Source organism: Xanthomonas sp. 4461 (genome assembly GCF_024806475.1).
Classification (GTDB): domain Bacteria; phylum Pseudomonadota; class Gammaproteobacteria; order Xanthomonadales; family Xanthomonadaceae; genus Xanthomonas; species Xanthomonas arboricola_F.
The window spans coordinates 14,759-72,429 of record NZ_JANTYV010000007.1; the positions used below are offsets into that span (position 1 = coordinate 14,759).

Consider the following 57,671-nt stretch of genomic DNA (forward strand, 5'->3'; position numbering starts at 1 on the left):
CTTGGGAAGGTGCCCGAAGGGCGGATTGGTCAAAAGGCGCCCACGCTTCGTACCGCCGCAGGCGGTACAAAACGCGGGTCCCGCTCCGGGCATGCCGCAACCCCCGCGGCTGTCGCCGCGCCCCCTTGACTCAAGGGGGCTTGCAGATAGGTGGTTGGCTGGGGTGCTTGCGCGCTACCTGATCGACTCCCTTCCACCGCGTGCTTGGGAAGGTGCCCGAAGGGCGGATTGGTCAAAAGGCGCCCACGCTTCGTACCGCCGCAGGCGGTACAAAACGCGGGTCCCGCTCCGGGCATGCCACAACCCCGCGGCTGTCGCCGCGCCCCCTTGACTCAAGGGGGCTTGCAGATAGGTGGTTGGCTGGGTGCTTGTGCGCTACCTGATCGACTTCCTACCACCGCGTGCCGGGAAGGTGCCCGAAGGGCGGATTGGTCAGAAGGCGCCCCCGCTTCGTACCGCCCACGGCGGTACAAAACGCGGGTCCCGGCTCCGGGCATGCCACAACCCTGCGGCTGTCGCCGCGCGCCCCTTGACTCAAGGGGGCTTGCAGATAGGTGGTTGGCTGGGGTGCTCGCGCGTTACCTGATCCACTCCCTTCCACCGCGTGCTTGGGAAGGTGACCGAAGGGCGGATTGGTCAAAAGGCGCCCACGCTTCGTACCGCCTACGGCGTTACAAACCGCGGGTCCCGCTCCGGGCACGCCACAACCCTGCGGCTGTCGCCGCGCGCCCCTTGACTCAAGGGGGCCTGCAGATAGGTGGTTGGCTGGGGTGCTTGCGCGCTACCTGATCCACTTCCTTCCACCGCTTGCGGGGGAAGGTGCCCGAAGGGCGGATGGGGGCGAGCATTTCGTACCCTCTTGATGCGCATGAATTTGGGGTGTCAGCGCGTGCCAGCGATGTCCAGCCGTGTTTCGCCCTGGAAGATGCCATCCGGGCCGAAGCGGCGCTCGTGGATGAAGCCGCCACCGTGATGGTCCACCGCCACGATGGTGCTGGCGCGGGTGCCGTAGCTGGGGCCGGCAATGAAGGCGGCCGAGAGCAGGCGTTCGGTTGACAGATCCACACCCGTGCTCGGGAGGGTGTGGTCAGGCGCGGTGGCGGGGTTGCCCAGCGCGTCCCACAGGGGTTGCAGGTCGTCGTCGCCGTGGGCACACCAGTCGTGCAGGGCGCCGGTCAATGCACGCGTCTTTGGCCACGGCATGTCCAGCGGGCCGTTGGACATGCCATGGATGCCCGGCTTCAGCTGGCGCGCCAGTGGCGGGTGGTTGCTCAGGTGTTCGCAGCGGTCTGCGTCGCACAGCAACAGATTGAACGGCGGGAACTCGTGCCCGGCGCCTGCCAGGTCGTGGGCGTAGCCGGCCGCGTCCAGGCTGCCGGACAGGTAGTCCGCAATCAGATGCCCGCGCGAGCGCCCGGACATGCTGGCCAGTGGGTCGCGCACGTTGGTAACCACGGCCACACGGCCGTCGCTGCCCAGTCCGACCCAACTCCCGCCCGAGCGCAGGTCGCGACCGGCCAGCACGGTATCGGCAGGCGCCGCCCACTGCGCGAGCTCGGCGGTGGGGCGTTCGTGGAATTCATCGCGGTTGCCGGCCAGCAGCAGGCGCCAGCGCGGGTGGGTTTTCCAGGCAAGAGCGACCAGGCACATGCCCGCGATTGTCGCCCGTTTGCGCAGTGGCCGGGTGCAGCTGGCGCAGCGTGAAGTGAGACCGGGGTCGGGTTTACATGGCCTTCACGGCCCTGAATTTTCGTTCAATCTCAAAATCTGAGACGAAACAGCAACTTGTGGATAAGCTTTGAACAAGTCTCTAAAGAGTGCTGCAACTCATTGATGCGACTGGCGATTTGTGATCTTGAAAACTGTTGACAACCTTTGGCGCGCTGCTAAGGTGGGCATCGGAGGGAAAACCAGGTGTTTTGTGGTTTTTCGTGGTTCAATGATCCCCCAGCGGGTATTCGAGGTTGCATTCGGTGTTTCAGGGCGAGACTGCCATCACGGTAGACGACAAGGGGCGCATGGCGGTACCAACCGCGTATCGCGACCTGGTCGCGCGCGTGAGTGCCAACCGCCTTGTGCTCACCTACAACCCGTTCGAAGCCGGATGCCTGTGGCTGTATGCGGAGAAGGAGTGGGAGCGGGTGCGCGACGATGTGATGTCCAAGCCCAACACCCAGCGCGTGGTCCGCACGCTGCAGCAAAAACTGGTGGGTTCGTCCGCCGTGCTGGAGCTGGACGCCAATGGCCGTCTGAGCATTCCGGCCAGCCACCGCAACGCGGTCGGCATCGAGAAGAAGGCCGTGCTGCTGGGCATGGGCGACAAATTTGAACTCTGGAGCGAGCAGGCACATCGCGCACTGATCCAGCAGACATTGTCTGACGGGGATCTGGGCGATGAATTGCTCGATCTCAGGTTGTGAGCCGGGGTGCCCGGATGCGCGGTGAAGCGCAGCCCGGTCACCCGGTGTCGCAGCCGCCGGCGGCCCATGTGCCGGTGCTGTACACGCAGGTTCTGGATGGCCTGCAGGTGACCGAAAGCGGAACCTATCTCGATGGCACGTTCGGGCGTGGCGGACACGCACGCGGCGTGCTGCAACACCTCGGCCCGGGAGGTCGACTGCTGGTGATGGACAAGGACCCTGAAGCGATCGCGGTGGCCGAACAGACGTTCGGTGGCGATGCGCGCGTGTCCGTCCATCGCGGCAGTTTCGCCGGGCTCGGCCAGGTGGTCGCCACTGCTAGCGTCGACGGCATTCTGCTGGATCTGGGCGTGTCCTCGCCGCAGCTGGACGTGGCCGGTCGCGGTTTCAGCTTCGGCAAGGACGGCCCGCTGGACATGCGCATGGACCCGGACAGCGGCCAGAGCGCGGCCGAGTGGCTGGCGCATGCCAGCGACCGCGAGATCGCCGATGTGCTGTGGACCTATGGCGAAGAGCGCCAGAGCCGCCGTATCGCACGCGCCATCGTGGCACGCCGCGCCGAGCAGCCGTTGCTGCGCACCGCGCAGCTGGCCGAGCTGATCGCCTCGGTGATGCCGCGTGGCGACAGCAAGACCCATCCGGCCACGCGCAGCTTTCAGGCGATCCGCATCTACATCAATCGCGAACTGGACGATCTGGAAGCCGGCTTGGACGCTGCCCTGGGCGCGCTCAAGCCGGGCGGCCGCCTAGCGGTGATCAGCTTCCATTCGCTGGAAGACCGCATCGTCAAGCAGTTCATGGCCCGCTACGCCAAGGCCCCGCCGAGCAACCGCCGCCTGCCCGAAGCGCAGCCGTTCGTGCCGACCCTGCAGCTGATCAGCGGCGCGATCAAGGCCGACGATGCCGAGTTGAACGTCAACCCCCGCGCCCGCAGCGCGGTGTTGCGGGTGGCTGAGAAGCTGGGAATGGGGAATGGGGAGTCGGGAATGGGCAAAGGCAACAGCGCCGCTGCTTCCCGATTTCCGAATCCCGATTCCCGATTCCCCGCGTCTCCGAACGGAGACGCCGCATGAGCCGCCTGCTGCTGATCGTGCTGCTGGCCTGCAGCATCGCCTCGGCGATCGGGGTGGTGTACATGCGCCACATGCATCGCAAGTTGTTCGTGCAGTTGTCCAAGCTCGAGCACACGCGCGACGAATTGAATATCGAGTTCGGCCGGCTGCAGCTGGAGCAGGCCACCTGGGCCGAAAGCAATCGGGTCGATCAGGTCGCGCGTGCGCGCATCGGGATGAAGTTCCCGGAGACCAACGACATCGTGGTGGTGCGCCCATGACGCAGCGGCAGGACAGCCGTTTTGCACGGCGCAGCCGCCCGCAGGGTGGCGCACATGTAGGTGTTGCGCCTATGACAAAACGGCAGGACAGCCGTTTTGCACGGCGCAGCCGCCCGCAGGGTGGCGCACATGTAGGTGTTGCGCCCATGACGCAACGGCAGGACAGCCGTTTTGCACGGCGCAGCCGCCCGCAGGGTGGCGCACACGGAGGTGCGCCATGAAAGCCGGCCGCAACCGCCCCCGCAGCAACTTCAACCTGCGTGGCCGCCTGACGCTGGTAGGCATCGCGCTGGGCCTGTGCTCGGTGACGCTGATCGGTCGGGCGGCATTCGTGCAGTTGGTCAATCGCGATTTCTACCAGCGCCAGGGCGAAGCGCGCTACCTGCGCGAGCTGCCGATCGCCACCTCGCGCGGCATGATCACCGACCGCAATGGCGAGCCGCTGGCAGTGTCCACGCCGGTGGAGTCGATCTGGGTCAATCCGCAGGAACTGCTGCGCAACCCCGACCGCATTGCCGAGTTGGCCAAGGCGCTCGGGCAGCCGCTGGACGAGTTGAACGCCAGGCTGGCGCAAAAGGCCGGCAAGGAATTCATGTACCTGCAGCGCCGGATCAACCCGGACAAGGCACATGCGATCGTGGCGTTGAAGATCCCGGGTGTGTTCTCGCAGCGCGAGTTCCGTCGTTTCTATCCGCAAGGCGAGGCGATGGCCCATGTGCTGGGCTTCACCAATATCGACGACCGCGGCCAGGAAGGGCTGGAGCTGGCGTTCGACGAATGGCTGCGCGGCAAGCCGGGCTCCAAGAAGGTGGTGCGCGATGCGCGCGGCGCGATCGTGGAGAGCGTGGACCTGGTGCGTCCGGCGCAACCGGGCAAGGACCTGACGCTGAGCATCGACCGCCGCATCCAGTTTCTGGCCTACAAGGAACTGCGCAACGCGCTGGTCGAAAACAACGCTGCCGGCGGGTCGATGGTGGTGATGGACGTGGCCACCGGCGAAGTGCTGGCGATGGTCAACTTGCCCACCTACAACCCCAATTCGGTCACCGGCATCAATCCGTCGGCACGACGCAATCGCGCCGTCACCGATCTGGTCGAGCCGGGGTCGACGATGAAGCCGCTGACCGTGGCCACCGCGCTGACCGCCGGCGTGGTGACCAAGGACACCGTCATCGATACCAACCCCGGCTACATGTCGGTGGGACGCTTCACCATTCGCGATGTGCCGCGCAACAACGGCGTCCTCAACGTCACCGGCGTGATCACCCGCAGCTCCAACATCGGTGCGGCCAAGATCGCGGCCAAGGTGCCGGACCAGACCTTCTATCAGTCGATCCGCAACTTCGGTTACGGCGCTGCGCCGCATAGCGGGTTTCCCGGCGAATCGGCCGGCGTGGTGCTGCAGCCGGCGCGCTGGAGCGGCCCGTCCAAGACCACCATGTCCTACGGCTACGGCCTGTCGGTGACGCCGCTGCAGATCGCGCAGGCGTACGCCACGCTGGGCAACGGCGGCAAGCTGACCCCGCCGACCTTCGTGCGCGGCCAGCACAACGAGACCCGTCAGGTGGTCACCCCCGAGGTGGCGCGCCAGGTCATCGACATGATGGAAACCGTGGTCACCCAGGGCGGCGCCAAGGGCGCGGCGATCCTGGGCTATCACGTGGCCGGCAAGACTGGTACCGCGCGCAAGAACGGCGCCAACGGCTACGAGCGCGGGCATTACAACGCGCTGTTTGCCGGTCTGGTGCCGGCCACGCGGCCGCGCTTTGCCACCGTCATCGTCATCAACGATCCGCAGGGCAAGGTGTATTACGGCGGCTTGGTGTCGGCGCCGGTGTTCCACAAGGTGATGGAAGGCGCGCTGCGGTTGATGGACGTGCCGCCGGACGATATCCAGTCGTGGCTGGCCGCGCAGGCCGCAGGCAAGACCGGTCAACCGATCGTCAAGCCACAGCCGGCCGATCTGGATCCGGCCTTGGTGCCGGATCCGGTGGACGAAGTGTCGGCCGGCATTCCGACCGCGATCGCGCCGCCGCCTGCGCCTGCGCAGCCTGCCCCGTTGCAGGAGAGCCGTCAGTGAGCCGCAGCATGCCGCTGTCGCAGCTGTTGCCGGAACTGACGCTTGCGCGCGATGTGCAGGTGTCCGGCCTGGTGATGGACAGCCGTGTGGTGCGCCCGGGCGATGCATTCGTGGCGATCGCCGGCTTCGGCGCGCATGGGCTTGGCTTTGTCGAGCAGGCGCGCGCCAATGGCGCGGTGGCGGTGCTGTTCGAGCCGCCCGCACCGGACGCGTTGCCGGCACCGGCCGACGCCATCGCCGTGCCCGGCCTGCGTACGCGGCTCGGCAGCATGGCCGACCAGTTCCACGGTCATCCGTCGCGCACGTTGCGGATGGTGGGCGTCACCGGTACCAACGGCAAGACCTCTACCGTGCAGCTGCTGGCGCAGGCGCTGACCATGCTCGGTACGCCCACCGGCACGCTCGGCACGCTGGGTGTGGGTTTGTACGGCGCGACCGTACCGACCGGGTTCACCACGCCGCTGGTGCTGCCCACGCATGCATTGCTGGCGCAATTGCGCGACGAAGGCGCGCAGGCCGCAGCGATGGAAGTGAGCTCGCACGCACTCGATCAGGGCCGCGTAGATGCGGTGCATTTTGACGTGGCGGTGTTCACCAATCTCACCCGCGATCATCTCGATTACCACGGCGACATGGCGCAGTACGGCGCGGCCAAGGCCAGGCTGTTCACGCGTGCCGGGTTGCAGGCTGCGGTGGTGAATCTGGACGATGCGTTCGGCCGCACGCTGTTGGCCTCGCTCGATCCTGCGCTGCGCGCGATCGGTCTGAGTTCGCGCGGGCAGGGTGGCGCCACGGTGCGCGCCGATGCATTGCAGCTGGATCACAACGGCATCAGCTTCGCGCTGCGGATCGATGCCAGCGTGCACGCCGTGCATTCGCCCTTGCTGGGCCGCTTCAACGTGGACAACCTGCTGGCGGTGGCCGGTGCCTTGCACGCGCTGGACTATGCGCCGGTGCAGATCGCCCAGGTGCTGGGCCAGCTGCAGCCCATCCACGGCCGCATGAATCGTCTCGGCGGCGCGCATGGCGCACCGCTGGTGGTGGTCGACTACGCACACACGCCCGACGCGCTGGAACAGGCGCTGACCAGCCTGCGCTCGCATGCGCAGGACCGGCTGATCTGCGTGTTCGGTTGCGGTGGCGAACGCGACACCGGCAAGCGCCCGCAGATGGCCGCCATCGCCGAACTCAATGCCGATGTGGCGATCGTCACCGACGACAACCCGCGCGGCGAAGATGGCGACGTCATCGTTGCCGATATCGTGCGCGGCTTTGCGCGCCCGGATGCTGCCATCGTGCAGCGCGACCGCGCCGCGGCGATCCATCAGGCCATCGCCATGGCCAGTGCGTCGGATATCGTGCTGATCGCCGGCAAGGGCCACGAGGCGTACCAGGAAGTGGCCGGCGTGCAGCACGCCTTCGACGATGCAGCAGTAGCGGCGCAGGCCTTGCTGCCGCGCACCGTGCTGGGAGTGCGCGCATGAAGCTCACCCCGTTGTCGTTGATTGCGCATTGGGCCGGCGGCGAGCTGCATGGCGACGATGCCATGATCGATGCGGTCGGCAACGATACGCGCACGTTGTCCCACGGCAGCCTGTATGTGGCGCTGCGCGGCGAGCGTTTCGATGGGCACGACTTCGCTGCCGATGCGCTCGCACAAGGCGCCAGCGGTTTGCTGGTGGACCGCCTGTTGCCGACCTTGGGCGTGCCGCAGGTGCTGGTGCACAACACCGAGGTGGCGCTGGCGCGCATTGCCGCCGGCATGCAGCGCGATCGCGCCACCCGCGTGATCGCCTTGACCGGTTCCAACGGCAAGACCAGCGTCAAGGCGCTGCTGCTGGCCATCCTGGCCGAAGCAGGGCGGGTCGACGGTACGACCGTCTACGCCACCCCGGGCAACCGCAACAACGAAATCGGCCTGCCGCTGGCGGTGATCGCAGCGCCCGACGACGCGGATGTCGCGATCTATGAAATGGGTGCCGGCAAGCCGGGCGACATCGCCTACCTCACCGACATCGCGCGGCCGCATGTTGCGCTGGTCAACAACATCGCGCCGGCGCATCTGGAGCGTCTGGGCAGCCTGCTCGGCGTCGCGCAGACCAAGGGCGCGATCTACACCGCGCTGCCGTCCGATGGCGTGGCGGTGATCAATGCCGACGATGCGTTCGGCGCTTGGTTCGAGCAGCAACTGCATGCGCAGCCGGTGCAGGGCCGTCGCGTGTTGCGCTACGGCTTGCAGGCCAGCGCCGACATCGGCGCCCGTCAGCTGCGACTGCAGGCCGATGGCGCACAGTTCACGTTGGTGACACCACAGGGCGAGGCGCAGGTTGCGCTGCCATTGCCGGGTCGCCACAACGTCCTCAATGCACTGGCTGCCACCGGATTGGCACTGGGCGCCGGGATCGCACTGCCGATCATTGCCGCTGGCCTGGCCAAGGCGCGCGCGGTAGCCGGCCGGCAGATCGCCCATCGCCTGCCCGATGGCGCGGTGCTGATCGACGACAGCTACAACGCCAACCCCGGCTCGCTGGATGCGGCCATCGATGCATTGGCCGCCGCGCCGGGCGATGGCTGGCTGGTTCTGGGCGATATGCGCGAACTCGGCCCGGAAGGCGCGGCCCTGCATGCCGCCGCCGGCCGTCGCGCACGCGCGGCCAAGCTGCAGCGCCTGTACGCGCTGGGCGAACTCAGTGCCGCCGCCGCGCAGGCATTCGGCGAGGGCGGCCGCGTGTTCGCCACCCATGCCGCGTTGATCGCGGCCTTGCAGGCGGATCTGGCGCAGCTCGCCGTTTCGCAGACTCCAACGCAGGAATCTTCTTCGATGTACGAACACACCGGTGCGGCGGCGCAGACTGCCGCCACCACGGCGCACACCCCGCCCACGCTGCTGGTAAAAGGCTCCCGCGGCAGCGCCATGGACCGCATCGTCACCGCGCTGCTCGCACCGGCGGAGGGCGCATCCCATGCTGCTTGAGTTGGCGCGTTGGCTGCAGCAACTGGAGAGCCTGTTCGGGCTGTTCAACTATCTGACCTTCCGCGGCATCCTGGCGGCGCTGACGTCGTTGTTCCTGTCGTTGTGGATGGGCCCTGCGGTGATCCGCAAGCTAGCCCAGTTCAAGGGCGGCCAGCCGATCCGCCAGGACGGCCCGCAGACGCATTTTTCCAAGGCCGGCACGCCGACCATGGGCGGCTCGCTGATCCTGCTGACGGTGACCTTGTCGGTGCTGCTGTGGGGCGACCTGCGCAACCGTTATGTGTGGCTGGTGCTGGCGGTGATGCTCTGTTTCGGCGCGATCGGCTGGTACGACGACTGGATCAAGATCGTGCGCCGCGATCCCAACGGCTTGAAGTCGCGCTGGAAGTATCTGCTGCAGTCGATCTTCGGCCTGGCCGCCGGTCTGTTCCTGTACTACACCGCCGACGTACCGGCGGCGATCACGTTCTACATCCCGATGTTCAAGTCGATCGCGCTGCCGCTGGCCGGCGTGAGCTTCGTGGTGATCGCCTACTTCTGGATCGTCGGCTTCTCCAACGCGGTGAACCTCACCGACGGCCTGGATGGCCTGGCGATCATGCCCACCGTGCTGGTGGCGTGCGCACTGGGCGTGTTCGCCTATGCCTCGGGCAACGTGGTGTTTGCCGAATACCTGAAAATCCCGCTGATTCCCGGCGCCGGCGAGCTGATCATCATCTGCTCGGCGATCGCCGGGGCAGGCTTGGGCTTTCTGTGGTTCAACACCTATCCGGCCATGGTGTTCATGGGCGACATCGGCGCGCTGTCGCTGGGTGCGGTGCTGGGCACCATCGCGGTGATCGTGCGCCAGGAGCTGGTGCTGGTGATCATGGGCGGCGTGTTCGTGATCGAGACGCTGTCGGTGATGATCCAGGTGGCCAGCTTCAAGCTCACCGGCAAGCGCGTGTTCCGCATGGCGCCGATCCATCACCACTTCGAACTCAAGGGTTGGCCGGAGCCGCGGGTGATCGTGCGCTTCTGGATCATTTCGGTGGTGCTGGTGCTGATCGGCCTTGCCACGTTGAAGGTGCGCTGATGAACGACATGTCCCGCCAGGCCACACGACTGGACGCCATCGGCGGCCGTTACGACCCGTGGCTGCTCGGTGCGGCGGTCACGCTCGCCTCGTTGGGCGTGGTGATGGTGGCGTCCAGTTCGATCGAGCTGGAAGCCAGCCCCTTTTATTACCTGACCCGCCACCTGCTGTTCCTGGGTGTCGGCATCGGGCTGGCGTTCTGGGCGATGCGCACCGAGCTCAAGACCATCGAGCAGCACAACCAGATGCTGCTGCTGGCCTGCTTCCTGCTGCTCATCGTGGTGTTCGTGCCTGGCCTGGGCAGCACCGTCAATGGTGCCAGGCGCTGGATCAACCTGGGCGTGTCGCGGTTCCAGGTCGTCGAAGCGGTCAAGGTGCTCTACATCATCTGGCTGGCCAGTTACCTGGTGCGCTTTCGCGACGAGGTCAACGCGACCTGGCAGGCGATGCTCAAGCCGGTGTTCGTGGTCGGCTTTCTGGTGGCGCTGCTGTTGCTGCAGCCGGACTTCGGCTCGTCGATGCTGCTGTTGAGTGTCACTGCCTGCATGCTGGTGCTCGGTGGCGCCCCGATCGGACGCATCATCCTGCCGATCCTGCTGCTGCTGCCGGCGCTGGTGGCGCTGGTGATCTTCGAGCCGTATCGCATGCGGCGCGTGACCTCCTTCATGGACCCGTGGGTCGATCAGCTTGGCTCGGGGTACCAGCTGTCCAATGCGCTCATGGCCATCGGCCGTGGCGAGTGGATCGGGGTAGGCCTGGGTGCGTCGGTGCAGAAGCTCAACTACCTGCCGGAAGCGCATACCGACTTCATTTTCTCGGTGATCGCCGAAGAGCTGGGCTTCATCGGCGTCTGCGGTGTCGTGTGCCTTTACGCGCTGCTGGTCGGCCGTGCGTTCTGGGTGGGCATGCGCTGCGTGGAAATGAAGCGTCACTTCTCCGGCTACGTGGCCTTCGGTATCGGGCTGTGGGTGGCGATGCAGAGCTTCGTGTCGATCGGCGTGAACCTGGGGATTCTGCCGACCAAGGGCCTGACCCTGCCGCTGATTTCCTCCGGCGGTTCGTCGGTGCTGATGACCTGCATGGCCATGGGCCTGCTGCTGCGCGTGTCCTACGAGATGGATCGCGCCGAGCGCCTGCGCAGCAAGTTGTCGCCGCAGGGTGCGGGCACCGCAGCGTCCGAGCCGGCCGAGCCGGTGGTCGACTCCGTACCGCCGGCGTATGCGGCGGGGCGCAAGCCGCAGCGCGAGACCGCTGCAGCACCGGCACCGGTGGCAGCGACGCCAGCTGCGCCGCCTTCGGTGGCGCCAGCATCGGCCATCCTGCGCGGCACCAGCAGGATGCAGCCGCGTGTGGAACCGACCTTCGGGAAAATCGCATGAGCGTGCAGGCGGCTCCCTCGCAAACCTCGGCCACGCCATCTGCGGGCAGCCGCCCCGTGATGATCCTGGCTGGCGGCACCGGTGGGCATATTTTCCCGGGCCTGGCCGTGGCCAAGGTGCTGCGCGCGCGCGGCGTGCCGGTGACCTGGCTGGGCGCCGACGGTGCGATGGAAACGCGGCTGGTGCCGCAGCACGATCTCCAGATCGACACGCTGGCCATCAGCGGTCTGCGTGGCAAGGGTGTCATCAAGTTGCTTGCTGCACCGGTGCGGGTGATGCGCGCCGTGCGCGCTGCCGGCTTCGTATTGCGCAAGCGGCAGCCGCGCGCGGTGATCAGCTTTGGCGGCTTTGCGGCAGGCCCCGGCGGCCTGGCTGCACGCCTGCTCGGCGTGCCGTTGCTCGTCCACGAACAAAATCGCGCGCCCGGCATGACCAACAAGGTGCTGTCGCGTTTTGCGCGGTGTGTGCTGACCGGTTTTCCAGGCAGCTTCGCTGGCGAGGAAGCGGTGGGTAACCCGGTACGTGCGGAAATCGCCGCGCTTCCTGCACCGGCCGCACGCCTGGTCGGGCGTGGTGGGCCGGTGCGCGTCCTGGTGCTTGGCGGCAGCCAGGGCGCACGCGTCTTGAATCAGGCAGTGCCCGCGGCACTGGCGGCGCTCGGGCATCCGGATGTCGAGCTGCGCCATCAGTGCGGCGAGAAGCTGCGCGGCGAAGCCGAGGCTTCCTATGCGCAGGCCGGGGTGAATGCCAGCGTCGAACCGTTCATTGCCGACATGGCCGCCGCCTACGCCTGGGCCGACCTGGTGGTGTGCCGCGCTGGCGCCTCCACCCTGGCCGAGCTGTGCGCCGCCGGTATCGGCAGCGTGCTGGTGCCCTTCGCCGCCGCCGTCGACGATCACCAGACCCGCAATGCCGAATACCTGGTCGGCGCCGACGCCGCCGTGCTGCTCAAGCAGGACGACACGTTGGCCGTGCGCCTGCAGCAGGTCTTGCAGACCTTGCTGACCGACCCGGCACGCCGCCTGTCGATGGCGCAAGCCGCCCGCACCCTGGCCAAGCCGGATGCCGCCGAGCGTATCGCCGACATCATTCTTCAAGAGGCCGGGAGTGGTGAATCGGGAATGGGGAATGGGCAGAGCTCGAAACAACTGCAGGAACACACAGTGATGCAAGAAAACAAGCGTACCGATCAGGCGCTCAACGCCGTCGGTGCCTGGCTTTACACGATTCCCGACTCCCGATTCCCGATTCGCACCTCCGCCGGAGGTGCCGCGTGATCCGCCGTCTGCAGGACAGCGGCGATCTGGTGCGCGCGTTTCCGCGCGTGCATTTCGTCGGCATCGGCGGCACCGGCATGAGCGGCATTGCCGAGGTCATGCTGACGCTGGGCTATGAGGTCTCCGGTTCGGACAACGCCGACAATGCGGCCACGCGCCGCCTGGCCAAGCTCGGTGCACGCGTGATGCGCGGGCATTCGGCGGCCAATGTGCTGGGCACCGATTGCGTGGTGGTGTCCAGCGCGATCCGCGAAGACAACCCCGAGCTGATGGAAGCGCGCAGCCAGCGCATTCCGATCATGCCGCGTGCGGCGATGCTGGCCGAGCTGATGCGCTTCCGTCGCGGCATCGCGGTGGCCGGTACGCACGGCAAGACCACCACCACCAGCCTGGCTGCGGCCGTGTTGAGCGAAGGTGGGCTGGACCCGACCTTCGTCATCGGCGGGCAACTGCTGGCGGCCGGCGCCAATGCCAAGCTCGGTGGCGGCCAGTGGCTGGTGGCCGAAGCCGACGAAAGCGATGGCAGCTTCCTGCGCCTGAATCCGCTGATGGCGGTGATCACCAACATCGATTCGGATCACCTGGAAAACTACGGCAACGACTTCGCCCGCGTGCAGGCCGCCTTTGCCGAATTCCTGCAGCGCCTGCCGTTCTACGGGCTGGCCCTGCTGTGCATCGACGACCCGGAAGTGGCTGCACTGGCCGGCAAGACGCCGCGCCACGTGATGAGCTACGGCATGAGCGAAAACGCCGACGTGCGCGCCGAAGACGTGGTGCAAGACGGCCCGCGGATGCGCTTTACGCTACGCCTGCCCGAAGGCACCACCACCCCGGTGACGTTGGCCTTGCCGGGCCGGCACAACGTGCTCAACGCACTGGCTGCCGCCGCGATCGGCTGGCAGCTCGGCGTGGAGCCGCAGACCATTGCGCGCGCGCTGGAAAACTTCGCCGGCATCGGTCGCCGTTTCAACGACCTGGGCGAAGTCACCACCAGCAACGGCGCGCGCGTGCGCGTGGTCGACGACTACGGCCACCATCCGCGCGAGCTGGAAGCGGTGTTCGCTGCCGCCCGCGGCGGCTGGCCGGACAAGCGTCTGGTCGTGGCCTTCCAGCCGCACCGTTACAGCCGTACCCGCGATCAGTTCGATGCCTTCGCCGCCGTGCTGAGCACTGTCGATGCATTGGTGTTGAGCGAGGTCTACCCCGCCGGCGAAGCGCCGATTCCCGGCGCCGACTCGCGCGCACTGGCACGTGCCATCCGTGCGCGCGGCCGCAGCGAGCCGGTGGTGGTCGGCCAGATCGCCGGCCTGGCCGAAGTGCTGCCGGACGTGCTGCAGGACGGCGACCTGCTGTTGATGATGGGCGCCGGCGATATCGGGTATGTCGCCCAGCACATCATCAATCACGGTTTTGTCGGAGAGCAGTCATGAGCGCGCCGATCGCCGCTGCACGCAGCAATGATCCGGCCGCGTTCGGACGCGTCGCCGTGCTGCTTGGCGGCACCTCGTCCGAGCGCGAAGTGTCGTTGAATTCCGGCAGCAACGTGCTGGACGCACTGCGCGCGCGTGGGGTCGATGCGCAGCCGGTCGACGGCATTCCCGCATTGGCGCAGGCGCTGGTCGCGCAGCGCTTCGATCGCGTGTTCAACGTGTTGCACGGCCATAACGGCGGCGGCGAAGACGGCATCGTGCAGGGCCTGATGGAAGCCTTCGGCGTCCCCTACACCGGCTCGGACGTGCTTGGCTCGGCGTTGAGCATGGACAAGATCCGCACCAAGCAGGTGTGGTTGTCGCTGGGTCTGTCGACGCCGCGTTACGCGCGTCTGGCTGCCGGCGCCAGCGCAGACCAGATTCACGCCGCTGCACGGCAGATCGGGTTGCCGGTGATCGTCAAGCCGGCCAACGAAGGCTCCAGCGTCGGCGTCAGCCGCGTGTTCGATCAGGCGCAGCTCGAAGAAGCTGTGCTGCTGGCCGCGCGCTACGACGGCGCACTGTTGATGGAGCAACTGATCGAAGGCGACGAGCTGACCGTGGCCATTCTGGGCGAGACCGCGCTGCCGTCGATCCGCATCGTGCCCAAGGGCCAGTGGTACGACTACAACGCCAAGTACCTGGCCGACGACACCCAGTACCTGTGCCCGGGGCTGGACGGCGAGGCCGAAGCGCAGATCCGCCAGCTCGCCCTCGACGCCTTCCGTGCTGCCGGCTGCCGCGGCTGGGGCCGCGTGGACGTCATGCGCGATCGCAACAGCGGCCAGCTCTACCTGCTGGAAGTGAACACCGCTCCCGGCATGACCAGCCACTCGCTGGTGCCCAAGGCCGCGCGCCAGCTCGGCATCGATTTCGAAGAACTGGTCTGGCGCGTGCTGGAGCAGACGCTGTGAAGCCGGGATTGGGGATTCGGGATTCGGGATTGGCCAACAGCGACGCCATGCGCGCCGTTGCCGTTGCCGTTGCTGTGGCGAGTCCCCAATCCCGAATTTCCAATCCCGCGAGCGCAGCGCGCGCCGTTGCGAATCCCCAATCCCCAATGCCGAATCCCGTGTGCGGAGCACACCCATGAACGCCACCCTGCGCATCCTGGCCTGGTTGATCGCGGTGGCGCTGGTCGCGTTGCCGGTGGTGGCCGTGCTCAACGGGTGGGTGGGTGCGGAGCGATGGCCGTTGGCGAAGTTGCGGGTGTCCGGCGATTTCAAGCGGGTGCCGGCCGAAGAATTGCGCGCGGTGGTGTTGCCGTATGCGCGCTCGGGCTTTTTCGCAGTGAAGTTGCAGAACGCACAAGACGCCATCGCGCGGCTGCCGTGGGTGGAAAGCGCGCAGGTGCGCAAGCGTTGGCCGGACGTGCTGGAAGTACGCGTGACCGAGCACAAGCCGTTCGCGCGCTGGGGTACCGACCGCATGCTGTCCGAGCAGGGCCGGCTGTTCCGCACCCCGCCGTTGTTGAAGGATTTCAAGCTGCCGCAGCTCGGCGGCCCGGACAGCAAGACCCAGGACGTGGTGGCGCTCTACAACGAGTCGCGCGCGCTGTTCGCGCCGACCGGGCTGGATGTGGATCGCCTGGAGATGGACGCCCGCGGCAGCTGGTCGCTGGGCCTGAGCAACGGCGTGCAGATCGTGATCGGCCGTGACGATGCCCGCGCCCGCCTGCAACGCTTCGCCCGCGTGCTGCCGCAACTGGCCGACCCGCAACGCCCGATCGCCCGCGCCGACCTGCGCTACACCAACGGCTTCACGGTCGAACGGCGAATGGAGAATGGGGAGTCGGGAATGGATAAAAAGCCAAAGCCAGTGTCGCCCGCTGCGCCGCACACGCTTGTCCTGAACTCTCCCCGCATCCGTGCACCGCTGTTGACCATTCCCCATTCGCTATTCCCTATTCCCGGCTTTAAGACATGAACCGCAAAGGCGACAAATCCCTCATCGTTGGACTGGACATCGGCACCTCCAAGGTCGTCGCGCTGGTCGGCGAGTACTCGCCCGGCAATCCGATCGAAGTGATCGGCATCGGTTCGCATGAATCGCGCGGTCTCAAGCGCGGCGTGGTGGTGGATATCGAGTCCACCGTACAGTCGATCCAGCGCGCGGTCGAAGAAGCCGAGCTGATGGCCGGCTGCGAAATCCGCTCGGTGTACGCGTCCATTTCCGGCAATCACGTGCAGTGCAAGAACTCGCCCGGCATCGTGCCGATCCGCGACGGCGAAGTGACCTGGAGCGATCTGGAGCGCGTGCTCGATGCCGCCAAGGCCGTGGCCATTCCCGCCGACCAGCGCATCCTGCATGCGATCCCGCGCGAGTACGTGCTGGACGATTCGCAGGAAGGCATCCGCAACCCGGTCGGCATGACCGGCGTGCGCCTGGAGGTGCACGCGCATCTGGTGGTGTGCGCGCAGTCGGCCGCGGCCAACATCACCAAATGCGTGCAGAAGTGCGGCCTGCAGGTGGACGACCTGGTGCTGTCGTCGCTGGCTTCCTCGGTGGCGGTGTTGACCGCCGACGAGCGGGAACTGGGCGTGGTGCTGGTGGATATCGGCGCCGGCACCACCGATCTGGCGGTGTACGTGCAGGGTGCGATCTGCCACACCGCTTCGCTGCCGATCGCCGGCGACCACGTCACCAACGACATCGCGCACATGCTGCGCACGCCCACGCCGGAAGCCGAGCAGATCAAGGTGCGTTACGCCTGCGCACTGGCGCAGCTGGCCACCGCTGAGGAAAGCATCCAGGTGCCGTCGGTGGGCGACCGCCCGCCGCGACGCATGCCGCGGCATGCGCTCGCGCAGGCAGTGCAGGGCCGTTACGAGGAAATCTTCGAGATGGTGCAGGCCGAACTGCGCCGTTCCGGCTTCGAGGAAATGGTGCGCGCCGGCATGGTGCTCACCGGCGGCGCCTCGAAGATGGAAGGCGTGGTCGAACTGGCCGAAGAAATGCTGCAGATGCCGGTGCGCGTGGGCATTCCGCAGCACGTCACCGGCCTGGGTGAGGTCGTCGGCAACCCGGTGCACGCCTCCGGCGTGGGCCTGCTGCTGATGGGCAGCCAGATCGAACACCCGCGTCGCCCGTCGATCCCGACCGGACGCGCGGGCAGCTTGTTCAAGAAATTGAAGAACTGGTATCGCGGCGAATTCTGAGGAGCCGGGATTCGGGATTTGGGATTGGCAAGAGCGAAAGAAAAGCAAAGCGGCGGCGAAGATAAGTGGAGAGCGGTGAGCGGGTAGGCGGTAAACTTTTTTGCAGGCATTGCGTCGAGGAGTAGGTGCGGTGAGTCGTAGAGCGCAACAGCGCATCCATGGCCCAGGCACACGAATCCCGACTTTCAAACAACAACACTCGCCGTGATGCGGAGTGGGCAGGGACCCTCGCTTTTGCGAATCCCCACTCCCCAATCCCGGCTCAAGAGGACACTGACATGGCACATTTTGAACTGATCGAAAAGATGGCTCCCAACGCGGTCATCAAGGTTGTTGGCGTAGGCGGCGGCGGCGGCAACGCGGTCGCGCACATGGTCAACACCAACGTCGATGGCGTGGAATTCATCACCGCCAACACCGACTCGCAGGCGATCAAGAACTGCGGCGCCAAGCTGCAGCTGCAGCTCGGCACCAACGTCACCAAGGGCCTGGGCGCCGGCGCCAATCCGGAAGTCGGCCGTCAGGCGGCGCTGGAAGATCGCGAGCGCATCATGGACGCGCTGCAGGGCGCGGACATGGTGTTCATCACCGCCGGCATGGGCGGCGGCACCGGCACCGGTGCTGCACCGGTCGTTGCGCAGCTGGCCAAGGAAATGGGCATCCTGACCGTGGCCGTGGTCACCAAGCCGTTCCCGTTCGAAGGCCGTCGCCGTATGCAGGTCGCGCTGAAGGGCATCGAGGAACTGAGCCAGCATTGCGACTCGCTGATCACCATCCCCAATGAAAAGCTGATCACCGTGCTCGGCCGCAACGCCACCATGATCCAGGCCTTCCGCGCTGCCAACGACGTGCTGCAGGGCGCCGTGCAGGGCATCGCCGATCTGATCGTGCGTCCGGGTCTGATCAACGTCGACTTCGCCGACGTGCGCACTGTGATGTCGGAAATGGGCCTGGCCATGATGGGCACCGGTTCGGCTCGCGGCGACGATCGCGCACAGGCAGCTGCCGAAGCCGCCATCCAGAACCCGCTGCTGGACGACGTCAACCTGGCCGGTGCCAATGGCATCCTGGTCAACATCACCGCCGGCCCGGACTTCACCATGTCCGAGTTCGATGAGATCGGCCGCACCATCGAAGCCTTCGCTTCGGAAGACGCGACCGTGGTCGTCGGCACCGTGCTCGACCCGGATATGCAGGACGAAGTGCGCGTGACCGTGGTGGCCACCGGCCTGAACCGTGCCGTCGCCCGCCAGACCCAGCGTCCGGACCAGCGCGCGCCGATCAAGCTGGTGCGCAACGCCACCACCGGCCAGCCGGAATTCGGCGACTTCGACACCACCAGCGGCGACGCGGTGTCCAAGGCCGTCGGCGGCAGCATGGGCCTGGGCCTGCGCCGTCCGAGCAGCGACTCGGTCGGCAGCAGCCACAGTGCCGGCAATGCCGCACCGCCGGCTGCAGACCTGCCCAACGATTACCTGGATATCCCGGCGTTCCTGCGCCGCCAGGCCGACTGATGGGCGTCGGCTACGTCGCTACGGCGGCGTAGCCCGTCCGACCCGACAGCTGTCGGGGCTGCCATGTCATGTCCTCTTCTGCCGGATCGGTCACGATCCGGCAGCTTTTGCAGTGGCAAGACAGCGGTATGACACCTTTCCTCACGCGCAACTTGTTAAAATTCGGATAATCTCACTGGATTAGACAGTCTGTTCAGCGTCTGTCTGCATCGTTCCCCCAGACTTCGCACATGACCCAGCAACGCACTCTCAAGAACACCATTCGCGCCACCGGCGTCGGCCTGCATAGCGGCGACAAGGTGTACATGACGCTACGACCGGCCCCGGTCGATCATGGCGTGGTGTTCCGGCGTGTGGACCTGGAACCGGTCGTCGAAGTCCCCGCCGATGCCGAGCTGGTCACCGAGACCACGCTGTGCACAGGCCTGACCTGCAACGGCGCCAAGATCCAGACCGTCGAACACCTGATGTCGGCACTGGCCGGCCTGGGTGTGGACAACGTCATCGTCGAACTGTCCTCGGCCGAGCTGCCGATCATGGACGGTTCGTCCGGCCCGTTCGTGTTCCTGCTGCAGTCTGCAGGGATCGTCGAGCAGAACAAGGCCAAGCGCTTCATCCGCATCAAGCAGACGGTGGAAGTGCGCGAGGGCGACAAGGTTGCGCGTTTCGAGCCGTACGACGGCTACAAGTTGGGCTTCACCATCGAATTCAATCACCCGATGATCCCGGCCAAGCAATCGCGCCAGGAAATCGAGTTCTCCACCTCGGCCTACGTCAAGGAAATCTCGCGCGCCCGGACCTTCGGTTTCATGCGCGACCTTGAGTACATGCGCGAGCGCAATCTGGGCCTGGGCGGTTCGATGGACAACGCCATCGTGCTGGACGAGTTCCGCGTGCTCAACGAGGATGGCCTGCGCTACACCAACGAATTCGTGCGCCACAAGATCCTGGATGCCATCGGCGACCTCTATCTGGCTGGCGGCGCCATCCTGGGCGCCTATGAAGGTTTCAAATCCGGCCATGCGCTCAACAACAAGCTGGTGCGCGCGTTGCTGGCGGATCAGGCCGCCTGGGAATGGGTCAGCTTCCCCGAAGGCACCGAGCAACCGCCGGTGACCTACGCCAGCCCCGTCTACGCCTGAGAACGCCACCCCTGCCGCGTCGCTTTCGGGTTGATGCGGCCCTGCCAGGCGGCGCTGGCCCCCGCCTGCGTTCTGCCAACCCCTGCACTTGCCTGACGACCGCTCGCCGACTGCGCTCACTGCCTGACGATGAGTCAGGGAATGCCGCAATTGGCATCGAAAGTGTGAACCTGGTCGAATTTCGTCCCGCGCCTTAACTTTTATTTAAGACTTCTCTAACTCCTGCGGGCGCCATGACCGCTAGGATGCGTCGGGTCGTGCGTGGTCTTCGCAATCTTTTCACGCGCTGCTGGCCGCCCGGAGACGACGGCAAGGATGTCACCGCTTGGTCGGCAAGACGTCCTGCAGGGATGCCAGTGCCTCGCGCAGACCCTTGTGCGTGGCTTCGGACACCGGCCGTGGACGGTCGCGGTTCTGCTGTGTTGGGGAATGCAGCGGAGTGCTTGCCGTCTTGACGGTCACTGCGGTGGCCTTCAACCCGATGGATCGGGCCGCATCAAGAAGTTGGGTCTCGGCGAGCCGCACCTTGGCATGCCAGATCGGTGAATCAACCAGAAAAACGAGCTGTTCGCCTCGGACATTGGCCAACCGGCAACGGGTCGCCAGATGGGGCGGTAACAGGGGGCGCAACTGCCGGTCCAGCGCATCGAGCCACAAGGCTCGACGCAAGGGGTCGCCAGCCTTTTCACCCAGCGCGGCCTCGATGGCCTGCTGCGGAGCGGAAGGGTTGCGTGCGTTGGACTTGGGCTTGGACATGACACTCATATGGCGTTGAAGAAAGTTGTAATCAAATCTCGCGAAACCCGGGTACAGCGTGTAGCCCGACAGTTCCAGGGCTTTGCCGCGGATCGACCGATGGTCGTCCTCGGCGCCGTGCTTGGGCTGGGCATGTTGATTGGCGTCGGCGCAAGCACCGCCACCGGCATGGTGACCAATTCCGCGCTGCAGGCCAAGGTCGCGCAGCAACAGGCCGAGCTGGCCCAGGCGCAGCGCGCCTCGCAGGCGCAGGTCAATGCACTGGCCGCACGCATGGGCGAGCTGCAGGCGCAGGCCACCCGCCTCAACGCGTTGGGCGAGCGGCTGACCGAAATGGGCAAGTTGAAGGATGGCGAGTTCGACTTCGACGCGCCGGTCGGCGTCGGTGGCGGCGACGAGCCGGTCAGCGACATGCCGGTGGAAACGCTCAAGCAGACGCTGGGGCAGGTCGAACAGCAGTTCTCCGCCTCCGGCCAGCAACTGAACGTGCTGGCTTCGCTGATGTTCGATCATCAGCTCGAGCAGAATTCGGTGCCATCGCGGATGCCGATCCGCAACACCTATATCACTTCGGGCTTTGGTGGCCGCGCCGATCCGTTCGACGGCGGCTCGGCCTTCCACAAGGGTGTGGACTTCCACGCCAACGTGGGCGACCCGGTGATGTCGGTCGCCGATGGCGTGGTCAGCTACGCCGGTGTGCGTGGCGGCTACGGCAACGTGGTGGAAGTGGACCATGGCAACGGCTACGTGACCCGCTACGCGCACAACTCGCGCCTGGTGGTGAAGGTGGGCGATCTGGTACGTGCCGGGCAGCAGGTGGCCAGGGCCGGTTCCAGTGGCCGTTCCACCGGTGCGCACGTGCACTTCGAGGTCTGGGCCGATGGTCGCGTGGTCAATCCGCGCAAGTTCCTGGGCGACACCAACACGCCGGTAGGGCGCCGAGGGCGCGGTTGACGAAGGCACGGCACGCTCCGGCGGAGGTGCTTGATTCGTGAAGGCTCGCCCCAAGCTACAATAGGGTGTTGCCATGACAGGGCGCAGTGCGCCCTGTTTCGTTTACGGCGGTCGGGTCTTGGGACCGGCGTCGGTCAAACCGTTCCTTTTCAACCGGTTTCTTCAATGATCAACAGTCTGCTTACCCGTGTCTTTGGCAGTCGTAACGAACGCCAGCTGCGCCAGCTCACCCGCCTCGTCGCCCAGATCAATGCGCTGGAGCCGACGATCGAGAAGCTCTCCGACGCCGAGCTGCAAGCCAAGACCCCGGAGTTCAAGCAGCGGCTTGCCACCGGGCAGTCCCTGGACAAGATTCTTCCCGAAGCCTTTGCGGTGTGCCGCGAGGCCAGCCGTCGCGTGCTGGGCATGCGCCACTACGACGTGCAGCTGATCGGCGGCATGGTGCTGCATCTGGGCAAGATTGCCGAGATGCGCACCGGCGAAGGCAAGACCCTGGTGGCGACCCTGCCGGTGTACCTCAACGCGCTGCAGGGCGAAGGCGTGCATGTGGTCACGGTCAACGACTACCTGGCGCGCCGCGACGCTGCGCAGATGGGCAAGTTGTACAACTGGCTGGGCCTGAGCGTGGGCGTGGTGTATCCGGGCATGCCGCATAGCGACAAGCGCGAGGCCTATGGCAGCGACATCACCTACGGCACCAATAACGAATTCGGCTTCGACTACCTGCGTGACAACATGGCGCTGTCGCGCGCCGATCGCTACCAGCGCAATCTGCACTACGCGATCGTCGACGAAGTCGACTCGATCCTGATCGACGAAGCGCGCACCCCGTTGATCATTTCCGGCCCGGCCGACGAATCGCCGGAGCTGTACATCCGCGTCAACCGCATCGTGCCGCAGCTGACCAAGCAGGAAAGCGAAGAAGGCGAGGGCGATTACTGGATCGACGAGAAGGGCAAGCAGGTGCATCTGTCCGAGGCGGGCATGGGCCACGCCGAAGAACTGCTGATGCAGGCCGGCATCCTGGAAAACGCCGAAGACGGCCTGTACGCCGCGCAGAACCTGAGCGTGGTGCATCACCTCAACGCCGCACTGCGCGCGCATGCGATCTACCAGCGCGACGTGGATTACATCGTGCGCGATGGCGAAGTGGTGATCGTGGACGAATTCACCGGCCGCACCCTGTCCGGGCGTCGCTGGTCCGACGGCCTGCACCAGGCGGTCGAAGCGAAGGAAGGCGTGCCGGTACAGCGCGAGAACCAGACGCTGGCCAGCATCACCTTCCAGAACCTGTTTCGCATGTACAAGAAGCTGTCCGGCATGACCGGTACGGCCGACACCGAAGCCTACGAATTCCAGAGCATCTACGGCCTGGAAGTGGTGGTGATCCCGACCAACCGCCCGACCGTGCGCAAGGACCATCCGGACCAGGTCTTCCTCAACCGCAAGGGCAAGTTCAATGCGGTGCTGGCCGACATCGAAGACTGCGCCAAGCGCGGCCAGCCGGTGCTGGTGGGTACTACCTCGATCGAGACCTCGGAGATGCTGTCCGAGCATCTGCGCAAGGCCGGCGTGAAGCACGAAGTGCTCAACGCCAAGCAGCACGAGCGCGAAGCGACCATTGTGGCCAACGCCGGCCAGCCGGGTGCGGTGACCATCGCCACCAACATGGCCGGTCGCGGTACCGACATCGTGCTGGGCGGTTCGCTGGAGTCGGAGTATCACGCGCTGGGCGAGGATGCGACCGAGGACGCGCGCTTCACGATCAAGACCGATTGGCAGCGTCGGCATGACGCGGTCAAGGCGGCCGGCGGCCTGCACATCATCGGTACCGAGCGTCACGAATCGCGGCGTATCGACAACCAGTTGCGCGGCCGCGCCGGCCGTCAGGGCGACCCGGGTTCGTCGCGCTTCTATCTGTCGCTGGAAGACAACCTGATGCGCATCTTCGCCTCGGACTGGGTCCAGAAGGCGATGCGCATGATGGGCATGAAGGAAGACGACGTCATCGAAGATCGCCTGGTCAGCCGGCAGATCGAGAAGGCCCAGCGCAAGGTGGAAGCGCATAACTTCGACATCCGCAAGAACCTGCTGGACTTCGACGACGTCAACAACGATCAGCGCAAGGTGATCTACGCGCAGCGCGACGAGTTGCTGGATGCCGAGTCGGTGAAGGACAACGTCGATGGCATCCGCGGCGATGTGATCTATGACCTGGTCGCCCGCTTCGTGCCGCCCAATTCGGTGGACGAGCAGTGGGACCTGCAGGGGCTGGAAGCCACGCTGGAATCGGAGCTGGGCATGCCGATGGCGTTGCGCGAAATGGCGCGCACGCAGGAAGAACTGGACGCCGAGCAGATCGCCGCCAAGGTACAGGCCGCGGTGGATGCGCACTTCGCCGAGAAGGAAGCGGCGGTGGGCAACGACACCATGCGCGCGCTGGAAAAGCACGTGATGCTGACCGTGCTCGATCAGGGCTGGAAGGAGCATCTGGCCAAGATGGATTACCTGCGCCAGGGCATCTATCTGCGTGGTTACGCGCAGAAGCAGCCCAAGCAGGAATACAAGAAGGAAGCCTTCGAGCTGTTCTCCGAGATGCTGGAGAACGTCAAGCGCGAAGTGGTGAACCTGCTGGCACGCGTGCGCATCCGCAGCGAAGAGGAAGTGGCCGAGCTGGAAGAACAGGAGCGTCTGCAGGCACAAGCACGCCTGATGGCCTCGCAGTTCCAGCACCAGGATGCCGGCGGCTACGGCGCCGACGAGGAAGTGGAGCAGATGCAGGGCGGCAACGCACCGGTGCCGGTGTCGCAGGTCACACGTGACGAGCCCAAGGTGGGCCGTAACGATCCGTGCCCCTGCGGCAGCGGCAAGAAGTACAAGCACTGCCACGGTCAGCTCAGCTGAGCTGAGCTGACCGTGGTGCAGCCCGCTTGGCGGGCTGCACACCCAGCGTCCGCTGCGCGGACGCTGGGTGCACGGTCCTTGCTTCCGATCCCCGCGCCGTTGGCGCGCCCCCTTACCAAAGGGGCTCTGCTTACGGATGGGATCCCTGGGGGCGCTTGAAGCAGGAAAGGGGATGTCGCAGGCCGGATCCGAGGCCACACTTAGGTTTCGTGCCTTTGGCCAAATTTCTGCCAACGGCCTCTTTGCCAACGGCGTGGCCTGCATCGTTGCCAGGTCATGCCTGGAAACCACGGCACAGACGCCAGAAGAGTTCGAGGAGCTCGATGAGTTCTGTCCCGGTGCGCCTCGGCCTGGCAGGTTCGTTACCCGCTTGTCCATCGCGCACGGGTGCCAACTGCGCCCCGCTGCATGCAAGCTTCCCCGCCTGCGCCACTGCGGGGCGTATGCTCGATCCATATCCTGCGGGGAGTGCGGTCATGACGCTGCTGTCCAGCCAGCAATTGAAAGTGTTTGTGCCTGCGCGCGATTACGCGCTGTCGCAGCGGTTCTATCGTGCGCTGGGCTTCGTGCAGGAGGACGAGGTGGGCAACGTGACCTGCTTTCGGCACGGTGCGCACTGCGCGTTCCTGCTGCAGGATTTCTATGTGCGTGAGCTGGCCGAAAACCTGATGCTGCATCTGTGGGTGGACGATGCCGATGGGTGGTGGCAGCACGTGCATGACCTGGGGTTGGATGAGCAGTTCGGTGTGAGCTTTAGCGCGCCGGAAGACCGGCCCTGGGGCGCGCGCGATTTCACCCTGCACGATCCCAGTGGCGTGCTGTGGCGGATCGGGCAGCCGCTGTAGGAGTGAATCGGGAATCGGGAATGGGGAATTGCTAAGGCGGAATTGCAAAGGCAGGCACGGTGCGTGCTTCGACCAATCCCGATTCCCGATTTCCGAATCTCTATTCCCAGCCCCCAAGCGATTGCGTTGAACCGCTCACTCGCGGCACTCTTGTTGCATGCCCGATTCCCTTCGCTCCATCCACGTCGTCGCCGGCGTGATCACCGACCCGCGCGGCCGGATCCTGCTGACGCGTCGTACCGAAACCCGCGACATGCCCGGCCTGTGGGAATTTCCTGGCGGCAAGCGCGAGCCCGGCGAAAGCTCCGAGCAGGCGTTGGTGCGCGAGCTCAATGAAGAACTCGGCATCGAGGCCCAGGTTGGCGAGTGGATCATGGACGTGCCGCAGCTGTATCCGGACAAGCGCCTGCGCCTGGAGGTGCGTCACATCACGTCCTGGAAAGGCAGCCCGCGCGGGCGCGAGGGCCAGGCGATGACCTGGGTGGCCGCCGACAAGCTCACCCGCTATTCGATGCCGCCGGCCGATGTGCCGGTAGTGGGTGTGCTGCGTCAGCCCGACCGCTATCTGATCACGCCCGAGCCCGACGACGATGCGCGCTGGCTGGAGGGCCTGGAGCGCGCGCTGCAGGACGGTGTGACCCGCATCCAGCTGCGCGGGCGCCAGGTCGCGCCGGCGCGTTGGCAGGCGTTGTTGCATCAGGTGCTGACCCTGCGCGGCCGTGCACGCGCACAGCTGTTGCTCAATCGCGATGTCGCACTGGCCGCGGAACTTGGAATCGGCGTGCATCTGGGATCGGAGCAGTTGGCCGGTTTGCAGGAACGTCCGCTGCCCGCAGAACAACCGGTGGCCGCTTCTTGCCATGGGTTGGAGGACTTGCGTCATGCGCAGCGGCTGGGCTGCGATTTTGCGGTGCTGGGCCCGGTGCAGGCCACCGCATCGCATCCGGATGCGACTCCGCTGGGATGGGACGGCTTCGAAACCCTGCGCGAGCAGGTGTCGTTGCCGATCTACGCACTCGGCGGCATGCAGGTGGCCGATCTGCGCGAAGCACGCTCGCATGGCGCGCAAGGCATTGCGGCAATTCGCTCGCTTTGGCCGCAGTGAGCGTGTCAGCATCCGCGCGCTAGCGTCTATCGCTTGATGACATTGTCGAAAGCAGTCGCATCGGCTGGACAATGACCTCACGTGGTGTGTGGGCGACTGCCGTCATCGCAGTGACTCTGCGCCAGGAGCGGCCGACAAACGCGCTGAGCAGCCATCGGAGGGTGCGGGCAGTGCTGATGGAACGGTGGAGTCAGGGTGGGCATACCGATCCCCCGACATCGGCTAGGCCCGCCTTGCAGTGAAACAGTGTTGCCCCACCTGAGTGTTGTCAGGGCCGACCGGAGATCACCAGGTGCTTGAACTCTCGCTGGAAACGAGCGCGGAACTCGACCGTCTGTGCGCGCTGGGCGATCGGCATGCCGAAGCGGGCGATTTTCCTTCGGCGCTGGAGGCGTATTGGTCGGCCTGGAACGTGTTGCCCGATCCCAAGCAGGACTGGCGGGCGGCGACGTGGATACTCGCTGCGGTCGGCGATGCCAATTTTCGCAGTGGAGATTTCACGGCAGGTCGCGACAACCTGTCCCATGCCATGCAGTGCCCTGGCGCACTTGGGAACCCGTTCATCCATCTGCGACTTGGGCAGTGCCAGCTTGAGCTTGGCAATCTTGATCGCTCGGCAGATGAGCTCATGCGGGCTTACATGGGGGACGGCCCCGACGTTTTCGCCAGCGAGGATCCCAAGTATCTGGAGTTCCTGAGGACGCGTGCAAACGGGATTGAATTGCCTCGCAAGACGTCCAGGTGGAAGTTCTGGAAGTGAGTGCTCGCCATCCCTCACGCCGATGCCGTTTTGGAGAGCGCCCACCGCAGGCCTCGGTCGGGCTTAAAACGTCACCCAAAAGCAGTTGTATTGCCGGCGCAGGCGCAACACGCTGCGCGCGGGGGTGCCGCTGGCAAGGTTCTGTTCCAGGCGCAGGCCCCATGGGCGCGGGCGTGTGGGCGCGGGCAATGGCGCATCGATCGCGCTGCCGTCCAGCGATGGAGTTGCCGCGGCGGTGTCTGTATCCCAGGTAGGTGTCCCGGTCTGCGGATACATCGGTGCGATGTCCAGCAGCGGGCGTTGCACGATGGCTTCCAGCCGGCTCAGTACCTGGTTGGCCGCCGCGTCGGATTGCCCGCTCCACAGGTACAGGCTGGACAGTCGATTGACGTCGCGACTGTCCACGGCGCTTTGCAGCAGCGACACCAATTCGCTCAGCCGGCGCGGGCAGCCATAGCGGTGCAGCCCGGTATTGCCTTGCGTGCGCGGGGCCGGTGGCGCGCGCATTGCGGCGCCCACGTCTTCGCAACGGCGGTCGGTGAACATGGTCTGGCCGTCCGGCGTGACGCAGCGACGGATCTCCTGTGCCTGCACGCGATTGGCCGCAGGCAGGCAGAGCAGCAACACCATCATTGGCAGGAAGCGAAACATCGGCGCAGCGTAGCCGGGCACGCGTGAGCTGGCGAGAAACGCGAGGGTCGCGCGCGCGTACGTGGTGTGGCCGGGCGCACCCGCATGCATTGAATCGTGTGTACCGGCAGGTTGCCGCAAGAGGGCCGAGCCTGTGGCCGCGCTCAGCGCCCGAGCAGCTGCAGCACCTGCGTGGTCGGCTTGGCCAGGTTGAGCGTGTAGAAGTGCAGGGCCGGTGCGCCGCCGGCGATCAGGCGCTCGCACAGGCTGGCCACCACTTCTGCACCGAAGGCGCGCACCGCGTCGGCGTCGTCGCCGTAGGACTGCATCTTCTTGCCGATCCAGCGCGGGATCTCTGCGCCGCATTGCTCGGAAAAACGCCGCAGCTGCGAGAAATTGGAGATCGGCATGATGCCGGGAACGATCGGCACCTCCACGCCCATGCGCTGCACTGCATCGCGAAAATGGAAGTAGGCATCGGCGTTGTAGAAATACTGGGTGATCGCCGCATCCGCACCGGCATCGACCTTGGCCTTGAAATAGCGCAGGTCGCTCAAGGCATCGACCGCTTGCGGATGGGTTTCCGGATACGCGCCGACCTCGATCCGGAAGGCATCGCCGTGCTCGGCGCGGATGAAGGCGATCAGGTCCGAGGCATAGCGCAGGTCGCCCGGGTGTCCCATGCCCGAGGGCAGGTCGCCACGCAGCGCAACGATGCGGGTGCAGCCGATGGCGCGATACAGCTTGAGCAGTTCGCGGATCTCCTCGCGGCTGCCGCCGACACAGGACAGGTGCGGCGCTGCCTCGAAGCTGTGCTTCTGCTTGAGATGGCGCACTGTCTCGGAGGTGTAGCTGAGCGTGGAGCCGCCGGCGCCGAAGGTGCACGACACATATTCGGGCGCATAGCCCTTCAGCCGGGTCGCGGTGCGGTCCAGCTGCGCACGCTGGTCGTCGGTCTTGGGCGGGTAAAACTCGAAGCTGAGATGCGTCATCGCGGCGGGTCCGGCGGATCGTTTCCACATAATATCGCTTCATCGCGATGAATGCATATTTGGTAGCGGGTGTCCCGATCGATTGCGGGCGATGCCCGTGTGCAGGGACGACCGTATGGCCGGGGCTGCTTGCATGCGCCCGCAGCGCGGCGCGGCGTGCGCGCCAAGCTCGGCCACTCCGCGCCACGTCACCGGAGCGCGGCATGCAAGCGCAGGAAATGGATGTTATCGCCGAATCGTTGGGCCGCATCCGGGTTGCGTTGGCGCGAGTGTCGGCGATCTGGCTGTTGCCCTGGCCGAACAGCCCGGCGTGGATGGCAGCAAGTTGCTGAGCGACTTTGCGGCTCGGCTGCGATCGCGCCAGGACGATGGCACGTCCAAGGTGTTCGAAGCGATCCGCCAGTGCATCGACCAGGGCGTCGCTCCCGGGCAGGAGTGAGCATTGCCACGCGTGTCTGCTGTATGCAGGTGCGCATGATGCAGGCATGGTGTGCAGCGGCAGTGGCATCGCGCGCCCTACGCCGGGCATTTACATCTGCCTGCCTACACTGGGCGCCCCTTTGACGGAGCGCCTTGATGTCCGATACCACGATGACCGCCATCGCCATCCGCGATGGCAAGGGCGATGCCGATGCGCTGTATGCCACCGAGCAACCGCGCCCGCGTCCGGCGCCCGGGCAGGTGCTGATCCGCGTACATGCGGCGGGCATCAATCGCCCGGATCTGCTGCAGCGCGCCGGGCATTACCCACCGCCGCCCGGCGCGCCGGAAACGCTGGGTCTGGAAGTGGCCGGCGAGATCGTGGAGCCGGCCGGTCGCTGGAAGGCGGGCGACCGTGTATGCGCGCTACTTGGCGGTGGTGGCTATGCGCAATATGCCGCGGTCGATGCGCGGCATGTGCTGCCGATTCCCGCCGGCATGGACCTGGTGCATGCAGCCGCATTGCCGGAAACCCTCTTCACTGCCTACACCAATCTGTTCGAGCATGGCCGATTGGCGGCCGGTGAGTGGCTGCTGCTGCATGGGGCAACTTCAGGGATTGGCGTCACCGCGATCCAGATGGCCAAGGCGGCCGGTGCACATGTCTTGGCCACTGCGCGCTCGGCCGGCAAGGCGGCGCAGGCGCGCGAGCTGGGCGCCGATGTGGCTATCGATTCCACCAGCGAATCGTTTGTGGACGTGGCCAAGGCGCATGGCGGCGTGGACGTGGCGCTCGACATGGTGGGTGGCGCGGTGTTTGCCGATACGCTGGAAGCGCTCAACCCGCGCGGGCGCATCGTCTATATCGCCTCGCAGGCCGGTTCGACCATCGAGGTGCCGATTCCGCAGCTGATGCGCAAGCAGGCCATCCTGACCGGATCGACGTTGCGTCCGCGCACTGCCGACGAGAAGGCCCGCCTTGCTGCAGAAGTCGAGCGCGTGGTGTGGCCATGGATCGAACAAGGCCGGATTCGCGTGCTGATCGACAGGCGCTTCCCGCTTGGCGAGGCGGCCGCGGCGCATCGCTATCTGGAGCAGGGCAGCCATCTGGGCAAGGTGGTGCTGGAAATGTAGCCTCCGGTTGATCGTCGCTGCGATCTGTGCGGACCCAAGATCACCGAACGCGGCGGCAGGGTGACGCGGGCCGATATCACTTGCAGGTGTTCATGCCGTAGGGTCGACCACCGCTTCGATGTGGTGGCCGTCGGGGTCGATGACGAATGCGACGTAATACCCATCGCCGTAGTCGGGTCGTAAACCGGGCGCGCCGTTGCTGCGACCGCCGTGCTGCAGTGCGGCCAGATGAAAGGCGTCCACTGCTGCAGCAGTGCTGGCTGCGAATGCTAGATGGAATCCGCGGCCCGGTGCGCATTGCGTCGCCTGTTGCTGTTTCAGTGCCAGGCAGTCTTCGCCGCCGGGGTGGCCGTAGCCGACGGCCTGATCGTGCGTGCCCGGTTTCAGGTCCGACCACACCCGCACATAGCCGAGTGCGCCAAGCACGGCGTCGTAAAACGCGGCCGAGGCCGCGATGTTGCCAACGCCAATGGATACGTGATGCAGCATCGATGCAGTCCTGCGACGAGGGGCACTTGCGTGCCGGCCGGCGATCCTGGGCCGTGCGCATGCCGTGCGTCAATCGTTGCCGTGGGCGCGGCCCGTCAAGACGCGCGTCGCAATCGGCGTGGCGGCCTGTATCGCAGCGGCCGGCAGGCATTGCAGCTGCGCAGCGCTGCCGGAACCGCTGCATGGCGCCCGTGCAGGTATAGCAAAACAAGCAGGAGCGATGTATCGCAGCGGGCCATGGCCTGACCGTACACTGCGCCGTCGCAGGTGTGTGGTCGCAGGTCTGGCTACACGTTGCGTCGGCCCGACGCCTTTGCCGCAGGCAGCGCAGGCGGCGGGCACGCCCCTCCTCACCAGCACGAAGGTTTCGATGAAGCATCCAGACGCATTGCGCATTGCCCTTGTCGGTATCGGCAAGATCGCCCGCGACCAGCACGTGCCGACCATCGCCGCGCGTGCGGACGTGCAGTTGGTGGCCACGGTGAGCCGGCATGGCACGGTCGACGGCGTCCCGGCGTATCACACCCTGGATGAGGCATTCGCCGCGCATCCGGAGCTTGAAGCCGTCGCGCTGTGCACGCCACCGGTGGGGCGGCATGCATTGGCGCAGGCGGCATTGAACGCTGGCCGGCATGTCTTTCTGGAAAAGCCTCCAGCCGCCACGCTTGCCGAGATCGACGACCTGCGCAAGGTGGCGCAGCACGCACAGCGCAGCCTGTTCACCAGTTGGCATTCGCGTTGCGCGGCCGGCGTGGAACCCGCGCGCGCATGGTTGGCCGACAAGCAGGTCGTGCGTGCGCATATCACCTGGAAGGAAGACATCCGCCATTGGCATCCGGGACAGGACTGGATTCTCGAACCCGGCGGCATGGGCGTGTTCGATCCCGGCATCAATGCGTTGTCCATTGCCACCCACCTGCTGCCGCGCAGCTTCGCACTGCGCGAGGCCGAGCTGCACACGCCGCAAAACCGCCAGGCGCCGCTGTACGCCAGGCTTGCGTTTGTCGATACCGCCGGCGTGCCGGTGACGGCCGAATTCGACTTCCTGCAGACCGGCCATCAGCGCTGGGATATCGAAGTGGAAACCACCCAGGGCGTGCTCATGCTCAGCGAAGGCGGCGCCAAGCTGCATATCGACGGGCAGGCGCAGGCCGTGCCCGCGTCCAGCGAGTACGATGGCCTGTACCGGCGGTTTGTACAGCTGGTGCGTGCCGGCGAATCGGAGGTGGATGTCGCTCCGTTCGTGCATGTCGCCGATGCGTTCCTGCTCGGGGCACGCACGGTCACCGCTCCGTTCGCCTGGTAATCGATGGCACTATCCCGGCAGCCGGGATGACGAACAACACCGGCCATCGGACGGTGTTGTCTTGCCGCAATCGCGTGTCTGCACGGTTGCCGCAGCGCCATGGTGTTACACGTTCGTCGGCAGCCTGGCTGCCGACGATGCCGATCAACGGCTTTCCAGTGCCACGTCGTCTTGCTCGATGTTTTCGGCATTGCGCACATCCGTCGCCGGCATGCTTGGATTCGCCGGCCTGCGCAACGCTGGGGCGATCTGCGCGCGGAAGCGCCTGACCACCCACGTCTCATCGAGCAGGGCAAACGCGAAGAAGCCCAGCAAGGTGCCGGCGACCAGTGTGGGCGCATGCGTGAACGTGCCCGGCAACAACAGACTGAGCCACAGGAAGATGTTGGGCGAGGTCTGCAGCAGGTGAATGTCCGCCGCGATGCCGGCATCGATACGCTTGCCGGTCACGCTCTGGTGTGCGCGTAAGTACACGGCGCTGCCCACGCGGCAAGCCAGCAGCAGCGTGAACGGCAGCAGCAGCGCTCCCCAGGCCTGCCAACCGCCATGCGTCAACGCGTGGACGAGCGCGGTTCCTTCGGTGCGTAGCCCGACCAGCAAGGCCATCGGCACCATCGTCAATGCGCCCACCCAGCCCCAGTTGGTCGCGAGCTTGCCAGCCGCGATCGGGCGCGCCCGCCGCCACCCCTGTGCGGCCAGCGAGGGCAGCGCCAATGCAAGCAGCAGCACCACGAAGAACCGCTCCAACGCATGCGCGCTTCCCAGCAGCGCGCGGTGATCCACAAACAACGCCAGCAGGAGCAGCGGCAATAGCACCGACAAGACGAGTGTGTAGCGCGCTGCGAAGAAATAATCGCCGCCGCGCGCCAGCGACAAGGTCGGCACCGACAATGCCGGCGGCACGATCAGCAACAGGCCGATCACGTGGATCCATTCGTTCTGGAACTGTGTGAGCAACAGCATGGCGCAGAACGCGCGTGCCACGCTGATCACGCACAGCGCAATGTTTTCCGGCCCCTGGGTCAGGCGCAAGGCGCCGGCCTCGATGCGTACCGACAGGAAGAACGCATTGACTGCCAGCAATACGACGATGGCCATGGTGCTGGCAATATGCGGCAAGCGCACGCCCGCGCACGCCAGCGCGAAGCCGCCTAGCGCGGCGATCAGCATCCATTGCAGGAGATGGATTTCGGTCTGCTCGCCCAGGTAGTTCATGCGCGAGGAACTGCGCGCCGTCATCTGCCTGAGCTCGTCCCACGACAGCGGCCGGGAATTGGGCAGCCGGAAGTCGATATAGTCGGCAGGTGGCAGGCCGGAGGCGATCAGCGCAAATACCTCGACGATGTATTTGTGCGCCACCACCAGTACTTGCTTGCCTTGCCGGTCCAGCGGCGCAAGCACGGTGTCGTAGTAATGCTTGCAGCGGGCGTACATGTCCATCCAGTGTTCGCCATCGGGTGGTGCGCCGTCGGCATCGTGGAAGCAGGCGTCGTAGAGGCGATGGCCGATCGACTTCTTGATCAGCGTTTTGTTCTTGCCGGCGAAGATGCCGAAATCGCGTTCCACCAATGCGGCGCTGGAGATCATCTGCGGTGTTGCGGTGACGCCTTCCAGGATGATGGCTGCGGTTGCCTGCGCCCGTTCGAGCGTGGACACGTGGACCTGATCGAAGTGCAGCCCGCGTTGGCGGACGTAGTCGGCTGCCTGACGCGCCTGGCGACGGCCCAGCGGAGTGAGCGGCGAATTCTGCGCGCCTGCAAAATAGTTCTGTTCGTTTGCGAGCGACTCGCCATGACGGACGAAGTACAAAGGCATCGGCTGTGCTCCGGTAATGCACCACTGGTCGGTGAGACCGACAGCGCCGCAACACGAGTTGCCGACACGGCGCCTGCGCAGCTGTCAGGCGAGCACCGATGGATGCGGTATGGGCCGCGGATCCGTCGGTGCCTCGCCCCGTCATCCCGCTGGACGGTTGCGCGCGACGTTGGGTCGATCATTGCTCAGGCGGCGATGCCATCGGCTCGCGGTCAGCCGGCTGCATGCCAGGAAAATGGACCCGCATGCAGCCGGTTGCCAGTAGGTCCGGCAAACCGAGCATTTCGTTGCGACGCGCGCGCTGTTTCTGTCGATCGATTCATTCGCTGGCCAAGAATGTGTCGATCGCATCCGTGTGCATCATGTCCGCGCGTGATCGCATGCGCACCATGTGGTTGCGTCAAGCGCAGCGATTTCGCCGCGCGCACACGCACGACGCCTGCGCACGCGACATGCGGCGCAGGCGTTGACTGATGCGCGTCAACACGCGTGGCGATCACGCCGGCGTAGTGTTGGCGGCGTGCGTGCGAGATCCGGGCACTGCCTGGTGTGCAGGTGCGATTTACATTACCTGCTCATGCAGTCAGTGCCGATGGGTGCATTGCTGCGCTCGGGATCAGCGCCGCCACATCCGCGTGCCACGTGCCGGCAGGGTGAACGTGTAAGAGCCGCTGGTGATGCGCACCACGTTGCCCGAGCCCAGCGCGTCCACGTAGTCTGCGTTCCAGTACAGCACACTGTTGTTCATGCCCACGGTGGTGGTGACCGGGTTGCCGCATTTGTTGATGCCCACGATGCCCAGGCTGCCGCGACGGAACAGGATGTGGCAGGAACTGGACGACAGCACCTGCATGTCGGTGCCCTGCACGCCGTTGTGGAAGCCGATCATGCGGCGCAGGTCGTCGCGCTGGTAGGCGTTGACCCAGCGGTTGTCGCCGCTCTCGTTATTGTCGGTATAGACCATCGGCATGCCGCCGTTTCGACCGATCAGATAGGCATAGGCCAGGGTTTCGTCGACCGGGTCGAGAATGGCGTAGCGGAAGCCGGCGTTGTTGGGGATGTCGTGCGTGATGGCGAAGGTCACCGCGCGATTGCCTGGCAACGCCTGCCCGGTACTGGCTGGGTCCACCAGCTGCTGCATGCTGGCTCCCACGGCAAAGGCGTTGCGCACTGCGTTGAACAACGGAAAATCGTATGCAGCATGCGGCGTGGATTGCAGATACGGCGCAAGGAACTGGTCGTAATCGCCATTGCCGGTGCCGCCGCCGGTGATCACTTCGCCGAACACATAGACACCGGAGCGGATGCCGGCATCGAAGACGCGGTTCAGATGATCGAAGGTCATGTGCTTGGCCGCATCCACGCGGAAGCCGGTCACGCCCAGGCCCTTGAGCGCCTGCAGATAGGCGCGCTGCTGTTGCACCACCCAGTCGTTACCGACCAGATCCGGCAAGCCCGGGTCGCTGCCGCCGCCGCAGATACGATAATTGCGCACCTGGAAGGCGTCGTTGTAGTTGGTGATGCACTGCGCCGGGCCGAAGTCGCTGGCGCTCAGGAAGTTCGACTGCAAGGTGCCGAACAGGCGCAGCGAATCGTAACGTCCCGGGTTGGCTGCGTACTGCGACAACACCGCACTGCCTGGGTAGTTGAGGTCCGGGCGGGTCGCCGCTTCGTTGGCCATGTGGTTGAGCACCACGTCGGCATAGGTTTCCACGCCGTTGTTGGCCAGTGCCTGCACCATGCGCGAGAACGCGGCCGTGTCGCCAAGCGGGCCGTCGATCACGCGCAAATCCTGCGGTTGATAGCGTGCCCACCACGCGCTGCCTTGCGAACGAGTGGCCGGCGCCACCAGAACCTTGCGATAGCCGGCATCGGCGATCTGCTTGGCGCGTGCTTCCACGGTGGCATAGGGCCAGTTGAAGGCATGCAGGATGACATCGGCCTGCACGTTGGCGGTGGCAAGCAGCAAGACCGCCGCCGTCAGCAGCAGGCGGCCGTATCGCTGCGCAAGCGAGGGTGGAGCATGAGCAGGCGTGCTATGCATCGGATGATTCTCCAGTCGGTAAGCGCGAGCATCCGCGCAGTCCGCGATGCCCGCATCAAGGCCTCCGGCCCCTGTTCCGGAAAGCGCGCGCACGGCGTGCAGCGCGTGGCGATGCTAAGCGCGCATCGCGCCGCAACATCGGTGTTGTGCATACGTATTCAATGCGGCGGACCGCCAAACTGCGTGCGGGGTTCGACGGCAACAGCGCGATGGGTCGCACAACTTGCGCCGCATCCGCTGCGGCTGGAGCGCAGGGCATCGGGCTGACGCGTTTGGGCGGCTAACGCGCGTGGTCAGCGACGTATTGCCATCGACGAGGGCCGTGGCAGGACTGGAATGCGGCAGGCAGCGCCCTGTCGATGTTCGCCATGCAACGAGCGCGCGCTCGACGTTGCTACGCGTTTTGAAGCTGCCTTGAGCGGTCTATGCACCAGCCTCAAGGAGAAACGCCGCAGGCAACAGCGGTTGCCACGCACTGCGCCGGTGCAGCCTACGCCGCACCGGCTGGCCGCCAGCGCTCAGCGATACGCGTGGCGGAGCTCATCGCGGGTATGCAATTCCTGCAGCTTGGTCAGCGGTAGGTCGATGTGCTCGTCGGTGTAGTACGCCGGCTGCTTGGCGGCGCTGCCGCCGGCATCGCGCTCGGCGCCTTTCCACTTGCTGAAGCCCTTTTGCGGCAGCGCCAAGCTGATGGTGTCGCCATTGACGCTGTGTACCCGCACCACACCGTAGGCATGCCCATCGTAGGCGCCGGGCGCTACCGTCTGCAGGTCCACGGTGTACAGGTCTCCTGCCGCAGGCTGCGCCAGCAGCGCGTTGTCCTGCTTGGATGTCTGCGATGCGCTATAGGCGCCAAACAGCACCAGCAGCGCAATCAGCCCCAGCAGCACCAGGCCGCCAAACCGGCGGTAGGCAGGAATCGGCGGCTTGCCCCGGGACGCTTCGAAGGTTTTGGTGTCCAGCGGGGTGCTGTGGTTGCAGCCGTCGCACACGCGCAGATACTGCTTCTTGGTGACCCAGCTGAAGATGTACCAAAGGTGCGCATAGCGGTAATGCAGGACATTGCGAAAACTGCGCTGTTGCGCGCATTGGTCGCAATGCGCGCCGTCGGCGGCTCCGAGTGCGATGGCGTCGCCGCCCGATCCCCAGATGATCATCATTCGTCCTTGAACTGTATGGAAGTGGCAGCATCATAAGCGCTGCGTGGCCGGTGGCGCACCTGCCCGGGCGCTCCGCGGCGACGGATGCGCGGCGGCCCGGACCGGCGGCAAAGGTGCCTGGCGGCTGTCGCGTTAAACTAGACGCTGGTCCACTGCCGATGTCTCCCATGCGTAATCCACTGCAAGAACAGCTGCTCAAGGCTGGCCTGGTCAAAAAAGCCCAGGTGGACAAGATTGCGCGCGAGCAGGTCAAGCAGCGGCACGCCAAGGGCGGGGCGGTAACGCCTGCCGATGCCGACAAGGTGGATGCGGCGCGGCTGCAGGCCGAGCGTGCCGAGCGCGATCGTACGCTGGCCGAGGAGCGCAACGCGCAGCTGCGCAAGCAGGAAGTGCTGGCGCAGGTGCGGCAGATCGTGGAGACCAGCAAGGTCAAGCGGGAAGGCGAGATCGACTATCGGTTCAACGATGGCAGCGTCATTCGCAGCGTATTGGTCAATTCCATCTTGCGCAGCCAGCTGGCCAGCGGCGCGCTGGTGATCGTGCGGCATGGCGAAGGATTCGAGCTGATCCCGCGCGCTGCGGCCGAGAAGGTCTACAGCCGCGACGCAGCGACCGTGGTGCTGGATCACGGCCGCAGCACGGCACCGGCCGCCAGCGATGGCGACGATGACTACTACAGCCAGTTCAAGGTGCCGGACGATCTGATCTGGTGAGGCCGCGACGGGCGCTGGCGCTGCCTGTCGCTCGCTGCCCGCAGCGGTGCGTCAACAGCAGTGACGCATGCCGTGCAATGCCGCTTGCTCGTCAGCATAGGCCTGCGGGTAACGGCCGCAGACAGAGGTTACCCTTGAGGGCCTAGCCGCTGCCCGCACTGCCATGTCCATCGTTCTTACTGCGTTTGCCCGCCCCCGTCTGTTTCCACGCGATGGCCGGCGCAATGCCATCCAGGACTGCACGCCCGAGCAGTTCATCCAGCATCTCAATGACGCCCCGCCGTTGCGCGTGATCGAAGGCTACGCCCCGTTCTGCCAGCTGCATGTACACCGCAACTGGACCAGCACGCGCTGCCTGACGGTGCCGATCACTGCCGACAACCGGCATCTGCTGCGCTCGGGCTATGAGTCGCGCAACACGCAGGAGCTTCCCGTTCTGGTGCGCTGGTTCGAAGGCGTCGAGTCGCCGGTTGCGCAGTACATGGTGCCGATCCTGTACAGCCGCGATCAGCTCGCCAAGGAAGGCGCGCCGATCGATGCGGACTGGGGCGTGGTGGGCTGCCTGTACACCGCCGAGCCCGACGACATCCCGATGGCACCGATCACGATGTTGCGCAATGCGCTGGGCGTGGAAGAGGGCGGCTCCGGCGTGCCACTGGACCGCGAGGCCTACCGGCGCAGCGTTGCGTTCTGGGAACGCAATGCGAATTGGCGGCCGTAGCAGGCAGCTAGCCGGGGGCGTATCGTGCGATTCTTTCGCGCGGGCAAGCAGAAGCGCCGCGCGTGAACTCATGCGTGTCGGTGGCGCAGCATCGCTGCGCCACCGCAAGCGCATCCTTTCGCTTGGCCTGAACGGATTGCACGTGCGGCTGTAGAGCCGAGCTGCGTCTGTGGTTTTCCGAACGCACCGCAGCTCGACATTCCGATGGCTGTCAGAACCGGTACTCGGCATTCACCGATGCCATGTCGGTGCTCAGATCGACATCGAATTTCTTGGCGTTGTAATGGTCGTAGTTGGCGCCGATGCTGAAGTGCTCGCCCAGGTTGTAGCCCACGCCGGCGCCCGCGTACCACGAGAGCTTGTCCAGGTCGGAGCGGTTCGACACGGTGTCATTGCGCAGGCCCTGGCCCTTCCAGCCATACATCCCGCCACGCATGCTTGCGTACCACTTGTCGCCCAGTGCGAAGCGCTGGCTCACCCCGACCGTCCATCCACGTAGCTGGCTCTCGTCTTCCACGACCGCATCACCGTTGAACAGGTTTTTCGCCTGGATATTGCCAAGATCGTTGTAGCCAGCCTCCAGGCCAATCGATAGCCACGGAAACAGCGCGTTCCAGCGATACCCGGCGGAGACGTTGTAGCCGGTATCGCTGCCATCGTAAGGCCCGCTCTTGAGCGAAGTGCGGCCGACCCCGCCGTTGACGAACCAACCCGCACCGTCGCCGGATGCGGACTGCGCGAAGACATCGGGTGCAGCCGCCAGTACCAGCGCCGAAAGCGCCAACGTGAGCATGCATTTGTTCATGACGAGTTCTCTTGAAAGTGCGAATGCGGCGAGGAATCACCAACGCACGCCATGAGCGGCGCAAGCGTTGCGCGCCATGTTGGTCAGCGGAGTTTGGAAAGTTGTTAGCCGCAGACGTGTGCAGCACCCGATCTTCCCAAGCGCGGCACTGCACTGCGGTACTCCCTCGACGCAAGACAGCGTTGCAGCCAGCACCATCAAGGCGCGTTCGGTTCGCCGATCGCATGCAAAACGGGCGCCTTGCGGCGCCCGTTTTTTCTGCACGTCCTTGCCTGGGCGATGGCTCGCCCGATGGATCAGTAGCGGTAATGATCCGGCTTGTACGGACCAGCCACGTCCACGCCCAGATACTCGGCCTGGTCCTTGGTCAGCGTGGTCAGCTTGACGCCGATCTTTTCCAGGTGCAGACGGGCCACTTCCTCGTCCAGGTGCTTGGGCAGGATGTAGACCTTCTTCTCGTAGCTGTCGCGCTTTTCCCACAGGTCGATCTGCGCCAGGGTCTGGTTGGCAAACGAGTTGGACATCACGAAGCTCGGGTGGCCGGTGGCGCAGCCCAGGTTCACCAGGCGGCCGTCGGCCAGCAGGAAGATCGCGTTGCCGTTGGCGAACACATACTTGTCCACCTGCGGCTTGATGTTGATCTTCTCCACGCCCTTCAGTGCATTCAGCGCATCGACCTGGATCTCGTTGTCGAAGTGGCCGATGTTGCACACGATGGCCTGGTCCTTCATCGCCTGCAGGTGCTCGACGGTGATGATGTCCTTGTTGCCGGTGGTGGTGACATAGATGTCGCCGCGGCCCAGGGTGGATTCGATGGTGTTGACCTCGAAGCCTTCCATCGACGCCTGCAGGGCGCAGATCGGGTCGATCTCGGTGACGATCACGCGGGCGCCGTAGGCGCGCAGCGAGGCGGCACTGCCCTTGCCGACGTCGCCGTAGCCGCAGACCACGGCAACCTTGCCGGCCAGCATCACGTCCATCGCGCGCTTGAGGCCATCGGCCAGCGACTCGCGGCATCCGTAGAGGTTGTCGAACTTGCTCTTGGTGACCGAATCGTTGACGTTGATGGCCGGAATCAGCAGCTTGCCGGCTTCGGCGATCTGGTACAGGCGGTGCACGCCGGTGGTGGTCTCTTCGGAGACGCCCTTCCAGTCCTTGACCACGCGGGTCCAGTAACCCGGACGCTCGACGGCCACGCGCTTGAGCAGCGCCTTGATCACGCCTTCCTCGTGCGAGGAGGCCGGTTCGTCGACCCAGGTGGAGCCGTTTTCGAGCTCATAGCCCTTGTGGATCAGCAGGGTGACGTCGCCGCCGTCGTCCACCACCAGCTCCGGGCCGGTCTGGGTGCCGTCGGCCAGGGTGAAGGTCAGCGCGTCCAGGGTGCAATCCCAATACTCTTCCAGCGTCTCACCCTTCCAGGCGAACACCGGCGTACCACTGACCGCGATGGCGGCTGCGGCGTGATCCTGGGTCGAGAAGATGTTGCACGAGGCCCAGCGCACGTTGGCGCCGATGTCCTTGAGCGTTTCGATCAGCACGGCGGTCTGGATGGTCATGTGCAGCGAGCCGGTGATGCGCACGTCCTTGAGCGGCTTGCTCTGCGCGTGCTTGCGGCGGATCGACATCAGGCCTGGCATCTCGTGCTCGGCGATGTCCAGCTCCTTGCGGCCCCAATCGGCCAGGGAGAGGTCGGCGACTTTATAGTCGTTGTGTGGGGCGATTTTCGTGACAGCGTTCATGCAATAGCTCCGGTAGGCAGATCGATGTCTGCAATGCCGGGCGCCGTTGAACGATGGATGCTTGTCGAGCCTGGCCGTATTTCCTGCACCTTTTGGTGCAGTTGGCGGATCAGTCCGCCATACCGGTCGCAGCGCCCCTCGACGAGAGCGCCGAGTATATCGGCAGCACCCCCCTCCGGCATGAATTGGCGGGCATGAAGTGGCACGACCCCCAACCAACGGCAGGGGAGTCGCCGACGAGCGGCTGCTAAGGTCCAGAGTTGATCGAGACCGGGAGCGGACAATGCAGGCGAAACGGAATGCGCAAGGCTGGCGGCAGCACACATGGGCGTTGGTGTGGGCAGGCGCAGGAGCGCTGTGGTTGAGCGCGCCGTTGCTGGCATCGGCAGCCAGCTCACCAGCGACACCCACCGCCGCGGCAGCAAGTAGCGGGTATCAACTGCCCTCCAAGGCGCTGCAGGCAGTGGTCGATGCACCACGCGCGCCGCTGCTGCACCTCTCGCCCAAACGCGATCTGGCTGCGATGCTGCAGTTGCCGGCGCTGCCGGATATCGCCGAGGTGGCCCAGCCCGAGCTCAAGCTGGCCGGCCTGCGCATCCATCCCAAGACCTTCGCCAGCAGCCGGTTTGCCTTCGCCGGCAGGCTGTGGCTGCTGTCGGTGGCCGATGGCAGCGAGCGGCAGATCGCCGGCCTGCCGACGCCGTTGTCGCTGGCCACGCTGAGCTGGTCGCCGGACCAGCGCTACCTGGCGTTCCGGCGCGAGGACGCGACCAGCGGCGCCAACGAGCTGTGGCTGGTGGACGTGGCGGCCGGGCAGGCCAGGCGCCTGGTCGCTGGCTTAAATACCAGCGTCGACGACGAGTTGCACTGGTTGCCCGACGGCAGCGGCCTGCTGTTGCAACAGCAAGTGGCAGGGCAGGGCGCGCCGCCCCCCCGCGACGCAGTGCCGGACGGCCCGGCGACCCAGCAGACCAGCGCCGCCGCAGGCGTGCGCTCGCTGCCGACCTATCAGGACCTGCTGCGCAACGAGGCCGATGCGCGCGTGTTCGAGTACTACGCCACCGGCCAGCCGGTCATCGTCAGCGTCACCGGGCAGGTGCGCCCGATCGCCACGCCCGGCATCTACCTCAACCTGTCGGTGTCCCCGGATGGGCGCTACATCCTGAGCGAACGCAGCGAGCGGCCGTTTTCCTACCTGGTGCCGGTAGACAATTTCGCGCGCCGCATCGAGGTGCTGGACCTGCAGGGCAAGCTGGTGCGCCAGATTGCCCAGTTGCCATTGGTGGAAGGCTTGCCGACCGGCAACGACGCCGTGCCCACCGGCGTGCGCGACATCGCCTGGCGGCACGACGCGCCGGCCACGCTGGTCTGGGCCGAGGCGCAGGATGGCGGCGACCCGGCACGCGAGAGCAAGGTGCGCGATGTGGTCCGGATGCAGGCGGCGCCATTCGCGCGTGGGCCGGTGACGCTGGCGCAGCTGGGCAGCCGGTTCGAGGGCATCCAGTGGGGCCGCGGCGATCTGGCCATCCTCAGCGAGAGCTGGTGGAAGACCCGGCGCACCAAGCAGTGGCGCATTGCGCCGGACCAGCCGCAGCGCGCGCCGGAACTGCTGTGGGATCGTTCCTCGCAGGACCGCTATAACGATCCCGGCACGCCGGCGACCGTGGCCGATGGCAAGGGCCGCGCGTTGCTGCAGACCGGTGCCGATGGCAACAGCCTGTTCCTGCTCGGCAAGGGTGCTTCGCCAGAAGGCGACCGCCCGTTCGTGGATCGCTTCGATTTGCAGAGCAAGCGCGTCACGCGGCTGTTCCATTCGCAGGCGCCCACCTATTCCGCGCCGCTGGCATTGCTGGATGCGCAGGGCACGCAGTTGCTGCTCAGCCGCGAATCGCCTGAAGAACCCGCCAATTATTTCGTGCAGTCGCTGGGCGATGCGGCGCCGGCACCGCGTGCGCTGACGCAGTTCGCGCACCCGTTGCCGCAGTTGCGCGGCGTGCAGAAGGAGCAGATCCGCTACAAGCGCGCCGATGGCGTGGACCTCACCGCCACGCTGTTGCTGCCGCCGGGGTACGACCCCAAGCGCGACGGCCCACGCCCGCTGCTGATGTGGGCGTATCCGGGCGAGTTCAAGAGTGCCGACACCGCCAGCCAGGTCACCGACTCGCCGTATCGCTTCAATGCGATCAGCTACTGGGGGCCGCAGGCGTTCCTGGCAATCGGCTATGTGGTGCTCAACAACCCGACCATGCCGATCGTCGGCGAAGGCGATGCCGAACCCAACGACACCTATGTGCCGCAGCTGATCGCCGACGCACAGGCGGCGGTGGATGAAGTGGTGCGGCGCGGTGTCACCGACCGCGAGCACATCGCCATCGGCGGGCATTCGTACGGTGCGTTCATGACGGCGAATCTGCTTGCGCACACGCGGCTGTTCAAGGCCGGCATCGCACGCAGCGGCGCCTACAACCGCACGCTCACGCCATTCGGTTTTCAGGCCGAGGAACGCAACTACTGGCAGGCGCAATCGGTGTACCAGGCGATGTCGCCGTTCAACTACGCCGACAAGATCAAGGACCCGCTGCTGCTGATCCACGGCCAGGACGACAACAACACCGGCACCTTCCCGATCCAGAGCGAGCGCATGTTTGCCGCGATCAAGGGCCTGGGCGGCACCGCGAAGCTGGTGATGCTGCCCAACGAATCGCATGCGTATCGCGCGCGGCAATCGATCCTGCAGATGCTGGCCGAGAGCGAGCAGTGGTTGAAGAGCAATCTTGGCGAGCCGGTGAAGGAGACCGGCGCGACGCGCACGCGTTGATCGATGGTGCGCTGGCACCGGTAGGAGCGCGCTTGCGCGCGATGCGGTGTTACCGATGAGCTTCGTCGCGCCCGGGTGCGCTCCTACCGCGTATGCGGCTGTTGCGCTGCCGGCAACGTCTGCTGAGCCGCGTGGATGGTTGCGCGATCACCCGCAGGAGCGGGCTTGCCCGCGAGGGCCTTGCCAGGGAAGCCACGTCGCATAGGAGCGGGCTTGCCCGCGATGGGCGTTGCCGGGAAAGCCCATCGCGGGCAAGCCCGCTCCTACAGGTCGTCGGTAGGCGCACACGATGGTTGGTGTTGAAACCGTCGTGATGGTCGCGATCATCTAATCCTTTTGGGTTAGTCTTCGACGACTTTGCGCTTGATGAGGGTGTGCGTTTCCGATGAACGAGTACCGCAGCAGTCTTGTGTTCGCTACCCCCGATCTTCCCTTGCGCGACGATGTGCGTCGCCTGGGTGCACTGGTCGGCGATCTGCTCGCCGAGCAGGTGTCTGCGGAATTCCTCGACGAAATCGAACGCGTCCGTACCACCGCCATTGCGCGTCGCGAGAGCGATGCGCCGCCTTCCACGTTGAGCGAGCAGCTGGCCGGGCGCGAGCCGCGCGATGCCGAATCGCTGGTGCGCGCCTTCAGCACCTATTTTCAGGTGGTCAACATCGCCGAGCGCGTGCACCGCATCCGCCGCCGCCGCGAGTACCAGCGCAGCGGTACCGATACGCCGCAGCCCGATGGCCTGCACGATGCCCTGCGCCGGCTCAAGGCGCAGGGCGTGAGCCTGGAAGAACTCAGCCAGTGGTTGCCGCGCATCGACGTGGAGCCGGTGTTCACCGCGCACCCCACCGAGGCGGTGCGCCGCGCGCTGCTGGAAAAAGAACAGCTGATGGTCGCCAGCCTGGTCGACAACCTCGACGGCATGCGCACCCCCAACGAGCGCGCCAGCGATGCGGCGCGCTTCCGCATGGCCCTGACCGCGTCCTGGCAGACCGCCGATTCCTCGCCGGTGCGTCCCACCGTGGACGACGAACGCGAACACGTGGGGTTCTATCTCACCCAGGTGCTCTATCGCGTCATCCCGGTGATGTACGAAACCCTCGAACACGCCATCGAAGAAACCTACGGGAGCGTGCCGACCCTGCCGCGCCTGCTGCGCTTCGGCACCTGGGTGGGCGGCGACATGGACGGCAATCCCAACGTGGATGCCACCACCATCGCCGGCACCCTGGATGCGCAGCGCCGTGCGGTGCTGGACCGCTACCAGAAGGAACTCTGGCAACTGGCCAGCCTGCTCAGCCAGTCGACCACGCTGGTGGCGGTGAGCCCGGCATTGAATGCGCAGCTGGAGCGCTACCGCGCATTGCTGCCGGACGCAGCCGCGCGCTCGCGCCCGCGCCACGGCGACATGCCGTACCGGCTGCTCAACGACCTGATGCGTGCACGGCTGCAGGCCACGCTGGACGATGCCGATGGCGCCTACAGCGCACCGTCGGAGCTGGAGCACGATCTGCAGGTGATCCTGGACAGCCTGCAGGCCAACAAGGGGCTGCATGCCGGTTGGTTTGCGGTGCGTCGGCTGTTGTGGCGCGTGCGCAGCTTCGGGTTCCATCTGGCGCGGCTGGATGTGCGTCAGGAATCGAGCGTGCATGCGCGCGCGGTTGCCGATGCGTTGGAACAGGGCGACTGGGACGCGCAGGACGCCACCCAGCGCGCCGCGCTGCTGGGCCCGTACGCGTCTGGCGAGCAGGCGTTGCCGCGTGTGCAGGACGACGGCAATGCGCGGCTGGACGCGGTGTTCGCCGCACTTGCCGATGCACGCACGCGCCACGGCGCCGATGCACTGGGCAGTTACATCATCTCGATGGCGCATAACCGCGCCGACGTGCTCACCGTGCTCGCCCTGGCGCGGCGCGGTGGCCTGGTCGATGACGCTGGTGCCGTGCCGCTGGATATCGTGCCGCTGTTCGAAACCGTGGACGATCTGCGCGGCGGCACCGGCACCGTGCAGGACTTGCTGGCCGACCCGGTGTATCGCCAGCATCTGGCGTCGCGCGGCGATACGCAGATGGTGATGCTGGGTTATTCGGACAGCGGCAAGGACGGCGGCATCGCGGCGTCGCGCTGGGGCCTGCAGCGTGCGCAGGTGGAACTGCTGGAAGCGGCCGCCGAGCTCGGCGTGCGGCTGACCTTTTTCCACGGGCGCGGCGGCTCGATCGCCCGCGGCGGCGGCAAGACCAGCCGCGCGCTGGATGCGGCGCCGCGCGGCAGCGTCGACGGCCGCTTGCGCGTCACCGAGCAGGGCGAGGTGATCCATCGCAAGTACGGCATTCGCGCACTGGCCTTGCGCTCGCTGGAGCAGATGACCGGCGCGGTATTGCTGTCCAGCCTGCGCCCGCGTGCGCCCGAGCCGCGCGAGGACACCTGGCGTCCGGTGATGGATCTGGTTGCCGAACGCAGCAGCGTGGCCTATCGCGCCTTCGTCGGTGCGCCGGATTTCATGCAGTACTTCCGCCTGGCCACGCCGATCGATGTGATCGAACGCATGACGCTGGGCTCGCGCCCCTCGCGTCGGCTGGGCCAGGACGCGGCGCTGTCGAATCTGCGCGCGATCCCGTGGGTGTTTGCATGGAGCCAGGCGCGCGCGGTGATTCCGGGCTGGTTCGGCGTGGGCAGCGGCTTGCAGGCGGCGGTGGAGGCCGGGCATGAGGACAGCCTGCGCGAGATGGCGCAGGACTGGCCGTTCTTCCGCACCTTCCTGGACGACATCGCCATGGTGCTGTCCAAGGGCGACCTCAACATCGCCGAGCTGTTCTCGCGTTTGTCGGGCGACCTGCATGCGCGGTTTTTTCCGCAGATTCGCGACGAACTGGCGCTGACCAAGCACTGGGTCAAGGCGCTGCTGCAACAGCAGTCGTTGCTGCAGCACGACCCGCGCCTGGCGTTGTCGATCCGCCTGCGCAACCCTTACATCGACCCGATCAGCGTATTGCAGGTCGACCTGCTGCAACGTTGGCGCGCCACCGGTGGCGAAGACGAGGACCTGCTGCGTGCGCTGGTCGCCTGCGTCAACGGCGTCTCGCAAGGCGTGCAGAACACCGGCTGATCCGACCGTTGGTCGGAGAGGGCGCGCAAGCGGCAAGCGGACTCTGGCATTAGCGGACAAATCTGTCCGATAATGCCGACATGACGACTCCCCGCCCCGATGCCGCGCTACGCCGCCGGCAGATTCTCGATGCCGCCGACGAAGTGTTCAGCGAACACGGCGTCAATGCCCCGTTGGAACTGGTGGTGGAACGTGCCGGCCTCGGCCGCGCCACCCTGTACCGCAATTTTCCGGATCGGGTGGCGTTGATGACCGCGCTGATGGCGCGTGGTCTGGATGGCCTGGAGCGGCTGGCCGCCGATCTGGCCGACCGGGCGGACGGCCTGGCCGTGCTGCTGCACGACGTGGCCGAGCACATCGCCCAGTCTGCGCCGCTGGTGGATTTCTGGCGCTCGATGGAACGCGCAAATCCGGCGGTGGAAGCGGCCGACCGGCGGGTGGTGGCGATCTTCTTGCCGTTCGTGCACCGCGCCCGCGATGCCGGCCTGTGCCGGGCCGATGTCGACGACGAGCAACTGTTGCTGGTGATCGACATGCTGGGCAGTTGCCTGCGCGGTAACGACGAAGCGGAGCGCAAGCGCCTGGCGCATCGCTCGGCGGACCTGTTGATGCACGCGCTGGGCATGCAGGTGCCGCAAGGCGGCACGCGATGACACCAGCCACCCGCGCGGTAATCGGCCGCTGGGCGCTGCGCGCGCTGTTGGTGCTGGCGGCGCTGTGGGGCGGCCTGGCGATCTATTTCGCGCTCACCGGCAACGCCCTGGTGCGTGGCGGTTGGGTGGCCTCGTGGTGCGCGATGGCGTTGGCCGCGCTATGGGGCTTGCGCCGTGGCCGCGAGAACTGGGCCCTGGTGGGCATCTTCGGTGCCGCGTTCGTGGCGCTGGCGGTGTCGTGGGGGTTGATGCAGCCCAGCCAGGACCGCGACTGGGCCGACGATGTCGCCCAGCGCCTGCAGCCGGAGGTGCGTGGCAACATCGTCACCCTGCACAACGTACGCAACTTCGATTGGCGTAGCGAAACCAACTACGTCCCACGCTGGGAGACCCGTCAGTACGATCTGGATCGCCTGGTCAGCGCCGATCTGGCCCTGTCGTACTGGATGGGCCCGGCGATTGCGCACACGCTGGTGTCGTTCGGCTTCGACGATGGCTCGCACGTGGTGTTCTCGCTGGAAATCCGCAAGGAACGCGGCGAATCGTTTTCTGCGGTGGGCGGCTTCTTCCGCAGCTTCGAAGAAACCCTGGTGGCCGCCGACGAGCGCGACATCCTGCGCGTGCGCACCAACGTGCGTGGCGAAGACATGTACCTGTATCGCCTGGCCATTCCCAGGGCGGGCCTGCGGCGCATGTTCATGGGCTACGTGGCGCTGGCCAACGACTTGAATCGCAAGCCGGCCTTCTACAACACGCTGACCAGCAACTGCACCACGATCGTGTATGCCCTGGTGCGCCAGCTGCAGCCCAGCTTGCCGCTGGATCACCGCTTGCTGCTGTCCGGCTATGCCGATCAGTACGCGTACGACCATCATGGCCTGATGCCGGGCTATGACTTTGCGACCTTGAAGCAGCGCGGGCACTTCACCGCGCGTGCCATCGCCGCCGACACCGCGGCTGACTTCTCCGAACGCATCCGCGCCGGCATGCCGCAGGCGCCTGCGCCCGGCGCATCGACGAGCGCATCACGGTGATGATGCTCGGGCATCCGCGTCGCGTCACCGTGGTCTTGGCGGCGCTGCTCGCCTGCACGTGGCTGAGCGGCTGCGCGATGGTCACGGTGCAAGCGCGCAACAGCGGCGACTACATCGCGCGCACGCGTGGCGATGTGCTCAGCACCGGTGCGCTCAGCCAGGCCGGCAGCGAGACCTTGCAGGTGGCCGGGCTGCAACCCAAGGCCTGCCGCAAGCAGCCGTTGCCGTGCGCGCAGCAGCTCACCACGGTGGCAGGCGTCGGCGATGAGCGCCGCCTGGCCACGCAAGCCGAGCTGTGGACGGCACACGCGATCGACCTGAGCGGCCGCAACCCGGCACAGATGAGCGACGCGGCAGTGCAGGCCTGGCTGGAAGCCGCGCGGCATGCCTATGCCTATCTGTTTTTCACCGCGCGGGCGCCGAGTGCGCGCGCGTTCGAAAACCGCCAGACGCAGGTGCGCGACTACTACAACTATGCCGTGCAGCAGGTGGTCGAACGGCTGTTCGCGCGCGCGCAACAGGCCGGCGACACGGCGCCTACGCCGACGCAGGTGGGCCGCTGGCAGGTGGCCATCGACATGTCCGCGTATCGGCTGCCGGGTGGCGGCAACACGCCGCGCGCGATCTTTGCCGCCTCGGCGCTACGCTTCAATGGATTGCGCAGCACCTATCGACGCGATGGCTTCGGTGCCGAACTGGTGGCCGAAGTGGACCCGCAGGTGGTCGGCGACCCGGCCGGGCTGGCCCTGCAGCAAGCCGCCGCCGCAAGTGCGCCGCCACAGCGCCCGATACCGACCTTCAGCGAGATGCCGTACGCACCGGCAACGCTGCTGCTGCGTTTCGATGGCGATACCCTGGATGCGGTGCTGCGGACCGATGTGGTCACCGTGGTGCCGTACGACCCGTATCGCCAGAACGAGGTGGTGCTGCATGGTCAGCGTGTACCGCTGGCAGCCAACTTCACCGCCGCCTACGGGCTGTGGCTGGCCAAGTCGGGCTTTGCCGCGCAATCGCTGCGCTCGATGCTGGGCAGCGCGCGCGGCATCGATCGCCCGCATCTGTATCTGATGCAGCCCTACGACCCCAACCGCCGCGTGCTGCTGATGCTGCATGGGCTGGCCAGCAGCCCGGAAGCCTGGGTCAACGTGGCCAATGAAGTGATGGGCGACGAAACCCTGCGTCAGCGGTATCAGATCTGGCAAGTGTATTACCCCACCAATGCGCCGATTGCGGTCAATCGTGCGGAAATCCAGGCATTGGTGGAGCGCAGCCTGCGCCACTTCGACCCATCCGGCACGGCGATCGCCTCGCAGGACATGGTGTTGATCGGCCACAGCATGGGCGGGGTGATCGGACGCCTGCTGGTGTCTGCGTCCGGCGAACAGCTGTGGAACGCGCTGCTGCAGGACTATCGGCTGGACGGCGAGCGCGGCGCACGGGTGCGTGCGACGTTGTCGCCGTTGCTGCATTTTTCGCCAATGCCGCAAATCGACCGCGCCATCTTCATCGCCGCACCGCACCGCGGCACGCCACTGGCCGAAGGTGGGCTCGGGCGCTTCGTCGGCCACCTGGTGCGGCTGCCGGTGGCCTTGCTGGATCGCTTCGGCGACGTGCTGCAGGATCTCGCCAACAGCGAGCGCGAGGGGCACGGCGGTGACTACCGGCGCAAGGGGCGCCTGCTGCCGCCCACCAGCATCGACAACCTGCGCGATACCGACCCGTTCGTGCGCGCCACGATGGATCTGCCGATCTCGCCGCAGGTGCGGTACCACACCATCGTCGGCCGCGAAAAACCGCAGGTGCCGCTGGCCGATTCCGACGACGGCCTGGTGCCGTATCGCAGCGCGCATCTGGACGGTGCCGCCTCCGAGCTGGTGGTGACCTCCTGGCACAGCGTGCAGGAAACCCCGCAGGCGATCCTGGAGATCCGCCGCATCCTGCATGCGCAATTGCAGGCCGAGGCCGGGCAGGCACCTGCGCAGGGTGCCGCGCCCGCGGCTGCGGCGACGCCCGCGATGTTGTGAGGCTGCGGCCCGCGCGATCGCTCGATGCCGAGGACGATTGCCGGAAAGCGCGGCGGAGCTGGCATGCGCATGCGCACGCCGCGCCTGGTGACGGCCGCGCCGCGCGCATGAGGGGTGCGGCTCGCCTTGCATCCAGCAGGTTGCCCGCTGACGGCATCCTCGTGTTGCTGCGTGCAACGCTGCCGTACCCCTGCTCGATCGGTCTGTTTCTCGACGCGCAGCCGTCATCTGCAAGCACGTTGCCGTTAGCGCCGGCAGTGCCGTCGGCAAGCATCCGGACTGGCCTTAGCGCCTTGTTTACCGTGCGCGTGCTATCAGGCAGCTCTCGTACAGGCTCGAACAAGGAAGAGGCGATGCGCAAGCTGTCGGCAGTGCTGTGGGTCCCGCTGTTGCTGGTCGGTTGCGGACGTGGCGAAGGTGCGAAGGATGCAGCGGCGGCTGCCGATCCAGCGCCCGCAGCAGCGCAGGCGGCGCAGGCCAACGGCGCGCCGGATGCGTCCCCAGCAGCGGATGAAACCGTGCCGGAATTTCCGGCCATCCCCACCATCGTCATCCCCGAGATCGTCGGCGTGACCCCGGCCCAACGCGCGCTGGAAGCTTCGCTGCAGGACATCCTCGACCCGATCGAAGGCGTCAGCGTCGCACCTGCGCGCTGCGGCGATGGCGGCGTGTTGATCAACGATGCCGGCATCACCAGCGTCGACGCCGACGGCAACCTGCTGCGCAACGGCGGCGACGGCCTGTTCAACCTCAAGGCCGACGGCAGCGGCACCGCCAACTTCGAGGGCGGCCTGGTCAACGTCAACGCCGATGGCAGCGGCACCATCAACGCATCCGGGCAGGGCGGCGACGATGCCCTCATCGACGTGCAATCCAACGGTGGCGGCACCTACAACGGCCCGGCCGGCTTGATCAGTTTGAACGGCAAGGGCGCAGGCACCTGGAACAGCGACAAGAGCGGCCTGATCGACAATCACGGCGATGGCAGCGGCACCTGGAATGGGCCGCGCGGGTTGGTCACCGTCAATGCCGATGGTTCCGGCACCTGGAACGGGCCGGATGGCCTGGTGCAGAACCGCGGCGACGGGACCGGCACGGTCGGCACCCCGCCGCGCGAAGTGCGCATGCCGCCGCTGCCGAAGGTACCGCCGGCCGGCCGCTTCCCGCCATTGCAGAAGTTCGCTCCGCCCGGGGCGCCTTGCGGCTATCTGATCAGCTTGAACGACCGCATCCTGTTCGACTTCGACAAGTCCGACATCCGCACCGATGCCGCACGCGTCCTCGACACGCTGGCTGCCGCGCTGGGCAAGGTGACCACCAAGCAGCTGGAAGTGCGCGGGCACACCGATGCAAAGGGCGACGACGCCTACAACCAGTCCCTGTCCGAGCGCCGCGCCAACGCGGTGCTGGCCGCATTGCGCACACGCGGCGCCGCACAGGCCGCCGGCGCAAAAGGCTATGGCGAATCGCAACCGGTGGCGCCCAACACGGTCAACGGCCAGGACAATCCGGGCGGTCGTCGACTCAATCGCCGCGTCGAGATCTTCCTGCGCACATGAGTGGGATACGCAGGATGGGGTGAGCGCGATCGGCTGCAGCTGCGTGTTGCGTCGGCACAGATCTCGATCACGCTGACGCAGGCTTTGGGCGCTGTCGCGAGCGGGTTGTCGCCTCGCGATCAATCCGATGGTCGCGATGGGTCATGACGCGTCGTCGCGTACGTCGGACCTTCAAGCGCGCTGTGGGCATCTTCTTCGCAGAAGGGGCCGCTTTGCTGCGAGACACACGGCTGGAACCATGACGCCACCGCGTCATGCGTGGTCGTGTCGCGCTCTGCGAAGATGCGTGCGCACCCGCGCAAGCGGCCGTATGCGCATGCCGGCAGCGATCCGCGCTTCCATACGCCAGCGACTATGCCGACTTGCGCGCTCGCTGCGCGCATTTGTCATGTCGGCAGCTCGCGTCACGGCATTGAAATATGCCGTCACCACCATGCGCGGCGCCTGCTTGCAGGTGTGACGCAGGTCCGCCGCTGCAGGCCGCGTCGCTCTCCCACACATCACCGTGGCGCCGCCGTGGCATTAGTCCATGGCGCGTTGCCGCACGCATCGGATTTGATCATGATCGTTCGTTGTACGTTGTCGCGTCCTTCGCGCCTGTCGCAGGCCTTGTGCGTGTCGTTGTCGATCGTGTGCGGCCATGCAGCCGCGCAGTCTGCCGCAGCAACGCCTGCGCAAGGCGAGATGGCGACCTTGGACAAGGTCACCGTCGCCGCCACCCGTTACAACGCGACCGACATGCAGATGGCAGCGACCAACACCGTCAACGTGTTGTCGGCCGACGACCTCAAGACCACCGCCGTGCACAACGTGGCCGAAGCATTGGGGCTGATGCCGGGCGTCAATGTCATCAATACCGGGCAATCGTACTTCGGCGGCATCGATGGCGCCGCGCGCGGCGAAGGCATGTTTTCGTCGGTGCGCGGCCTCAATGCCGAGTACAACGTCAACCTGATCAACGGCCTCAACGTCGCGCAGGGCATGCCGTACAGCCGTGGCGTGCAATTGAGCCTGCTGCCGCCCTCGGGCCTGCAGACCATCGTGTTGAACAAGACGTCCACCGCCGATATGGATGGCGATGCGATCGGCGGCACCATCGACTACCGCACGCCCAGCGCCTTCGATTCGCCCGATCGCCAGGGCGGCAGCGTGACCTTGAGCGGACGCATGGAGAGTCGTGCGCGCGATTACGGCGATTCCGGGCTGGGAAGCGGCGCAGCCGGCGATTGGCATGCACGCTTTGGCGACACCGGGCAGCTCGGCGTGGCGGTCAGCGCGTATTACGACGAACGCCATTTCGTGAACAGCGAAATGGCCGGCGCGTCGGCCGCGCGCAACGATGGTTCGTGGGAGTTTGCGCGCGCCGATGCCGGCGGCAATCTGGCTGCAGGCAGCGACCCGCAACAGGTGCTGCAGAGCACTGGTGTCAACATCGGGTATTCGCAAGGCGACACCCGCCGCTACGGCGGCAATGCGGCGTTCGATTGGCGTGTGGACCCCAGTCTGCATCTCTATGCGCGCATGACCTACGCCTTCGCCAAGACCGAGCAGAACACCGGCTACACGCAGTTCGTGCCGGCCAATGTCAGCTTCACCCAGATCGGCAGCAGTGGCGTGTACCAGCCGCAGATCAATCGCATCGCAGTGCGCTACTGGTACGAAACCAATCCCGAGCAGGCCGACCTTGCCACCCTCCAGTTCGGTGCGGAAAAACAGCTCGGCCATTGGACGTTTGCGCCGAACCTCTTTTACGGCACCGGCAACAACGACCGCCCGGACCACGTGGAAATTTCCGCGCGCAACGATCAATACACCTCGAGCAACTTCGCCTACGGCGCGAACCGCTTCATCAGTTACGACGGCGACGGCTTTCCCATCCCGCTGCTGACTCCTGCGATGCAGGCACAGGCCTCCGATGTGGGCAGCCTGTTCGCGCGACGTACCGGGCAGCTTTCCAGGCAGTACAGCGGCCAGGACAAGGGCGGCGGCAAATTCGATGTGGGCTACGATTTCGATGACGGCCTGCTCAGCCGCGTCGCGTTCGGCGTGAAGTATGTCGACAGCTCGCGCAGCTTCACCGATCGCGACTGGACCAATGCCAAGTACACCGACGGTACCTTGCTGCGCGACACCGGGCTGATCGCGCAGCGCTACGACGCGGTCTATCCGGGGCAATACGCACTGCCCACGGTGCGGCTGAGCAATGCCGCGCTCAACGACCTGATCGCACGCACGCTGACGCCAGCCAGTTTCGACAGCTGCGGAAAACTGGCGATCAATAACCTCAACTGCAATACCATGCGCGCCACCGAAGCGGTCAGCGCTGCCTATGCGATGGCGACATTGCATAGCGGCGATTGGGAAATCCTGCCGGGCGTGCGCCTGGAACATACCGCCATCACCAACACCTTCTGGGCACAGCCGGCGGCAGTCAACGGGGCCGAGCAGGTCGGTGCATTCGCCAACAATCGCACCCGTTACAACGTGGTCCTGCCGAGCGTCTTCGTGAACTACCGGCCCGCCGGCGACAGCGCGGTGTATCGCGGCTCGGTGTGGACCAGCTACACGCGCCCGGCATTCGTGCAACTGGGAGGTGGCCGCTCCACGGATATTTCCAGCGATGGCCAGACCATCATCACCGAAGGCAATCCGGATCTGAAACCGATCAAGTCGCTCAACGTGGATCTGTCGGGCGAATGGCAGAACGACGCTGGCGGCCACGCGATGCTGGCCGGTTATTACAAGCGCCTGACCGACTACATCTACGAGAGTGGATCGGAGGCGGCCAACGCCGGGCAGAGCGGCACCGCCAGCACCCGCTTCGTGCGTCCGCAAAATGGTGGCGACGGCCGCGTGCTGGGCCTGGAGGCCGCCGTGCGGCAGACCTTCCAGGGCTTGCCTGCGCCGCTGGATGGCGTCGGCATCGGCGCCAATGTCACCCGCCAGACCACACGCGTGGATCTGGGCGAAGCAGGCTTTGCGCACGAACGCATCCAGAATGCACCGAACCTGCTCGCCAACGCGGAAGTGTTCTACGAAAAGGGGCCGTGGTCGATCAACCTGAGCTACCACTATTCCGGCGAATACGTGTCGGTCTACGACTATCTCAACCAGGGCGCGCGCTGGGACAACCTGTGGATCAAGCCGATCACCCGCGTCGATCTGCATCTGGGCTATGCGCCGGGCGATCACCTGCGTGTGGATCTGTCGGTTGCCAATCTCACCAGGCAGCACAGCTATTGGGCGCATGTGGGGCACGACACCACGGCCATTTCCGACATCGTCGATTCGGGCATGACCAGCCTGGTGACCGCCAAATATGTGTTCTGAGTCGGATTGTGCAGGGTGGGGCGTGTCGGCAGGTGTGCAGCAGCGCAACCGCAAGGCTGCGGAGCAGGGCGTATCGCAGTGCGGGACGTTCGCTGGCGGTGGGGAGCCGCCGCAGTCTGGGCGATGCAAAGGGGCCGGAGGCGATGCGATGGGGATCGCGTCGCCTCCGCGGCGCGCGGCGCCAGTGCGGCGGCGCGGAATCGCGCCTGCGATCGCCGCTGCCTGCCGGCTGATGGCGCTTGCCGCGCTGTTGGGCGGCTGTGCATCGCCCTCGCGCAGCGCATCGCATGGTCGTGCGAACGATCGCCACGACGACGCTGGCGGCGCAGACCGGCAAACCGAGCAGCTGGAGCGCGTAGTGGTGGTGTTCCGCCACGGTGTGCGTGCGCCGCTGCAGGGCGAGGCGGCTGCCGCGCGCTACGCCGACCAAGCCTGGCCGCAGTGGTCCACCCCGGCCAGCCTGCTCACTCCGCGCGGCCGCAAGGCAGTGCGATTGAGCGGCGAGTATCTGCGTCAGTGGTTGGCCCAGCAGGCGCTGCTGCCGCGCACCGGATGCCCGGCACCGGGGAGCGTGTCGGTCTGGGCCAATACCGATCAGCGCACCATCGACAGCGGTGCCTTGCTGGCCGACGCACTGGCGCCGGGCTGCGGCATCGTCGCCGGGCACCGCGAGGCGGGCAGTAACGACCCGCTGTTCCGGCCGATCGAGGCGGGCGTGGTGGCGTTCGATGCGGCAGCCGCAGTGGCATCGATCCAGCGGCAGACCGGTGGCCCTGCCGCAGTGCTGCAAGGCCATGCGGACGAGTTGCAGGCGATGCAGCAGATCCTGGGTTGCACGCGCACGCCTTGCGACTTTGCGCGCATGCCCTCGACGTTGGCGCCATCGGCCAATGGGCGTGGACTGGCCTTGGGCGGGCCGATCGATCTGACCTCCGGCACCGGCGAAGTGCTGTTGCTGCAGTACGCCGACGGCCTGCCGCTGTCGCAGGTCGGCTGGGGCCGCGCCACACCCGAACGACTGGCGCAGGTCTCGCGCCTGCACGCGCTGTTGTTCGATATCTACGCGCGCCCGCACTACATGGCGCAGCGCTCCGGCGCGCCGCTGGCACGCGAGGTGCTGCAGCGGTTCGGCGATGCGCAGGCGCCGAAGGTCTCGTTGTTTGTCGGCAGCGATACGCACATCGCTGCATTGAGCGGGCTGCTGGGCGTGCATTTCCACTTACCCGGCTACGGCGCCGATGACCCGCCGCCGGGTGGCGCGTTGGTGCTCGGCTTGTGGCGCGAGCCAGACGGCACGAAGGTTGTGCGCGCCCTCTACCTGGCGCAATCGCTGGATCAACTGCGCACGCTGGCACCACTGGATCTTGCCCATCCGCCGCTGCAGCAGGAGCTGTCACTGGGCTTGTGCGCTCCGGAGCAACGCATGGCCTGCCCATTGGCGGACTTTGCTACGGCGCTCGAACAGCAATTGCAGCTCGATCGGTAGTTTCGCGATCGCGACAGCTGTCCTGCGGTGGTCTGCATGGCGTGTGGCTTCGCCCCGCACCCTCACCCCAACCCCTATCCCGCAGGAGAGGGGCTTGAGCAGCGGTTGGCGTCGTTGTCCCTTCTCCCGCAAGGCGGGAGAAGGTGCCCCGTAGGGGCTGATGAGGGTACGTGCGCAGCCACGTGCTATTCGGCAGGTGAGCGGCTTCGCCCGTACCCTCACCCCAACCCCTCTCCTGCGGGGAGAGGGGCTCTATTTCGTCACGCCCATCCGCGTGTGGGTCCGCCGTAAGCCGAAGCCTTCGTAACTTGCCACTTCCTGGAGTTGGGCAACCCACCGACAGACCTCAAAACGAAACCGGGCCGCATCAGCGGCCCGGTCGTTGTGCATCGCGCTCGCTCCTGCAGGAGCGGCGTGCTTACTTCAGCTTTGCATCGGCGCGCAGGGCGTCGGCGCGGTCGGTCTTTTCCCACGAGAACGAGGTAGCGGAATGCTGCGTGCCGGCACCGTCGGTGTAGGTGAAGTCCTTCGGCTTGCGGCCGAAGTGGCCGTAA

44 protein-coding genes and 1 riboswitch (1 of these 45 cut by a window edge) are annotated in these 57,671 nt (G+C 66.0%); of the genes, 33 read left to right on the forward strand and 11 right to left on the reverse strand.

Going from position 1 to position 57,671, the window contains the following annotated elements; genetic code table 11:
• Positions 1 to 882: 882 nt before the first annotated feature.
• A complete protein-coding gene (locus tag FHY19_RS20390) occupies positions 883 to 1,650 on the reverse strand; it encodes an NRDE family protein (protein ID WP_259168182.1) in 768 nt (255 codons plus the stop codon).
• A 314-nt stretch (positions 1,651 to 1,964) separates the two neighbouring features.
• Here FHY19_RS20390 and mraZ point away from each other — a divergent pair, with 314 nt between their 5' ends.
• From mraZ to lpxC, 15 genes are all read left to right on the forward strand, one after another.
• A complete protein-coding gene (gene mraZ, locus FHY19_RS20395; RefSeq protein ID WP_259154633.1) occupies positions 1,965 to 2,420 on the forward strand; it encodes a division/cell wall cluster transcriptional repressor MraZ in 456 nt (151 codons plus the stop codon).
• 14 nt (positions 2,421 to 2,434) lie between these two features.
• Positions 2,435 to 3,493, forward strand: coding sequence for a 16S rRNA (cytosine(1402)-N(4))-methyltransferase RsmH (gene rsmH / locus FHY19_RS20400; RefSeq protein ID WP_259168405.1), 1,059 nt, complete (start codon positions 2,435 to 2,437; stop codon positions 3,491 to 3,493).
• Positions 3,490 to 3,753, forward strand: coding sequence for a cell division protein FtsL (ftsL, locus tag FHY19_RS20405; RefSeq protein ID WP_005991913.1), 264 nt, complete (start codon positions 3,490 to 3,492; stop codon positions 3,751 to 3,753). The genes rsmH and ftsL overlap by 4 nt, the downstream gene beginning before the upstream one ends.
• A 217-nt stretch (positions 3,754 to 3,970) precedes the next feature.
• A complete protein-coding gene (locus FHY19_RS20410) occupies positions 3,971 to 5,833 on the forward strand; it encodes a penicillin-binding protein 2 (RefSeq protein ID WP_259154632.1) in 1,863 nt (620 codons plus the stop codon).
• A gap of 8 nt (positions 5,834 to 5,841) precedes the next feature.
• Entirely contained in the window at positions 5,842 to 7,317 is a 1,476-nt protein-coding gene (locus FHY19_RS20415; protein ID WP_259168407.1) for a UDP-N-acetylmuramoyl-L-alanyl-D-glutamate--2,6-diaminopimelate ligase, read from the forward strand.
• Positions 7,314 to 8,807, forward strand: coding sequence for a UDP-N-acetylmuramoyl-tripeptide--D-alanyl-D-alanine ligase (gene murF / locus FHY19_RS20420; RefSeq protein WP_259168184.1), 1,494 nt, complete (start codon positions 7,314 to 7,316; stop codon positions 8,805 to 8,807). The genes FHY19_RS20415 and murF overlap by 4 nt, the downstream gene beginning before the upstream one ends.
• Positions 8,797 to 9,882 carry a phospho-N-acetylmuramoyl-pentapeptide-transferase gene (mraY, locus tag FHY19_RS20425; RefSeq protein WP_259154630.1) on the forward strand — a complete coding sequence of 362 codons (1,086 nt, stop codon included), beginning with the start codon at positions 8,797 to 8,799 and terminating at the stop codon, positions 9,880 to 9,882. The genes murF and mraY overlap by 11 nt, the downstream gene beginning before the upstream one ends.
• Complete coding sequence (gene ftsW / locus FHY19_RS20430) at positions 9,882 to 11,261, forward strand: putative lipid II flippase FtsW (protein WP_259168185.1); 1,380 nt, start codon at positions 9,882 to 9,884, stop codon at positions 11,259 to 11,261. The genes mraY and ftsW overlap by 1 nt, the downstream gene beginning before the upstream one ends.
• Positions 11,258 to 12,538 (forward strand): undecaprenyldiphospho-muramoylpentapeptide beta-N-acetylglucosaminyltransferase, encoded by a 1,281-nt coding sequence (gene murG / locus FHY19_RS20435; RefSeq protein ID WP_259168187.1) that lies wholly within the window; start codon positions 11,258 to 11,260, stop codon positions 12,536 to 12,538. Before ftsW ends, murG begins: the two co-directional genes overlap by 4 nt.
• Positions 12,535 to 13,968, forward strand: coding sequence for a UDP-N-acetylmuramate--L-alanine ligase (murC, locus tag FHY19_RS20440; protein ID WP_259168188.1), 1,434 nt, complete (start codon positions 12,535 to 12,537; stop codon positions 13,966 to 13,968). The genes murG and murC overlap by 4 nt, the downstream gene beginning before the upstream one ends.
• Entirely contained in the window at positions 13,965 to 14,921 is a 957-nt protein-coding gene (locus FHY19_RS20445) for a D-alanine--D-alanine ligase (protein WP_259154621.1), read from the forward strand. Before murC ends, FHY19_RS20445 begins: the two co-directional genes overlap by 4 nt.
• Before the next feature lie 175 nt (positions 14,922 to 15,096).
• Entirely contained in the window at positions 15,097 to 15,933 is an 837-nt protein-coding gene (locus tag FHY19_RS20450; protein WP_259168190.1) for a cell division protein FtsQ/DivIB, read from the forward strand.
• Positions 15,930 to 17,165 carry a cell division protein FtsA gene (gene ftsA / locus FHY19_RS20455; RefSeq protein ID WP_003485272.1) on the forward strand — a complete coding sequence of 412 codons (1,236 nt, stop codon included), beginning with the start codon at positions 15,930 to 15,932 and terminating at the stop codon, positions 17,163 to 17,165. Before FHY19_RS20450 ends, ftsA begins: the two co-directional genes overlap by 4 nt.
• Positions 17,166 to 17,443: 278 nt before the next feature.
• Entirely contained in the window at positions 17,444 to 18,679 is a 1,236-nt protein-coding gene (ftsZ, locus tag FHY19_RS20460) for a cell division protein FtsZ (protein WP_259154542.1), read from the forward strand.
• Positions 18,680 to 18,909: 230 nt separating this feature from the next.
• Positions 18,910 to 19,821 carry a UDP-3-O-acyl-N-acetylglucosamine deacetylase gene (gene lpxC, locus FHY19_RS20465; protein WP_259154535.1) on the forward strand — a complete coding sequence of 304 codons (912 nt, stop codon included), beginning with the start codon at positions 18,910 to 18,912 and terminating at the stop codon, positions 19,819 to 19,821.
• Positions 19,822 to 20,139: 318 nt separating this feature from the next.
• Here lpxC and FHY19_RS20470 read toward each other — a convergent pair whose 3' ends face one another.
• On the reverse strand, positions 20,140 to 20,586 hold the full coding sequence (locus FHY19_RS20470; RefSeq protein WP_259154532.1) for a DUF721 domain-containing protein: 447 nt from the start codon (positions 20,584 to 20,586) through the stop codon (positions 20,140 to 20,142).
• On the opposite strand from FHY19_RS20470, the gene FHY19_RS20475 reads away from it, so the two are divergent.
• The 5 genes from FHY19_RS20475 (at position 20,587) to FHY19_RS20495 (ending at position 27,145) form a co-directional block, all read left to right on the forward strand.
• Positions 20,587 to 21,531, forward strand: a complete 945-nt coding sequence (locus FHY19_RS20475; protein WP_259154531.1) for a M23 family metallopeptidase — start codon at positions 20,587 to 20,589, stop codon at positions 21,529 to 21,531.
• 165 nt (positions 21,532 to 21,696) lie between these two features.
• Positions 21,697 to 24,435 carry a preprotein translocase subunit SecA gene (gene secA / locus FHY19_RS20480; RefSeq protein WP_259154529.1) on the forward strand — a complete coding sequence of 913 codons (2,739 nt, stop codon included), beginning with the start codon at positions 21,697 to 21,699 and terminating at the stop codon, positions 24,433 to 24,435.
• A gap of 476 nt (positions 24,436 to 24,911) precedes the next feature.
• Complete coding sequence (locus FHY19_RS20485) at positions 24,912 to 25,280, forward strand: VOC family protein (RefSeq protein ID WP_259154527.1); 369 nt, start codon at positions 24,912 to 24,914, stop codon at positions 25,278 to 25,280.
• Positions 25,281 to 25,437: 157 nt separating this feature from the next.
• Positions 25,438 to 26,385, forward strand: coding sequence for a Nudix family hydrolase (locus FHY19_RS20490; RefSeq protein ID WP_259168193.1), 948 nt, complete (start codon positions 25,438 to 25,440; stop codon positions 26,383 to 26,385).
• A 292-nt stretch (positions 26,386 to 26,677) separates the two neighbouring features.
• Positions 26,678 to 27,145: a tetratricopeptide repeat protein gene (locus FHY19_RS20495; protein WP_259168194.1), complete on the forward strand. Its 468-nt coding sequence runs from the start codon at positions 26,678 to 26,680 to the stop codon at positions 27,143 to 27,145.
• A gap of 63 nt (positions 27,146 to 27,208) precedes the next feature.
• On the opposite strand, the gene FHY19_RS20500 is transcribed toward FHY19_RS20495, so the two are convergent.
• Together FHY19_RS20500 and metF are read right to left on the reverse strand one after the other, a co-directional pair.
• A complete protein-coding gene (locus FHY19_RS20500) occupies positions 27,209 to 27,886 on the reverse strand; it encodes a hypothetical protein (RefSeq protein WP_259168196.1) in 678 nt (225 codons plus the stop codon).
• A 53-nt stretch (positions 27,887 to 27,939) separates the two neighbouring features.
• Complete coding sequence (metF, locus tag FHY19_RS20505; RefSeq protein WP_259168198.1) at positions 27,940 to 28,767, reverse strand: methylenetetrahydrofolate reductase [NAD(P)H]; 828 nt, start codon at positions 28,765 to 28,767, stop codon at positions 27,940 to 27,942.
• Between the two features lie 310 nt (positions 28,768 to 29,077).
• On the opposite strand from metF, the gene FHY19_RS20510 reads away from it, so the two are divergent.
• Entirely contained in the window at positions 29,078 to 29,206 is a 129-nt protein-coding gene (locus FHY19_RS20510) for a hypothetical protein (protein WP_259168200.1), read from the forward strand.
• Between the two features lie 137 nt (positions 29,207 to 29,343).
• Complete coding sequence (locus FHY19_RS20515; RefSeq protein ID WP_259168203.1) at positions 29,344 to 30,321, forward strand: NAD(P)H-quinone oxidoreductase; 978 nt, start codon at positions 29,344 to 29,346, stop codon at positions 30,319 to 30,321.
• Positions 30,322 to 30,411: 90 nt separating this feature from the next.
• Here the strand turns inward: FHY19_RS20515 and FHY19_RS20520 are convergent, their stop codons facing one another.
• Positions 30,412 to 30,810 carry a VOC family protein gene (locus FHY19_RS20520; RefSeq protein WP_259168205.1) on the reverse strand — a complete coding sequence of 133 codons (399 nt, stop codon included), beginning with the start codon at positions 30,808 to 30,810 and terminating at the stop codon, positions 30,412 to 30,414.
• Positions 30,811 to 31,180: 370 nt separating this feature from the next.
• On the opposite strand from FHY19_RS20520, the gene FHY19_RS20525 reads away from it, so the two are divergent.
• A complete protein-coding gene (locus FHY19_RS20525; RefSeq protein ID WP_259168207.1) occupies positions 31,181 to 32,116 on the forward strand; it encodes a Gfo/Idh/MocA family oxidoreductase in 936 nt (311 codons plus the stop codon).
• 144 nt (positions 32,117 to 32,260) lie between these two features.
• Here FHY19_RS20525 and FHY19_RS20530 read toward each other — a convergent pair whose 3' ends face one another.
• The 3 genes from FHY19_RS20530 to FHY19_RS20540 all read right to left on the reverse strand — a co-directional run bounded on the left by FHY19_RS20530 (position 32,261) and on the right by FHY19_RS20540 (position 37,132).
• The gene (locus FHY19_RS20530; RefSeq protein WP_259168209.1) at positions 32,261 to 33,931 is read right to left on the reverse strand and encodes a histidine phosphatase family protein; all 1,671 of its coding nucleotides are present in this window, start codon (positions 33,929 to 33,931) and stop codon (positions 32,261 to 32,263) included.
• Positions 33,932 to 34,547: 616 nt separating this feature from the next.
• Positions 34,548 to 35,918: an alpha-amylase family protein gene (locus tag FHY19_RS20535; protein ID WP_259168409.1), complete on the reverse strand. Its 1,371-nt coding sequence runs from the start codon at positions 35,916 to 35,918 to the stop codon at positions 34,548 to 34,550.
• Positions 35,919 to 36,493: 575 nt separating this feature from the next.
• Positions 36,494 to 37,132, reverse strand: a complete 639-nt coding sequence (locus FHY19_RS20540; protein ID WP_259168211.1) for a hypothetical protein — start codon at positions 37,130 to 37,132, stop codon at positions 36,494 to 36,496.
• A gap of 170 nt (positions 37,133 to 37,302) precedes the next feature.
• Between FHY19_RS20540 and FHY19_RS20545 the strand changes: the two genes are divergently transcribed.
• Complete coding sequence (locus FHY19_RS20545; RefSeq protein WP_259168214.1) at positions 37,303 to 37,848, forward strand: DUF2058 domain-containing protein; 546 nt, start codon at positions 37,303 to 37,305, stop codon at positions 37,846 to 37,848.
• 163 nt (positions 37,849 to 38,011) lie between these two features.
• Positions 38,012 to 38,569 (forward strand): DUF3228 family protein, encoded by a 558-nt coding sequence (locus tag FHY19_RS20550; RefSeq protein ID WP_259168219.1) that lies wholly within the window; start codon positions 38,012 to 38,014, stop codon positions 38,567 to 38,569.
• Positions 38,570 to 38,780: 211 nt separating this feature from the next.
• Here the strand turns inward: FHY19_RS20550 and FHY19_RS20555 are convergent, their stop codons facing one another.
• Entirely contained in the window at positions 38,781 to 39,374 is a 594-nt protein-coding gene (locus tag FHY19_RS20555) for a porin family protein (RefSeq protein ID WP_259168220.1), read from the reverse strand.
• A 296-nt stretch (positions 39,375 to 39,670) separates the two neighbouring features.
• Positions 39,671 to 41,113, reverse strand: coding sequence for an adenosylhomocysteinase (gene ahcY, locus FHY19_RS20560; RefSeq protein ID WP_259154483.1), 1,443 nt, complete (start codon positions 41,111 to 41,113; stop codon positions 39,671 to 39,673).
• Between the two features lie 31 nt (positions 41,114 to 41,144).
• Positions 41,145 to 41,259: riboswitch (S-adenosyl-L-homocysteine riboswitch) on the reverse strand.
• 137 nt (positions 41,260 to 41,396) lie between these two features.
• Between ahcY and FHY19_RS20565 the strand changes: the two genes are divergently transcribed.
• The 8 genes from FHY19_RS20565 to FHY19_RS20600 all read left to right on the forward strand — a co-directional run bounded on the left by FHY19_RS20565 (position 41,397) and on the right by FHY19_RS20600 (position 57,117).
• Positions 41,397 to 43,931: a prolyl oligopeptidase family serine peptidase gene (locus tag FHY19_RS20565; RefSeq protein WP_259168223.1), complete on the forward strand. Its 2,535-nt coding sequence runs from the start codon at positions 41,397 to 41,399 to the stop codon at positions 43,929 to 43,931.
• 385 nt (positions 43,932 to 44,316) lie between these two features.
• Positions 44,317 to 47,031, forward strand: coding sequence for a phosphoenolpyruvate carboxylase (ppc, locus tag FHY19_RS20570; protein ID WP_259168224.1), 2,715 nt, complete (start codon positions 44,317 to 44,319; stop codon positions 47,029 to 47,031).
• 80 nt (positions 47,032 to 47,111) lie between these two features.
• Positions 47,112 to 47,684: a TetR/AcrR family transcriptional regulator gene (locus tag FHY19_RS20575; RefSeq protein WP_259154478.1), complete on the forward strand. Its 573-nt coding sequence runs from the start codon at positions 47,112 to 47,114 to the stop codon at positions 47,682 to 47,684.
• On the forward strand, positions 47,681 to 48,718 hold the full coding sequence (locus FHY19_RS20580) for a DUF4105 domain-containing protein (RefSeq protein ID WP_259168226.1): 1,038 nt from the start codon (positions 47,681 to 47,683) through the stop codon (positions 48,716 to 48,718). The genes FHY19_RS20575 and FHY19_RS20580 overlap by 4 nt, the downstream gene beginning before the upstream one ends.
• A gap of 2 nt (positions 48,719 to 48,720) precedes the next feature.
• Positions 48,721 to 50,742: an alpha/beta hydrolase gene (locus FHY19_RS20585; protein ID WP_259168411.1), complete on the forward strand. Its 2,022-nt coding sequence runs from the start codon at positions 48,721 to 48,723 to the stop codon at positions 50,740 to 50,742.
• 293 nt (positions 50,743 to 51,035) lie between these two features.
• Positions 51,036 to 52,301 carry an OmpA family protein gene (locus FHY19_RS20590; protein ID WP_259168228.1) on the forward strand — a complete coding sequence of 422 codons (1,266 nt, stop codon included), beginning with the start codon at positions 51,036 to 51,038 and terminating at the stop codon, positions 52,299 to 52,301.
• Between the two features lie 561 nt (positions 52,302 to 52,862).
• The gene (locus tag FHY19_RS20595; RefSeq protein ID WP_259168229.1) at positions 52,863 to 55,631 is read left to right on the forward strand and encodes a TonB-dependent receptor; all 2,769 of its coding nucleotides are present in this window, start codon (positions 52,863 to 52,865) and stop codon (positions 55,629 to 55,631) included.
• A complete protein-coding gene (locus FHY19_RS20600; RefSeq protein ID WP_259168231.1) occupies positions 55,621 to 57,117 on the forward strand; it encodes a histidine-type phosphatase in 1,497 nt (498 codons plus the stop codon). Before FHY19_RS20595 ends, FHY19_RS20600 begins: the two co-directional genes overlap by 11 nt.
• Before the next feature lie 418 nt (positions 57,118 to 57,535).
• Here the strand turns inward: FHY19_RS20600 and metK are convergent, their stop codons facing one another.
• Positions 57,536 to 57,671, reverse strand: the 3' end of a protein-coding gene (metK, locus tag FHY19_RS20605) for a methionine adenosyltransferase (protein WP_259168233.1). Its footprint extends 1,076 nt past the window's final position; 136 of the gene's 1,212 nt are visible here — the last part of the coding sequence; its start codon lies off the right edge, out of view — the gene reads right to left on this strand; its stop codon occupies positions 57,536 to 57,538.

Bases quoted from the DNA above. Each gene is read 5' to 3' on its own strand.
- rsmH (WP_259168405.1), top strand. From the start codon at position 2,435: ATGCGCGGTGAAGCGCAGCCCGGTCACCCGGTGTCGCAGCCGCCGGCG.
- FHY19_RS20580 (WP_259168226.1), top strand. From the start codon at position 47,681: ATGACACCAGCCACCCGCGCGGTAATCGGCCGCTGGGCGCTGCGCGCG.
- FHY19_RS20565 (WP_259168223.1), top strand. From the start codon at position 41,397: ATGCAGGCGAAACGGAATGCGCAAGGCTGGCGGCAGCACACATGGGCG.
- FHY19_RS20600 (WP_259168231.1), top strand. From the start codon at position 55,621: ATGTGTTCTGAGTCGGATTGTGCAGGGTGGGGCGTGTCGGCAGGTGTG.
- ftsL (WP_005991913.1), top strand. From the start codon at position 3,490: ATGAGCCGCCTGCTGCTGATCGTGCTGCTGGCCTGCAGCATCGCCTCG.
- murG (WP_259168187.1), top strand. From the start codon at position 11,258: ATGAGCGTGCAGGCGGCTCCCTCGCAAACCTCGGCCACGCCATCTGCG.
- ppc (WP_259168224.1), top strand. From the start codon at position 44,317: ATGAACGAGTACCGCAGCAGTCTTGTGTTCGCTACCCCCGATCTTCCC.
- ftsA (WP_003485272.1), top strand. From the start codon at position 15,930: ATGAACCGCAAAGGCGACAAATCCCTCATCGTTGGACTGGACATCGGC.
- murF (WP_259168184.1), top strand. From the start codon at position 7,314: ATGAAGCTCACCCCGTTGTCGTTGATTGCGCATTGGGCCGGCGGCGAG.
- FHY19_RS20520 (WP_259168205.1), bottom strand. From the start codon at position 30,810: ATGCTGCATCACGTATCCATTGGCGTTGGCAACATCGCGGCCTCGGCC.
- FHY19_RS20500 (WP_259168196.1), bottom strand. From the start codon at position 27,886: ATGCATGCGGGTGCGCCCGGCCACACCACGTACGCGCGCGCGACCCTC.
- FHY19_RS20450 (WP_259168190.1), top strand. From the start codon at position 15,097: ATGAACGCCACCCTGCGCATCCTGGCCTGGTTGATCGCGGTGGCGCTG.
- lpxC (WP_259154535.1), top strand. From the start codon at position 18,910: ATGACCCAGCAACGCACTCTCAAGAACACCATTCGCGCCACCGGCGTC.
- FHY19_RS20390 (WP_259168182.1), bottom strand. From the start codon at position 1,650: ATGTGCCTGGTCGCTCTTGCCTGGAAAACCCACCCGCGCTGGCGCCTG.
- FHY19_RS20530 (WP_259168209.1), bottom strand. From the start codon at position 33,931: ATGCCTTTGTACTTCGTCCGTCATGGCGAGTCGCTCGCAAACGAACAG.
- FHY19_RS20475 (WP_259154531.1), top strand. From the start codon at position 20,587: ATGGCGTTGAAGAAAGTTGTAATCAAATCTCGCGAAACCCGGGTACAG.
- mraY (WP_259154630.1), top strand. From the start codon at position 8,797: ATGCTGCTTGAGTTGGCGCGTTGGCTGCAGCAACTGGAGAGCCTGTTC.
- ftsW (WP_259168185.1), top strand. From the start codon at position 9,882: ATGAACGACATGTCCCGCCAGGCCACACGACTGGACGCCATCGGCGGC.
- FHY19_RS20515 (WP_259168203.1), top strand. From the start codon at position 29,344: ATGTCCGATACCACGATGACCGCCATCGCCATCCGCGATGGCAAGGGC.
- secA (WP_259154529.1), top strand. From the start codon at position 21,697: ATGATCAACAGTCTGCTTACCCGTGTCTTTGGCAGTCGTAACGAACGC.
- FHY19_RS20545 (WP_259168214.1), top strand. From the start codon at position 37,303: ATGCGTAATCCACTGCAAGAACAGCTGCTCAAGGCTGGCCTGGTCAAA.
- FHY19_RS20550 (WP_259168219.1), top strand. From the start codon at position 38,012: ATGTCCATCGTTCTTACTGCGTTTGCCCGCCCCCGTCTGTTTCCACGC.
- FHY19_RS20485 (WP_259154527.1), top strand. From the start codon at position 24,912: ATGACGCTGCTGTCCAGCCAGCAATTGAAAGTGTTTGTGCCTGCGCGC.
- FHY19_RS20585 (WP_259168411.1), top strand. From the start codon at position 48,721: ATGCTCGGGCATCCGCGTCGCGTCACCGTGGTCTTGGCGGCGCTGCTC.
- FHY19_RS20415 (WP_259168407.1), top strand. From the start codon at position 5,842: ATGCCGCTGTCGCAGCTGTTGCCGGAACTGACGCTTGCGCGCGATGTG.
- FHY19_RS20490 (WP_259168193.1), top strand. From the start codon at position 25,438: ATGCCCGATTCCCTTCGCTCCATCCACGTCGTCGCCGGCGTGATCACC.
- FHY19_RS20575 (WP_259154478.1), top strand. From the start codon at position 47,112: ATGACGACTCCCCGCCCCGATGCCGCGCTACGCCGCCGGCAGATTCTC.
- FHY19_RS20445 (WP_259154621.1), top strand. From the start codon at position 13,965: ATGAGCGCGCCGATCGCCGCTGCACGCAGCAATGATCCGGCCGCGTTC.
- FHY19_RS20540 (WP_259168211.1), bottom strand. From the start codon at position 37,132: ATGATCATCTGGGGATCGGGCGGCGACGCCATCGCACTCGGAGCCGCC.
- FHY19_RS20410 (WP_259154632.1), top strand. From the start codon at position 3,971: ATGAAAGCCGGCCGCAACCGCCCCCGCAGCAACTTCAACCTGCGTGGC.
- ftsZ (WP_259154542.1), top strand. From the start codon at position 17,444: ATGGCACATTTTGAACTGATCGAAAAGATGGCTCCCAACGCGGTCATC.
- FHY19_RS20595 (WP_259168229.1), top strand. From the start codon at position 52,863: ATGATCGTTCGTTGTACGTTGTCGCGTCCTTCGCGCCTGTCGCAGGCC.
- FHY19_RS20525 (WP_259168207.1), top strand. From the start codon at position 31,181: ATGAAGCATCCAGACGCATTGCGCATTGCCCTTGTCGGTATCGGCAAG.
- FHY19_RS20470 (WP_259154532.1), bottom strand. From the start codon at position 20,586: ATGAGTGTCATGTCCAAGCCCAAGTCCAACGCACGCAACCCTTCCGCT.
- ahcY (WP_259154483.1), bottom strand. From the start codon at position 41,113: ATGAACGCTGTCACGAAAATCGCCCCACACAACGACTATAAAGTCGCC.
- metF (WP_259168198.1), bottom strand. From the start codon at position 28,767: ATGACGCATCTCAGCTTCGAGTTTTACCCGCCCAAGACCGACGACCAG.
- FHY19_RS20555 (WP_259168220.1), bottom strand. From the start codon at position 39,374: ATGAACAAATGCATGCTCACGTTGGCGCTTTCGGCGCTGGTACTGGCG.